Genomic DNA, 56744 nt, shown 5'->3' on the forward strand with positions numbered 1-56744 from the left:
GCTTCGAGCCGAGCTTCCGCGCTGGCGCAGCGTGCTGGTCGTGGTGGCCCATCCGGACGACGAGACGTTCGGCCTCGGCGCCGTGGTAAACCAGATGATCGAGCGCGGTGCCGCCGTGCACGTGCTCTGCTTCTCCCACGGCGAGTCTTCCACGCTGGGCGACACGAGCGCCCTGTTCGCGCTGCGTGAAGAAGAACTGCGGGAGGCCAGCGCCCGGTTGGGCGTGCGCTCGGTGACGTTGCTGACCTACCCTGACGGCCACCTCGACGCCCTGCCCGCGGGTGAGCTCTCCCGCCAGGTCGCACTGCAGGTCGCCCGGGTCCGCCCGGACGGGCTGCTGGTCTTCGACGACACCGGCGTCACCGCTCACCCCGACCACCGGGCGGCGACCGCTGCCGCGCTCCTCGCATGCTCCGACCTGCCGGTCCTGGCCTGGGCCCTGCCCTCCGTCATCGCCGACCGGCTGCGCCAGGAGACCGGCCAGCCCTTCGTCGGCCGTCTGCCCGGCGAACTCGATCTGTGCCTGCGCGTGGCACGGGCCCCGCAACGCCGCGCCGCCTTCGCCCACGCCAGCCAACTATCGCCGACCGCGGTCTTCTGGCGACGCATCCAACTGCAGGGCGAATGCGAGCACTTACGCTGGCTTCGGCGCCCGTCGGCCGGTCAACGGGACTGACCCCCCGCGGCGCTGCCGAGCGCGCAGAGCGCCGATCGAACGCCCGCGGCGCGCGGAGAATCTCGACACGGTCTGCACACGAGCGCGGCCCGGTCTGCACGGCGGTGCGGTGTGCTGGAGGCAGATCGAAGGAGGCGCACGATGAAGCCGATCAAGTCTCACAGTCCCATCAAGCGCAGGGCCCTGCTGCTGGCGGCGGTGCCGCTGACCGCGGTGCTGGCCGGCGGCGTGGCCGTCGCGGCAACCGGCGCGAGCAGCCCTTCCGCGCCGGCGGGCACCACGAGCACGCTGCAGGACCGCGACCGGGCACGCGACGGTAGCTGCCTGGAGTCCCCGACCGCGACGCCGAGCGCCACGGCCACGACGCTGCAGGACCGCGACCGGGCACGCGACGGAAGCTGCCTGGACTCGCCGACCGCCGTGCCGGGAACGTCGCCGCAACACATGTACGAGCACCAGCACCAGCACGGTGAGGGCGTCGCCGGCCGGTAGGCCGACGCGATCTCAGCCGGGGTGTGAGCGTGGCCCGGTCCCGCGGGACCGGGCCACCGCACGCGGGGCCCGCGGCGCCCGCGGCAGGGTGACGGTGAACACGGCGCCGCCTCCGCTCGGGCTCTCGGCGCGCACGGCGCCGCCGTGTGCGGCCACCAGTTCCGCGACCACCGCGAGCCCGATGCCGCTACCGCCCCGCCCGGCCGCCGAGCTTCCACGCCAGAACCGCTGAAAAAGATGCGGCAACTCCGCGGCCGGAATACCTGGACCGGTATCGCGCACGCTCAGGCGGGTGACATCGTGTCCTGACTCGTCCGGGCCGGCGTCTGTCGCCACCGTGACCGTGCCGCCTGAGGGCGTGAACTTCAGGGCATTGGTCAGCAGGTTGGTCAGCACCTGCGCCAGACGGTCCCGGTCGCCGTCGACGAGCGCGGGCCGGCACTCGAGCCGCAGATCCAGCGCAGCCTCCTCGAACTGAGGGCGCAGTGCCCGCTGCGCCTGCGCCGCGACCTCGGCCAGGTCGACCGGCGAGCGACGCAGGCTCAGCGTCGCGGCCTGCGCGGCCGCGAGCGTGGAAAGGTCCTCCACCAGCCGCTCCAGCCGAAGCGTCTCCTCGTAGAGGGAGGCCAGTCGCTCCGGGGTCGGTTCGGTGACCCCGTCGATCAGTTGCTCGCTGGTGCCGCGCAGAATCGTCACCGGGGTACGCAGTTCGTGTGCGACATCGGAGACCAGCGTGCGGCGTAACGCGTCCTCCCGCTCCAGGGTGCGCGCCATGCGCGCGAAGGCCGCGGTGACCTGGCCGAACTCGCCCACCTGCGGACGCAGACGCGCCGCCACGTCGCTTTCGCCGCGCTCGACCGCCGCGGCGGCGTCGGCCAGCGCGGCCAGCGGCCGGGTCGTGCGCCGCGTGACCAGCAGCGCCGCCACGGCGGCGAGAACGACCGCCACCACGGCGGCCAGCGCGACCTGCCGCAAGATGGCCTGGCCCGCTTGACCCGCGGCGGTCGCCGCCACCGCGGGGAAGGTGATCAGCACGCTGCCGACGCTCTGACCGCCGACGACGATCGGCTCGGCCTGCCCGGACACAGCCGCAGTCGTGGTCCCGGCCGCAGTCGGCACCGGTGTCGCCGATGGTGCCGCGGCCGGTCGCGCGGCCGCGAGGCCCACGACACCCGACCCGCCCGACGCGGCCGCTGCGTTGTGGCTGCCGCCGTGCGTGGTCTGCGGTGTGCCGCGATGCTCGCCGGGGCCGCCACTGGCGGAACGCGCCGGGCCGGGGCCGTGCTCCGTCTGGGGACTCGCGGTGATGGTCGTGACCGCGCCGCCCGAGGTGTCCAGCACGATCAGGTTCGCCGAGCCGGCCTGCGCCAAGGCGTGCACCGCGGTCAGATCCGCCGTGCTCCAGGAGCCCGCGGCCGCATACGCGTCGGCCAGGGCCGCGGTCACCTCGCGGCGCACCTGAGCACGCTGCGAAGCCACCAGCGAGTCGGTCTGCCGGGTGACCGAGAACACCGCGAGCACGGCCACCACGGTCACCGCCCCGATACCGACCAGGGCGAACGCCGCGAACAACCGGCGCCCCACCGGCCCGAACAGTCGCGCACCCGACCCGGCCATGGGTACCACGCAACCGCGCCACCCCGCCGACCGGCAGGGCTGCTGGTCCCGCTTCCCACCGCCGGGCGGCCCTGCCCCCGGCCCGCGCGATGTGATTCGATCGCGGCGAGGCGGTGAGAGCGATGCCTGCCAGCGTGCTGATCGTCGAGGACGAGCGGAAGATACGCGACCTGCTGCGCGCGTCCCTGGAACACGAGGGCTTCTCGGTGCTCTCGACCGAGTCCGGCGCCGAGGCGATCGCGCTGGCCCGCACGGCGCGCCCGGACCTGGTCCTGCTGGATCTGCGCCTGCCCGACATCCCGGGCGAGGAGGTGGCCCGCGAGATCCGCGCCTCGGCGCCCACGGCGATCATGATGCTCACCGCGAAGACCGAGATCGCCGACCGGATCCGCGGTCTCGAACTTGGCGCCGACGACTACGTGACCAAGCCGTTCAGCCCCCGCGAGGTCGTACTGCGCGTCCACTCCATCCTGCGCCGCACCCGCGCCCTCGACGGCGAGGAGGAACCCGCCAGCTACGCGGACCGCGAGCTGGTCATCGACGAACGACAGCACCAGATCACGGCGCACGGCGTGCCCGTGGAACTGACCGCGACCGAATGGAGGCTGCTGACCACGCTGGCCGCGGCACCGCGCCGCGTCTTCAGCCGCTACGAGCTGATCAACCGCATCCGCGGCTATGAGTTCGACGGTTACGAACGCACCGTCGACTCCCACGTGCGCAACCTGCGCCACAAGATCGAGCGGGAGCCCCGCTCCCCGGTGCTGATCGAGACGGTGATCGGAATCGGCTACCGGCTCGCCGCCACGCGCGACACCGCCCCCAGCCCCGGCGCGCCGGCCGGCTGAGCACGGCAGTCGGCACAACGAGTAAGAGCACGGTGATACTCAGACCGCGCGGTCGCGTCCCGGCGCGGCGGGCTTCGGGTTTCCGCCGGCCGTCCCGATCCGCCATTCACCTGGAAGCCCGATGAAAATCCGTGCGGACATCTCGGCGAATTCCGGAGCGCAGGAATATCACAGCACTCTGAAACACTGACAAACTGAGGAGCGAGAAGCCGAGAAACCGACGCGCAACGCTCCGGGACGGCGGTCCACCGCCCGGCCGGGATGACTTGTCAACCGGGGTGTCCCATAACCCTGATTCATGCGATACTGAACGGGACTACTCCCGGTGACGTGAGGAGATCTGCGCGTGGAAGCCGAGCCTGTCTCGTACAACCCGCTCAGCCCCGGGTTCTTCGCCGATCCGTATCCGCACTACCGGCAGTTGCGCGAACAGAATCCGGTCCATTACTCCCGTTACGGGTTCTGGGTCCTCACCCGCTACCGCGACGTGGTCGCCGCCTACCGGGAGCCGCTGCTCTCGCGCGACATGCGGCTCTGGGAGAACTTCGAGGTCTGGCGGCGCTCCCCGGCCGACGGGCCGCTCGAACGGATGATGGCGAACTGGATCGTGATGATCGACCCGCCGCGGCACAGCCCGTTGCGCGCGATCCACGAGCAGGTCTTCGACAGCGCCCTGATGACCCGCGCGGACGCGGTGGCCGCGCGGATCGTCGCCGAGCTGGCCGAGCCCGCGCGTGCCGCCGGCGGGTTCGACGCGGTCGCCGACTTCGCCGACCGGATCCCGGTGTACCTGCTGTGCGCGCTGCTCGACGTGCCGCGCCCGGACTGGGACGCGTTCGTCGGATGGTCGCGTGCGATCGCGCTCACGTCCGAACCGCAGCTGACCACGAAGGTGCTCCAGCAGGGGCGGGAGGCGCAGCAGTCCTTCTACGACTACCTCGGCCCGCTCGCCGCCCGGCGCCGGGCGCGGCCCGGCGACGACGTGCTCAGCGCGATGGCCGTCACCGAGGCCGGCGGGACCCGGCTGAGCGACGAAGAACTCGTAGACAGCCTGGTCTTCCTGTACCAGGCCGGGCACCCGACCAGCACCCAGCTGATCGCGCTGGCGCTGCAATCGCTGCTGGAGCACCCCGGGCAACTCGGCCTGCTGCGCGACGAGCGCTCGCTGCTGCCGGGCGCGATCGAGGAGTTGCAGCGCTTCGACGGGCCGGTACAGATGAACGACCGGGTCGCCCTCGCCGACATCGAGATCGACGGGCAGCCGGTCACCAAGGGCCAGGTGGTGCGGCTGTGCCTGGCCTCGGCGAACCGGGACGAGGAGCAGTTCCCCGACGCCGACCGGCTCGACCTGCGGCGGGAGGTACGCGGCCAGCTCGGCTACGGGCACGGGCTGCACGCGTGCATCGGCGCCGCGCTCGGCCGTGCACAGACCCGGCACGCCCTCGGAGCGCTGCTCGACTTCGGACCCGGGTTGCGCGCGACGGCACAGCGGCGGCGCTATCTGCCCTCCCCCAGCAACCGTGGCCTGGTATCGCTGCCCGTCGAGTTCTAGGCGGGCGTCTTGACTGGTTCCGGGGCAAACCGTCACGACGGACGGACGTTCGCTCCAGCCGGGAAGCCGGGTAGCGCAGAGCGAATCAGCCGAACGGCGCAGCCCGCGAGGCGGCGCAGCGGCCCCGAAACCGGTCAAGATGCCCTCCAAGCCCGAGACTCGTCCGCAGGAACCGGACGGGGTCGTCAAAGAAAGCGGGGAAGTTCGTGACTGAGATGACCACGGCGCGAAAGGCCCGACCCACCCGGCTGGTCGCGGTCGGGGGCACCTTCCTGGCGATGCTCGACTCGACCGTGGTGAACCTGGCGCTGCCCACCCTGCACCGCCGGTTCCCCACCGAGTCGATCTCCACGCTGTCGTGGGTCGTCACGGCGTACGTGGTGATGTTCGCGGCCATGCTCGCCCCGGCCGGGCGAATCGCCGACGCGCTGGGCCGCCGCATCGTCTTCCTCGGCGGCGTCGGGCTGTTCTCGGCGATGTCGCTCGCCGCCGCGCTGGCGCCCAACCTGGGATTCCTGATCGCGGCCCGCACGCTGCAGGGCATCGGGGCGGCCGCGATGGTCCCCGCGGCGCTGGCGATTCTGCTGCTGGACGGGCCCGCCGAACAGCGCGCGCGGGCGATCGGGTTCTGGAGCGCGGCCTCCGCGGCGGCCGCGGCCCTGGGACCGCCGGTCGGCGGCGCTCTGGTGGACGCCTTCGGCTGGGAGTCGGTGTTCTACGTCAACCTCCCCTTCGGCGCGGCCATGATCTACGGCGGGGTGCGGTCGCTGCCGCGGCCGCCGCGCGCGCAGCACTCGATCCGCTCCCGCATGCCCGACCCGGTGGGCACGGTGCTGCTCGCGGCGGGCACCGCGGCGCTGACGCTCGGCGTGACCCAGGGCCCCAGCTGGCACTGGACCTCGCCCGGCACGCTCGCCGCGCTGATCGGCGGGGCCGGCGCGATCGTCGCCGCGCTGCTGTACACCTCCCGCACGCGGGTGCCCGCGGTCGACACCTCGCTGTGGCGCATCCGCACCTTCGCGGTGACGAACATCGTCTCCGTCTTCTACGGCATGGCGCAGTATCCCTGGCTGCTCGTCGGCGTGCTGTATGTCAGCACCGTGTGGCACTACAGTCCGCTCCAGGCCGGCCTGGCGATGACGCCCGGAGCCGTGACGGCCGCGATCACCGCGCTCGGCCTGGGCAAGCGGCTCGCAGTCCTCGGTCCGCGCCGGGTCCTGCTGTTCGGGCTCGTGGCGATCGTGGCCTGCGGCGTGTGGCTGGTGCTCGGACTGACCCAGCAGCCCAGGTTCCTGGCGCTCTGGCTGCCCGCCGGCCTGCTGGTGGGCGTCGGCATGGGCGCCACGACACTGGCCACCTCCGCGACCGCCGCGCTCAGCGCGCCGCCGGTCGCGTTCGCGACCGCGTCGGGCGTCAACACGATGGCACGGCAGTTCGGCGGCGCGCTCGGCATCGCGGTCGCCGCGGCGGTGCTTCAGACCATGGACGGCGCCCGGGCACAGGCATACGAGCGCGTATACGTGTACTGCACAGCCTTCGTCGTCGTCGCGTTCCTCATCACCCTGTGGCGGATGCGGATTCCGGCTCCACCGCAGGCCACGATGACACAGCACCCGGCCGGAGAGTCACGCGAGCAGGTCGCCGACTCCAGGTGAGCAGGACGTCAGCCGCAGCCGCCCGCGTGCCCCTGATCGCCCGCGGGCAGCGCGGGGACGGGCCCCTTTTCGACGGATACCTCGTGCGGCCGCCTGTCCTCGTGCCCTGATTCAATGCCGCCGGGCGCCGCCTGGAGGGTCTCGACGAACCAGGGCAGGCGGTCCACGCCCCAGTACTTGTCGTAGCGGTGGATGAAGAACGGCACGCCGAAAACCCCGTCGGCGTCCACGGCCAGCAACGCCTCAAGGCCGAGCCGCCGGGCCGCGGGATCGTCCACCGCGCCGGCCAACTCGCCGGCGGGCAGGCCGAGTTCGTCGGCCAGCCGGGCGACGGTCGCCCGGTCGCAGATGTCCGCGCCTTCCTCCCAGCGGGCGCGGTACACCGCCGCCACGAAGGCACGCCCGCGGCCATACCGCTCGGCCAGCAAATACGCCAGGTGCGGAACCTCCCAGCACGGCTGCCGGTCCACCGGCCAGGTCACGGTCAGCCCGCGCCGGGCGGCCAGCCTGCGCACATCGGCCAGGACGTAGCGCGCCTTGGCCCTGGAGTGGTCGACGTAAGGGAAACCCGCGCCCGCCTCGGCGAGCATCCGGACGGATTCGCCGTCGGGTTCCCAGAACGGCCGCCACTCCAGCGACGCGGCGACCTGCGGGTACCGCTGCGTCAGATCCCAGTGCGCCAGCCACGAGTACGGGCTGCGCAGCGAGAAGTAGAACCTCGGCGGCGCCCCGGCGGTCATATCACCAGACCGCCGTCGATGCAGAAGGCCTGCCCGGTGATGTAGCTCGCCGCGTCCCCGGCGAGAAAGCCGACCAGGGCGGCGACCTCCTCCGGCCGGCCCATCCGGCCCATCGCGATGTTCCCCACCGCCCGATCGCGCACAGACTCACGCAGCGCTCCGGTCATCTCCGTCTCGATCATTCCGGGGGCCACCGCGTTGGCCCGGATGCCGAAACGGCCGACCTCCAGGGCCAGCGAGCGGGTCATGGCGATGATCCCGGCCTTCGAGGCGGCGTAGTTCGCCTGGGTCGCGTTGCCGCTCAACCCGATCACCGAGGACATGGTGATGATGCAGCCGGTCCGGCGCTTCATCATCGAGAACGCCGCCGAGCGGCACACGTGGAAGGTCCCGTCGAGGTTCACCCCGCGCACGTCCGTCCAGTCCTGCTCGCTCATCAGCACCAACGGGTTGTCCCGCACGATGCCGGCGTTCGCCACCGCGACGTCGAGGTCGCCGAGTTCCTCCTCCACCGCGGCGACGAAGGAGCGCACCGCGTCGGCGTCGCGCACGTCGAGTTGCCTCAGGCACACCGCGGCGCCGGTCTCGCGCGCCTGGGCGGCCACCTCCTGCGCCGCCTTCTCATCGGTGTTGTAGGAGAATCCGACGTCGAAGCCGTCGGCCGCGAGCCGCAGCACCACGGCTCGTCCGATGCCCCGCGACCCGCCGGTCACCAGGGCGACCTTCCGCTGTGAACCGTTCATGACGCAGTCCCTTCCGCTCAGCGCGCGGCGTGCTCCGTGGTCCGCTCGCGCAGGCTCTCGGCCGGGCGCAGGGCGATGACGATCGAGGCCACGCTCAGCGCCTCGCAGCCGTCCGCGAGCAGACTCTCTCCCTCGAAGACCGCGGCGTCGGTGACCGCCCGGACCAGGCGCACCCGGTGTTCGAGCAGGTCGCCCGGCCGGGCCGGCCGCCCGAGCCGCAGGTCGGTGATGCTGCCGAAGAGGGTGACCATCCCCCGCAGTACGTCCGGATTCGGCCGGTCGAGGCAGGCGAGCAGGCCGGCGGCCTGGCACCAGGACTCGATCAGCAGGCTGACCGGGTAGTCGTGATCCGCGTCCTGCGACAACCCTCGATAGCAGGGTTCGTTCACGGTGACCGCCTTGACCGCCGTGAGCGAGACCCCGGGCTGCGCCGCGGTGACCCGGTCCACGAGCAGCATCGGGTAGCGGTGCGGCAGCAGGCGCTTGATCTGCTCGGGGCCGAACGGCGGCGCGATCACTGCGGCTCCTGCTCGGCCTGGTAACGCAAGCGCACCTGCGCGGCGTGTGCCGGTTCCCCGTCCGGGTCGCGCGCCGCCGCGACGGTCACGCGCACCCGGCACACCCAGACGCCCGGCCGCGGTTCCTCGACGGTGACCTGCGCGCCGATCTCGTCTCCGGGATAGACCGGCCGGATGAAGCGGACGCTCTCCACGGCCGCGAGCCTCGGCGCGTGCCCGGCGCCGGCCAGAGCCTGCCGGCCGGCGGACTCGGCGCACTCGACCAGGCAGACCCCGGGGACGATGGGGAAACCGGGGAAATGGCCTTCGAGCACCGGCTCCGCGGCGCTGACCCGGTACGCCGCCGTCAGGGTTCGATGGTCTTGTTCCCGAACCCCGGGTTCGGAGCCGAGCGCCGTGGCACGAGTGCGTTGCGTGATGGTCAAGACAACCCTCCCATGCGTCCCCCGCCGGGCGATCGGTTCACGTGCACTCGATCAGTGACCGATGATAGTATACGTAGTCTTACAGCGTGTTGCATCCGCGAACCGGAGAACGGGTAATCGTATGCGAACACCATCGCCCGCGGCCCGCAACGCGCGGGGAGCCGAGCGCCGCGAACCGGGGCCGTGGCGGCGCGCACTGATCGACCTGGGCGGCGTCGTCGGCGTGCTGCCCGCGGTGTTCGCGGTGCGCTCCTCGGTGCGCGCGGCCTGGCTCACCCTGCATCCGCCGCACAAACCGGTCCAGCCGACGCCCGAGCGCTATGGCCTCAAGCACGAGCGGGTCATGGTGGCCGGGGCCGACGGAGTGCGGCTGGCGTGCTGGTTCATCCCCTCCCCCGGGGCGCGTGACGGGGTGGTCCTCGGCCACGGCCTGAACCGGGACAGCGGCATGCTGATGTCGCTGGCCAAGGCGCTGCACGAAGCCGGATACCACGTGCTCACCTTCGACATGCGCAACCACGGCGAGAGCGCGGACGACGGGCTGCGCCGAGGCCAGTCGCCCCGGTTCGCCGTCGACTTCGGCAACGTCGTGCAGCACTTCAAGCAGCGCCCCGAGATGGCGGGCGGCCGCGCCGCCTGCCTCGGCATGTCGATGTCCGCGTGGACGGCGCTGGACGTGGCCAGGCTCGACCCCGGCTTCGTGCGCGCGGTGATCTGCGACAGCGGGCCGACGCTGGACATCGGCGACACGCTGCAGCGCATGTTCGAGGCGCGCCGCGGGCGCCTGCCCGCGTGGCAGCGCGGCCCGCTGATGTACCGCATCGCGCGCGGCGCCTACCGGCGCGCCGCGCTGTACTTCCTCAAACCCGCGCCGTGGCCGGTGCCGTTCACCGACCACAGCATCAGGCTCCTGTTCATCTCGGGAGCCGCCGACCCGGTGGCCCGCCCGCAGGACGTGGAGCGGCAACTGGCCTGGTATCCCCAGGCCGACCACTGGCTGGTCCCTCGGGCCGGGCACAACACATGCCACATCATGGCGGCGGACGAGTATGCCGAGCGGGTGCTCGCGGTGCTCGCCGCGGCCTTCGCCGATCAGCCGAACGAGGGAAGCACCGGCCATGGCGTCGTACCTGCTGATCGAGAGCCGCAGTGACCTGGAGAGCCCCGACGTGGCGGCGCTGCGCGAGTACGCCGCGCGGCTGTCGCGGGACGGGCACCGGGTCGACTACTTCCTGGTGCAGAATGCGGTGGTGGGCGCGCAGCCCGGCCTCGCCGCGCTCGGTGCGGCGGGGGTGGCGGTGCACGTGGACGGACAAGCGCTGTCGGCGCGCGCGGTGCCGGTCCCGGCCGGCGGCACGCGGGCGGACATCGCCGAGCTCGTCAGCCTTCTGATGACGCCGGGGGTCATCGCGGTCTGGCACTGAACCGGTGGTCGGCGCCGGCGTTCGCACCGTGCGGAAGGAGCGGGGTGAGGTGGATCGAGAGCAACCGGCGCCCGCCGGACGGCTGCTGTTCCTCGGGTTGATCGGCGCGCCGTACGAGTCCGACACGCTGACCACGGCGGTGCGGATCGCCGACGAGGCGCTGCGCCGGCAGCACCGGGTCGAGCTGTGGACCTGCGGGTTCGCCACCACGCTGACCACCGTGCAGGTGAGCGGTGTCAAGCCGCGGGATGTGCGCGCATGGGATGCGCGCTATCCGACGCCCGCGGCGCTCGCCGCGCATCTGCTCGAGAGCCGCGGCGGGGACTTCCGGTGGCTGGTGTGCCGTTACTGTGCCGAGGAACGCGGCGCGCTGGAACAGATCCCGGGGGTACGGATACGCCCGCCGTACGAATTTCTGCAGCGCGCCACGGCGGCGGACGCCAGCCTGGTGCTCGGGGTGAAGTGACATGGCGGACGCGTCGGCGGCCGGGACGCTGGTGGTGATCGAGCGGGCGCACCGCGGAGCGGTCGAACAGCAGTACGCGCACGTGCTGTGGCTGGTGCACGGGCTGCACAAGCAGTCGCCGATGGTGGTGGTGCTGCGCGGTTGCGCGGCGGTCTACGCCCTCGCCGCGGCGAAGCCCACGGGGCTGGAACTCGGCGGCGAGGTCTGGGGCGTTCCCCCCGACTATCCCGACGCGATCGAACGGCTCCGCGCGGACGGCGCGCCGGTATACGTATCGCGGCCCTGCCTGGAGCGCATCGGCGCGGCGGGACTCGACCTGTTGCCCGGCGTCATCGAACTGGACGAAGCCGGCATCACCGGGCTGGCCGCTTCATGCACGCGCTGGTGGTACCTGTAAGACCATCTCAGGCAGGCGGACGGACACCGGGACGGGCCGGGACGGAGACCGGACGACGGGCCGCCACGAACGATCAATACTCGAATACATGTGCTGCTGTCAGGGTTGGAATGTAAGCGGGCGGCGCAGCCATCGGCGGCACGCGGATTTCCCTTTTCCCGCGACCGCTTCGAATCCGGCCGGGCGGCGCGAAGCCGATATGCCCGGCTTATCCGAAATGCCGAATGATTTATCCATTCCCGGCGCCGGAAGCGGTGCGGCAAGCGGTGACTAAGATGTCGATCACGCCCAGACTATCGCATTTCGCATCGAACGCTGATATATTCCTCAGAGCGGTCGCGAACTTTGCGCGGTCGGCCTTTACTCGAAATCAACGGGACTAGGGGAAGCCAATGGCAGCGGAAGTCCAGACACTTGACCCCGAGGAACTTCGGGTTTTCGTGGCTGACGTGCTGGACCTGAACGTCTCCGACCTGACCGACGACGCGCACTTCGTCGCCGACCTCGGGATGGATTCGCTCAAGGCGCTCGAGGTCATGGTCGCGCTGGAGAAGAAGTACGAGATCAAGATCACCGAGGACGAGGTGCGCGACATGACCAACTTCGGTGACGTGCGGGAACTGGTGGCGGCGAAGATCGCCTGACTCCGATCCGGCGGGGCCCCGCGCGGCGCGCGGCCCGGCCCCGCCTCTGGGGGGTTTCCCGTGGAGCGCATCCTCATCACCGGCCTCGGCGTGGTCTCCTGCGTCGGTCAGGACATCGAGACCTTCTGGTCCGCGCTGATGCGCGCGCACAACGAACCGGGGCTGGTGCCCGACCCGCACGCCCGCATGCCCAACCGGTTGCTGTACGTGGTGACCGACCCGCCGCGGGCCACCGATTCGCAGGGCAATGAGCTGAGCCGCACCAGCGCGTTCGCCGTCCAGGCCGCGCGCGAAGCCCTCGCCGACGCAGGACTCGGCGATGCCCTTGACGGTGCCGGCGACGGCATCGGAGTGTCGATCGGCACCGGAGTGGGCGACGCCGGCCTGTTCGAGGCGGCGCGCGCCGGCGGCCGGGTGCCGCGCGCGGCGGACGGCTTCCCGTTCAAGACCTCCGGCGCGCTGGCCGAGCGGTTCGGCCTGACCGGCCCCAACCTCACCGTCAGCACCGCCTGCTCCGCCTCCGCCTACAGCGCGAGCCTCGCCGTGCAGGCGGTTCGCGACGGCCTCGCGGACGTCGTGCTCGCGGGCGGCGCCGACGGCTACACCCGGGTCGGCGTGGCCTGCTTCAACCGCATGGGCGGGCTCGACCCGGTGCGCTGCCGGCCGTTCGACGCCCGCCGCGAGGGCACCGTCTTCGGCGAGGGCGCGGCGATGATGGTCGTCGAGTCCGAGGAGCACTGGCGCCGCCGCGGCGGCCGGCACGCGTACGCCGCGCTGGAAGGCGCCGGATGGAGCTGCGACGCCCACCACCCGACCGCGCCGGAGCCGACCGGCCGCGCCATCGCGCGGGCGATGCGCGCCGCGCTGCACGAAGCCGGGCTCGACGCCGAAGACATCGGCTGCGTGGTCCCGCACGGCACCGGCACCCCGCTCAACGACGTGGTCGAAAGCAGGGTGCTGCGCGAGGTGCTCGCCGGGTCGGACCGCACGCCCCCGGCCGTCTACAGCCTCAAGTCGATGCTCGGGCACACCGGCGGCGCCGCCGGCGGTTTCGCGGCGCTCACCGCGGCGCTGATCCTCAGCCGGCGCACCGCTCCGCCGAACCCGCCGCTGGCCGATCCGGACCCGGAGTGTCCCTTCCCGCTGCACACGGGCGAGCCGCAGCGGCGCGCCTTCGGCCACGCGCTGGTCAACGCCTATGCGTTCGGCGGCAACAACATCTCGCTGGTCCTGGGAGAGGTCTGAGAGAGTGTCTGGTTCAGTCGCGCCGGCGTTTCGCCCGGCCCCGGGCGAGACCCGGGCCGTGGTGACCGGGATCGGGATCGCGGTGCCGACTGCGGCGAGCCCGGCCGACCTGCTCGCCGCGCGGTCCCGGCTCGGCGCGGGGCAGCCCCGCGCGGGCGCCGGGCCGGACTGGTTCGACCCGGTATCGGTGCTGGGCCAGCGCGGCTGGAAGTACCTGTCCCCCGCCACCCGCTTCCTGCTCGGCGCGACGGCGCGGGCGCTGGCGGCCGCGCGTCTGGAGCCCGGGGCGTACGAGGACACGCAGCTGGCGGTCGCGGCGGGAACGAACTTCGCGGCCAACCCGGTGCTGGCCCGCTTCGACGCCGCGGTCCTGGCCGAGGGCTCCGACGCGCTCAGCCCGGCGGAGGCACCGAACTTCTCGGTCAACATGCCGGCCAGCCACGCGGCGGCGAAACACGGCATGCGCGCGTTCAGCCTGACCCTGACCAATCCGGTGGTGGCCGGACTGGAGGCGCTGCTGGCGCTCACCCGGGCGCTGGGCACCGGCCGCGCCGCCGCGGGCCTGGCCGGAGCCACCGAGGAGATGCCTGATGTACCGGTGCGCGACGACGCGGGCGAAGGCGCCTGCGCGCTGGCCGTGGAGAGCGAGAAGGGGGCGCGGGAACGCGGGGCCGGCGCACTGGCCGAGATCGCCGGCGGGTTCTGCCGCTTCCTGCCGCACCCGGCCGAGACGGCGGCGAGCACGCAGGGCAGCGCGCGGCTCGCGTCGGCGCTCGGCGATCCGCTGACCGCGCTGGTCACCGCCGCCGGCCGCGGCGCGCAGGGCGACCCGATCCCTTTCATCGTGTGCTGCGATGACCCGGAACTGGCCGGCCGCCTTACCCGGTACTGCACCGAACGCTGCGCGGCGGCGGGCGTGACGCTCACGCCGGTAGCCGGATATCTCGGCGGCGACGGCGCGTTCTTCTCGGTCTCGCCGCTGCTCCAGCTCGCCGGGCTGATCACAGAACACGGACACGGGCTGGTGCTCGGCACCGCCCCGCACGGAAACCTGGCGGCCGTGCTGCTGCGCCCCGCCCGACCGGCCGCCTGACCGCGGCCCCGATCCGGAACGGAGATCCGCGACATGGCGGCCGGCGTCCTCGACGGAGTCTGGAGCCTGATACTGGGCGTCTCGGGTGGCATGGGCCGCGGCTGCGCCCTCGCCCTCGCCGAGCAGGGCTCGAACATCCTCGGCGTGCACCTGGACACCGCGGCCGGGCAGAGCGCGGCCGACGAACTCGAGCGGCAGCTGCGCGGCCTCGGCGTGCAGACCCGCTTCTTCAACGAGAACGCGGCCTCGGACCGCAGCCGGGCCAAGATCATCGCCGAGGCGGCCGGCCTGGTCGGGCCGGCGGGGGTGCGGGTGTTCATGCACTCACTCGCCTTCGGCTCGCTCGTGCCGTTCCTGCCCGGCCCCGACGGCGACGGCGACGAGCCGCACGCCACGCGCGCGCAGATGGACATGACGCTGACGGTGATGGCGCACAGCCTCGTGTACTGGACCCAGGACCTGCTCGCCGCCGGGCTGCTCGGCGCGGGCGCCAAGATCTTCGCGATGACCAGCGCGGGCACCGCCAGGGTGACCCGCAGCTACGGGATGGTCTCGGCGGCCAAGTGCGCGCTGGAGTCCCACGTGCGCCAGCTCGCGGTCGAACTGGCGCCGCGCGCGGTGAGCGTCAACGCGATCCGCGCCGGCATCACGCTGACCGAGTCCTTCCTGCGCATTCCGGAAAGCGGCGAGCTGAGCGAGCGGGCCCGCCTGGGCAATCCGCACGGCCGGCTGACCACCGAGCAGGACGTCGCCGAGGCCGTCGTGCTGCTGGCCCAGGCCCGCTCCTCCTGGCTGACCGGCAACGTGATCGGCGTGGACGGCGGCGAGATCCTGACGGTGTGACGGCGCCCGCGGCCCGGCGCGCCGAAGAGGGACCGGGCGCCCCCTCATGTCGGCATCAGCCCGGCGCGCGTGAGGATCCGCACGATGTTGTCCAGCGCCGAGAACTCCTCCGGCAGCACGCTGCCGGCCAGGATGCCGAAGAACTGGTCGCGGTCCTCCTCGTTGTCCTCCAGCGCCTTGAGCACCCGCGCGGTGAGCCGGTCGAGCGGCTGGTAGCGCGCCTGTTCCAGGGTGTACTTGTACAGCGGCTCGGCATCGCGGTTGCGCCGGACCTCGTACTCGGCCAGCGCCTCATCGGCCGGGCGCGCGCCCTCCAGCGCCTCGTGCAGCGCCGCGGCGAGGTACTCCGCGTCACGGAAGGCGTCCGACATGCCCAGCGCCGTCACCGGGTCCTTGTGGTACCCGGCGTCGCCGACCAGCGCCCAGCCGGGTCCGAACGGCTTGCGGAAGAAGTTGGGCACGTGGTGGGTGCCGGAGAAGCGCTCCACCCGGCGCGCGTCGCGCAGCCGCTCGGCGAACTCGGGCACGTCCCGCTCGATCGCCGCGAAGTATCCGCCCTCGACGTCCTTGCGCAGTTCCCGCCATTCGGCGTGCGGGGAGCCGCACAGCACCACGGCCAGGCCGTCGTGCGTCGGGATCGCCGGGACGCAGCGGCCCGGACGCCAGTGGATGAGCAGATCGTCGAGGTTCAGGTTCTCGAAGTAGGTGTAGTAGGTGACGGTCAATGGCGGCACCGTGTTGTACTCCTCGGCGCCGACGGTGCGAGCCACCAGGGACCGCATGCCGTCGGCGCCGACGACGAAGCTCGCGGGCACGGTGACCCGCGCGCCGCTCGAGGTGCGGCCGCGCACTCCGGTCACCCGGTCGCCGTCGCCCAGCAGTTCGGTGACCAGGAACCGCTCCTCGAACTCGACCCCTGACTCGACAGCGGCGTCGATGAGCAGCTTGTCGAGCACGTACCGCCGCGGGCACACGCCGACCCGGGTGCCCTGGTAGGCCGGCGGACGGCCGGTGAGCCGCACCTGACCCCAGTCGGAGGTGAGCCGGGCCACCGGCGGACAGCCGGTGGCCAGCAGCCGGTCCAGAAGACCCCACCGCTCCAGCCGGGCCGCCCCGTAGAACGGAATGAAGTGCGAGGACATCGTGTCGCTGGGAAAACCCATCCGGTCCACCAGCAGCACCCGGTGCCCCATGCGGGCCAGCAGCATGGCCGTGGCGGAGCCCGCGACGCGGGCACCCACCACCACCACGTCGTAGCCGCGGCCGGCTCCAGTGACGGCCGTCGCACCGGCCACGTCAGCCTCCGCTGATCGCGGGCAGGATCAGCAGCTCGTCGCCCTCGCGCACCGGTGTGTCAAGGCCGGAACGCTCGCGTACGTCGTCTCCGTTCACGTAGAGGTTGACGTAACGGAAGGGCCTGCCGCCCTCGTCGACGATCTTCCTGGTGGCGCCGGGCACGACGGTTTCGAGCCCGGCCAGGACGGCGCCGACCGTGCCCGCCGCCGGGACCTGCACGTCGATCAGGCCGGGGCGCCCGTCCTGGCTGAGCGTCGCCGGGATACGCACCTTCACCGAAGCCTCCCGGGATCAGGCGGACCAGAACTTGTTGACGAATACGTCGTCGTACACCCAGATGCGCGCCTCCACGACCTTGTTGCTCACCGGGTCGAACCTGAAGGTCTGCACGCCCGGCATGACCAGCGTCATGCCCTTGCGCTCGCCCCGGTAGGTGGAGACGACGGCGGCGAGGCTGTCGTCGGTGGCGATGTTGTGGATCTCCGCGCGGAAGGTGCCGTCGGTCACCTCGGCGCTCTTGCGCAGCCACTCGAAGACCGCGTCCAGGCCCACGATCGTGCCGGAGAGCGGGTGGTCGCCCGGCGTGTGCCACACCACGTTCTCGTCGATGCCCTCGGCCAGCCGCTCGTACTTGGCGTGCTCGAACCGCATGTGGCCGAGTCTCAGAAGCTTGATCAGAGCGTTGTCCTCAACCGCCACTTTCTCTCACCTTTCGTTCGGGTCGCACCGGCCGCCGCGCGGCGCCCGGCCTGGGATGGTTCTCGTGTGCTGCGCCTCCGGGCTCAGTAAGCCCAGAAGTCGTCGGAGGCGGGCTGATCCTCCATGAACAGCTCGCGCTCGTAGACCTTTCCGTCGCCGGGCCGCAGCCGCCAGACGTTCACGATCTGCTGGTCGAGGGTGCGCCCGCGGCGTTCGGCGCGCACCCGCATGAGGCAGAAGACCGTGCGCTCGTCGGCGGCCAGGTCCAGGACCTCGGCGCGGAAGGTGCCGTTCGTCTCCTGCTGCACCCGGCGGAAGAACTCGAGCACGGCGTCGATGCCGACGATGTCGGCGGCCAGCGGGTTGACGTGCGGGACCCGCCACACCACGTCGTCCGCGAGCATCGCGCGCATCAACTCGACCCGTCCGGCGTGGAAGAGCTCGATGGCCCGCCGGGCGCCGTCGAGATTCGCCGCGATGCCCTTGCCCGCGCCCGCGGCCGCGCCCTGCGCGCCTGCCGTCGCGGTGCTGCCTGTCGCCATGTTCGAACGCTCCTTCCGTCGCCGGTCAGCCGGCCGCGTCGCCGCGCAGCGCGGCGAGCGTCGGCTCGTCGAATTCGACCAGTCGCCAGTCGCGCCGGTCGAGGATCTCGGCGTACCCGTGGGTGATCCGGCCGCGGGCCGTGCACACGTACTGGCCGCCGCGGCGCACGTAGCACTCCATCCGGGCGGTGTACGTCGCGCGCTTGAAGATCTCTTCCACGGTGAAGACGACGTACAGTTCCTCCTCCATCAGCGCCTCGGCCAGGATCTCGACCCGGGCGCGCGGCACCACCGGGATCCACCGGCGCCCGTCGACCAGGGTGCGGATGGAGATGCCGCGCTCGGCGAGGAACAGGTCGACGACCTCCTCCATGAGGCGCAGATAGCCGGAGTGCTGGAGGCGCCGGGAGTAATGGCAGTAGAAGTACGGGATCCGCCAGCGCCACACGATCGCGTTGGCCCCGGGTGCGGCGAGCCCTGATTCGGTGTCACCGACGATGCCGCGGCCTTCCAGCGGCGCGGGCGGCGCGTAGGACAGGGGCGCGTCCACGCCCACCGCGCCGCCGCGTTCGATGCGGCGCACCACGGCCGGTACGCCGTCGGGCGGCTGCGGCGCGTCGTCATCGAGGCGGAAGACGGCGCGCACTGAGGCCGTCGCGGCCAGGACCGAGCGCGGTTCGCCGGGGCGCTCGACGCTGGTGCGCGTGCGCAGCACCAGTTCGCCGGAGTCGTCGCCGGCCTGCGGGATCACCTGCGTTCGCACCTCGTCGTCCATGTGCAGCGCGGTGAGGATCCGCGCGTCGCCGTCCACGATGTCCAGGCCTAGGCCGTGTTCCTCGTACAGCCGCCGGGGGGCCAGGCCGGTTCGCCGCAGATGTTCGAGCACTGCCTCCTCGACGAGGTACATGACGTGCTTGAAGCCGATCCAGGTGCAGATGTTCGAGCCCTCGAAGCGGGGCCTGGACACGATCACGGTGCCCAGCTCGCCCGCCGGGCTCTTCTCGGGTGTCGTCGTCGTCATCCGGTTCTCTCAGCGGTTCTCGGCGAGGGGGTGGGTGGGCACCGGCGCGAGGCCGGACTCTTCGAGGAACCGGCTGATCAGCGCCGCGGCGCGCAGGGGGTCCTCGAGCATGGTGAAGTGGCCGCCGCCGCCGATCACCTCGACGCGGGCGTCCGGCAAGGCGCGGGCCAGGGCGCGGCAGTCGCGCGGATACGAGGCGGTGTCCGTTTCCCCGCCGATGACCAGGCACGGCGCGCGCAGCTTGTCCAGGTCGAGGCGGGGCGTGGCGGTGAACAGGGTGAAGTACGCCAGCCAGCCGTACACGCCGATCCGGTCGCGCACCCGCTCGGCCATGGCCTGGGCCAGGTCGGGATCGCGCGGGCGCGCCTGAGCCTGGATGCCCGCGTACAGCACCTCGGTGAAGTCGTTGAGGTAGTGGCTGATCGCCGGCCAGTCGAACTCGGCGCTCGACGAGCGGTAGAACGGGGAGAAGAGCACCAGCGCGGCCGGGTCGAGCGCGCCGGTGCCCGCGCACAGCAGGTCCAGCAGCGCGTTCGCGGCGTAGGAGTGGGCGATCAGGATGCGCGGGCGGCACCCGGCCAGGTCCAGCGCGCGTTCCAGCCACACCGCCGGCGCGGCCTCGACGGTCCAGTCGCTGCCGTCGGCGGCGTCCCAGGGCAGTTCGAAGGACCACAGCCGCAGGCCGGCGGGCAGGTGCCGGGCCAGCGGTTCCCAGACGCGCTCGCTTTCCCCGAGCCCGTGCAGCAGGGCGACGCAGGCGTCGGGCTGCGCGCTGCCGTCGCGCAGCAGTCGCGCGCTCACCCGGCCGCCGGGGAAATCCGCGTGGCGGACGGCGGCGGGGTTCATCGGGCGCCCGTCAGGGACAGCGCGGCGAAGTCCGCTCCCCAGCATCCGCCGCTGGCGATCACGGCGGTGTCCGCGGGGCTGAGCGCCAGCCACTCGGCGGCGGCGGCGCACTGGAGCACGCCGAGCGCGGCGGAGGTCTCGCCCAGCACCGCGCCGAGGTCGATTGAGTCAAGGCCCTGCGAAACCGGGTGCGGCCGGTGCGCCGCGGCGGCCCCGCGCTCCAGCGCCTCGCGCGCGGCGGCCCGGTCGGCCGCGGCGCTGTCGTGGTGTGGACACGGCGGGAACCAGACGCGGGCGAACGAGGATGCGCCGGGCGCCGCGTTCGCAGCAGCGTCCGGCGCCGGCTTCGGCGCCGGGGCCGGGGCCGGCAGGGCGGCCGCGAGGGACGCGGCGGCGCGGTATTCGCCCAGCAGGGCGAGCGGGCGGCCCGCCCGCTCGCGCACCAGGTCGAGGTCTTCGACGACCACCGCCACGGCGCCGTCGAACAGGCCCGGGGCGGGTGAACCGGGGTCGCGGCGGGCCGCGGTCCGCGCCAGCAGCTCGGCGACGGCGGGCTCGGCCGGCTCCACGCCGACGACCAGCATGCGCCGGGCGCGCCCCGCCCGGATCGCGTCCGCGGCCAGGCGCACCGCGTCCACGCCCGAGGGCGCGCCGCTGGAGACGGTCAGGTTGTGGCCGCCCAGCCGGTACCAGATCGCCAGGGACGCGGCGACCACGTTGCCTGAGACGTTCGGCAGGTCCATCGGGCTGGTCTGCTCGACGCCGAGGGCGTGGATGAGCTCTGTCACCCGGCACACCTTCTCGGCGATCGAGAAGTCGGTGGCCACGGCCACGCCGAAGCCGGCCGACTGCGCAATGTCCGGTTCCGGGGCGCTGAGCCCGGCCGCGGCCAGCGCGCGGGCCGCCGCACTCAGCGCGAGCCGGGTGGCCCGTTCGTGGTAACGCAGCCCTCTGGGTCCGACCACGTCGCTGCTCTCGAACGGCGGCGGCGGCGCGCCCGCGGCGAGCGAGACGCCACCGCGGGCCAGTTCGAGCAGACTGCGGCAGTTCGCGGCGGACGGCAGTTCCAGGCCGATGCCGGTGACCGCGACGCGGGTCGTCGTGCGGGTGGTGGCGCGGGCGGCGGCCTGCGCGGCCGGGAGGCCGGCCGCGGCGCGGGGACGCTCGATCAGCGCGACGGCGTTCAGCCCGCCGAAGCCGAAGGCGTCGATCTGGGCTATGTCCAGCGGCGCGTCGGACAAGGGCGCGCCCCCGCCGTGCGCGTCACCGTGCCCACCGCCGGCCGGCTCGACGACCGGCTCGACGGCGAAGCGCATGCCCGCGGCCTGCGCGATCGGCTTGACCAGGTTCGCGGTCGGCGGCACCAGACCGGTGCGCAGCGCCTCGGTCGCCACCACCAGGCTCATCAGGCCGGAGGCGCCCGAGGTGTGGCCGGTCAGCGACTTGAGCGCGGTCACCAGCGGCTCGCCGAGCGCGTCGCCGAACACCTCGCCGAGCGCGGCCGCCTCGGTGGCGTCGTTGAGCAGCGTCCCGGTGCCGTGCGCCATGATCAGGTCGACCTGACGCGGGCTCAGCCCGGCGCGGCGCAGCGCCTCGCGCAGGGCCCGGACCAGACCGGGCTGATGCGGGGCGGTGCTGTGATGGGCGTCGCAGCAGGTTGCGACGGCACGCAGGACCGCCAGCGGCGCGGCCGACCGGTGCCGCGCGGCCGTGGGGTGCTCCAGCACGATCGCGGCGGCGCCCTCGCCGAGCACCACACCGACCCGGTCCTCGTCGAACGGGGCCACGTGCGAGGGCGGGCGCGCGTTGACCCGGTCGAGCAGCCCGAACATGCTCTCGCTGATCGCGTCCACTGCGGCCACCACCACCGCGTCGGCCGCGCCGAGTTCCAGCAGGTCGGCGCCGACCGCGAGCGCGAACAGGCCGGCCGAGCAGGCGTTGACCAGCGTGACGTGGTGGCCGAGGCCCAGTTCCCCGGGCAGCGGGCCGAAGGCCAGCCGGTCGGCGGTGACCTCGGCACCCGCGGTGCGCCACAGCTCCAGCGAGCGCTGCTCGCCCAGCCCGGTGCCGATGACGAGCGGGACGCGCGACCCGGCGGGCAGCGCCGCGTCCGCCAGCGCCTGCCGCACCGCCTCGCGCAGCCAGCGCGAGGCGCGAGCGGGCTCGTCCGCCCCGCCGGGCGGCCGGTCGTCGATCTCGTAGGCGTTCTTCACCCGGTACCTGGCCGGGTCGAAGGCGCGCAGCGGATGCACGGCCTGCGCGCCCCGGCAGTACTCCGCGAAGGCGGCGCGCACGTCGGCGCCAAGGCTGCTGACCAGGCCGGCCCCGGTGATCACGGGGTTCACGCCGCGGCCACCTCCCGGGCCGGCGTGCGCTCGTCGCAGCGCCCGAACAACACGATCGCGTTGTTGCCGCCGAAGGCGAAGGCGTTGTTCTGCACGATGCGCAGGTCGGCCCGGCGCGCCGTGTTGGGCACGCAGTCCAGGCCGCACTCCGGGTCAGTGCTGACGTGGTTGATGGTGGGCGGGATGAATCCGCGGTCCACCGCGACGGCGCAGGCGATGGCGCTCAGCGCGCTGGCGGCGCCCATCGAGTGGCCGATCATCGACTTGATCGAGACGGTCGGCGGCGCGGCGTCGGCGAAGACCTCGCGCACCGCGGCCGCCTCGGTCAGGTCGTTGGCCTTGGTGCCGGTGCCGTGCGCCGAGATCAGGTCGATCTGTTCCGGGCGCACCGCGCTGTTGCGGTGCGCCCGGCGCATGCACTCGACGATGCTGGATCGATCCGGCGCCACCGGATGACGCGCGTCACAGCTCAAGCCGTAGCCGAGGATCTCGGCGTAGATGTGCGCGCCGCGGCGCACCGCGCTCTCGTAGGGCTCGATGAACAGCATGCCCGAGCCTTCTCCGGTCAGGATGCCGCGGCGGTCGACGTCGAAGGGAGCGCAGGCGGTAGGCGCGATGGTGCCGAGGCGGTAGAACCCCGCGAAGGTCTTGCGGCACATGGCGTCGGCGCCGCCGCACAGCGCGTACTCGGCCTCGCCGAGGCTGAGCACGTCGTAGGCGTATCCGATCGCGTAGTTCCCGGCGGCGCAGGCGGTCGGGAGGGTCACCGCCTCCACATCGCGCAGCCCGAACTCGTGCGCCACGCTCGCCGAGAGCCAACTGGACGGCACCCGGCGCACCAGCCGCGGCGGCAGTTCGTCGAGGCCGCCGCGCACGCAAAGCTCGGTCAGACGGTCCAGGTCCTGGGACTCCCCGTCGGTGGTGCCGACCGAGATCAGCCCGGGGACCTGCGCCAGCCGCGCCGGGTCCACCCCCGCGTCGCGCAGCGCGAGCCCCGCGGCGGCGGCGGCGAACTGGGCGGCCCGCCCGACGCTGTCGGGGTCGAGCCTGGCGAGCCGGGCCGCGGGGTCGAAGTCCGCGACCTCGCAGCCGTTGGTGTGCGCGAAACCGGCGGTGTCGAACGCGGTGATCGGGCGCACGCCGCTGCGTGCCTCGGCCAGGCCCCGGGCGAACCGCTCGGCGCCGATGCCGATGCTCGACACCGGGCCGATCCCGGTGATCACGACGCGGCGGGCGCCGCGAGCCGCACCATCCCCGGCCAGTCCCGCGGACACGGCGGCTAGGCCCGGTTGCCGGTGTATTCGGCGATGACCTGGTAGATCCCCTGCAGGTTGACCATCCGGGCGAGCTCGGCCTGGTTGATCTCGACCTTGAACTCGCGCTCCAGAGCGGCCAGGATCTCGATCGCGCGCAGCGAGTCGGCGTCGTGGTCCTCCTTGAACAGACTCTCGTCGGTCAGTTCCGCCGGGTCGATCTCGAGAATACCGACGACTATGTCTGTGATCTGCTGTCGCTGGTCCTCGCTCAGAACGTTCATACGCGCTCCTGAATGCCGCGCGCGATTCGCCGGTCGCCGCCCGCGCCCGAATCAGGGCACGACTGAACCACGCACGGCAATGCGCGATATGTGACAGCAAGCTATTGCATGCACTGAACCGTACTGCGGGTACCCATGCCTACTCTTGGGATTCCCGCGGCGACTAGACACCCCGTCTCGTGCCGTGGCCAATGCTATCTTCCGAAACGGAAGTTGTCATCGTATTCTGACAAACGATCTCGCAGATCTCGAATGATCTCTTCACCGACCGGTCGCGGCCGGCGGACGCGCCATTGCGGAGGCGGAAATGGATCCGGCAGCGGGGCCGTACATCACGGGCTGGTCGGCACTGTCCCCGTTCGGCGTCGGGCGCGAGCCGTTCGCGGCGGGCCTGGCGGCCGGCGGCGGCGAAGCGGTGACCGACCCCGAGCACGGGCCCGGCCTGCGGGTCAGGGACTTCGACCCGGCGAGCCTGCTGGCGCCGCGCAGCATCCGCACCCTGGATCGGATGACCCTGATGTCGATCACGGTCGCCGGCCTGCTGCTCGACGAGCACGCCGACTCGCTCGGGCCGCGCAGCGGCTCGGTCGGCCTGGTGCTGGGTACCAGCACGGGCAGTATCGACAGCATCGTCGGGTTCACCAAGGACACCTTCGTGCAGGACAAGCCGTACTTCGTCGATCCGGCGGCGTTCCCCAACACGGTGATCAACGGGGTGGCCGGCCGCACCGCGATCTGGCACGGGCTGCGCGGGCTGAACAGCACGGTCAGCGCGGGTCATCTCACCGCTTTGGCCACCCTGCGCTACGCGACCCGGCTGATCCGCCGCGGATACGCGGAAACCCTGCTGGTCGGCGCGGTCGAGGAGCTTTCCGCGCCGGTCGCGCTGGCCGCCGGCAGGCTGCGCGAAACCTGGGCGGCACCGGCGCGCACCAGCCTCGGCGAAGGCTGCGTGATGTTCCTGGTGGACAGCGGCGCCACGGCGCGGCGCGAGGGTCGCGAACCGCTGGCCGCGGTCGCTGACCTCGCGTTCGGCGTGACGCTGCCGGATGATCCGCCATGGGCCCGCGCCGATCACCTGGCCGGCCTCATCGAGTCCGTGCTGCGACGCAACGGCCTTGAGCCCGACCGGATCGGCGCGGTCAGCCTCGCGCAGAGCGGCGAGAGCGACCTCGACGAGGCCGAGCGCCAGGCGCTCGACCGGGCGCTGGGCGCCGATCACGGCCGCCGTGTGCAGGTCTCCCGGCAGGTCGGGGACTGTTTCAGCGCTCTGGGAGCCTTCCAGCTCGCCGCGCTGCTCGCCGAGGCGGCGCCGGATGCGCGCCCGGCCCTGGTCACCTCGCTCGGGGCGGACGGCGCGGCGGCCTGCGCGCTGATCACAAGCTGATCCGCACCGCGCAGACGGCCGATCCGCGCCAGGTGACGGTCATCGCGCCGGGCCGCCCCGAACTCCACCGGAACCCGACCACCGCGGTGTCGGCTCCCTGCTCGCGCACGTCCGTCACCTGCATCGTCCAGCGGGGCGGCGCCTCGGCGTAGGCCGCGGCGATCGCTTCCCGGCCGACGAACGCGGGCAGCGGCGGGCGCTGCACCGTCATCACCGCGTCCTCGGTGAAGGTGTCGAGGAAGGGCTTCCAGTCGCCGCTTTCCACGCAGCGGTTGAACAGCTCGCAGTGTGCTGCGACGGCCTGGGCCGGGCCGCGCGGTTCGCCCGGGGTCATCGGCCTGCCGACAGCACCTGTCCGCGCGGCGCGCGCACCGTGCTCGCGTCGTCTCCGCGGACCTGCGGCTGGTTCGCCCCGCGCGGCTCGTGTTCGCGCGCGAGGCCGGCGAGCTGGGCGCGCGAGCGGATGCCGAGCTTCTTGAAGATCCCGCGCATGTGGTAGTTCACCGTGTGCGGCGAGAGCGAGATGCGCCGGGCCACCTGACCGTTCGTCAGGCCCTCGCTGACCAGGACCGCGACCGTCCGTTCGATGTCGCTCAGCCGCTCCCAGGGCCCGGGTGCCGGCTGCGCTCGTCCCGGCCGCGGTTGTCCCGGCTCGCCGAGCCGGCGGGCCAGCCGGCCCGCGTCGAGGACCGCGCCGCCGCGCTCGAACAGCTCCCGCGCCTCGGCCAGCCTGCGACGCGCCCGTTGCGCCTCCAGGGTCCGGCAGCCGGCCAGGTCCTCGGTGGCCAGGGCGCGGGCCCACGGCGTGAGGTGTTCGGCGCACGCGGACTCGAGCATGGCGGCGTCCTGCCGGATCAGACCCCGGACATGCAGCGCGGCCGCGCGCAGCACCGCGGCGCGCGGATGCTCCCGGGCCAGCCGCTCGATGTGCTCGGCGACGGCGGCGGCCTGGTCGCCGTGGCCCGTGGCCAGCAGCGTGCGCGTCATCCAGCCGGGCGCCCCCGGCTCGTCCACCGCGAGCGCGGCCGAGGTCAGCAGGGCGCGGTCCGGTCCGGTCAACAGGCGGGCCGCGCGCTCGGCGCCGAAGCGGGCGGCGGTGAGCTGGACGTTGATCCAGCTGCGGTAGCGCCGCCAGAACGCGCCCGCCGGCGGCACGCCGTCGAACCGGTCGCGTTCCAGGCATTCCGCGGCGCCGTCCAGGTCCCCGGTGCGCAGCAGCGCGGCGGCCAGCACGCAGGTCGCCGGCTCGCTGTGCAGTCGCGCCTGCATCCCGCGCGAAGCGGCCACCGCGCGGCGGGCGACGCCGGCCGCTTCGCGCGGTTGACCGATCCGCAGCAGCAGCTGAGCCTGCGTCACCATCGGCGGTACCGAGCGCAGCTCCGGCACGAAGGTGGTACGCACGGCCGCCGCCCGCTGCACCAGCACCAGCACCGCCGAAAGCGCCGAATCCGTGTCTCCCGCGACGGCGGTCACGTAGGCGCAGACCAGCTGCGCGTGCGTGCTCCACACGGAGACCGTGCGCTCGCCGATGCGGCGCACCGCATCGCGGGAGAGCTTGAGCGCCTCCTCCACCGCGCCGCGCTGCCACGCGAGTTCGGCCAGCACGCAGCCGGCGGTCGCCGCGGGATGCCCGCCGCGCACCAGCCAGCGCTCCGCCTCGGCGCGCCCGAGGGCGGGGTCGGTGTAGCGCAGCGCCAGCAGGCGAACCGCCTGCGTCTGGGCGCGCGCCGCCGCCGAGGCCGCCGGGTTGTCCAGCACCCGGCGAGCGGCGACGGCGGCCTCGGCGTGCCGGCCGTTGACCAGCAGCGCATGCGCCAGCACCTGCTGCAGGTCGCCGCCGTCACGGCCTTCGCGCGGGACGGAGGTCTCCTCGGCAAGCTCGATGGCACGGGCCAGGTTGCCCGCGGCGAGGTGCGCCTCGATCGCGGTCACGATGCGCCGGCCGCGCCCGGGATCATCCGGCTCGGTCAGGTCCAGCGCCCGCAGCGCCAGCCGGACCGCGAGCTCGGGCATCTGGTTGATCGCCTGGCGGGCGGCGCCCTCCAGGCAGTCCGCGGCGGCTCCGGCGGCCGAGTAGGCCGCCGGACGACCGGCCGATCGGGCCCGGGCGGGTTCGTCCCGGCGCCGGGGCCCCTTGGTGGGGGGGTCGGCGTTGCGAGCGCGGCCCGCCGGAGGGCAGGTGAGTGACGTTCCCGTTGGCATCCCCGTAGCTCCTCCGGGTGAGTGGTCACCCATCGCGGATTCTAAATCAATGTGTTACCTCACCACTCACCCGGTCGGGTGAGCGTCAGTTGGCGCTCGCGCTGGAACCCGCACTGGAACCCGCACTGGAACCCGCACCGGCACCGGTGCCGGCACCCGGGCCGGCGACCGCCGCGGTCTGGGCCGGCGGCGGGGCGGCGGCCGGCGCGGTGGACGCGCGCCAGGCGGAGAAGTACATGGTGATCCACGCCAGCACCACGGCTCCGGTGGCGACCAGCGCGAGCGTGGTCGGCCCACTGGTCAGGGCGAGCGCGCCCAGTCCACTGGCCAGCGCCTGGCCCGCGTAGATCGCGGAGGAGTTCAGCGAGAGCGCGATCGGGCCGAGCGGTCCGGGGGCCAGGCCGAACAGCCGCTGCTGCTGCGCCGGGTTGAAGATCCAGCCGATCAGCGACCAGGCGCCGAGCACGACGCACAGCAGCACCGCGCCGCCGCCCCAGTGCGCGACCCCGGCCAGGGCCAGCGAGGTCAGCGCGAGGCCGCCCAGGCCGATCGAGCCGACCCGCACCGCCGGCATGTGGTCGATCAGCCAGCCGGCCGCGCTGCTGGAGAACACCGCGGTGACGCCGATCACCAGGTAGACGATGGACAGTCCGCGTCCGGTCACGTTCACGGTGTGCTGGGAGAACCAGGCCAGGTAGCTGAAGACCACGAAGATGCCGGCCATGCCCAGCGCGGTGGCCAGCAGGGTCGAGGGCACCGCGCGCTTGCGGCCGACCGCGATGCGCTGCGCGAGCGAGGCGACCGGCGGCGACGCCACGGTCTTGAGCGTCGCGGCGATGCCGAGCACCGAGACCGCGCCGACCGCGGCCACGAACACGAAGGTCGCGCGCCAGCCGGAGCTTTGCCCGACGAAGGTGCCCAGCGGCACGCCCACCGCGTTGGCCACGGTCAGGCCGCCCAGCACGGCGGCCAGCGCGCGACCGCGCTCCTGCGGTACCGCGATGGTGGCCGCCGCGGCGGTCGCGGACGGCATGTACGTCGCCGCGGCGAGCGCGGCCAGTACCCGCGCCGCGATCAGTACGCCGTAGTTCGGGGCCACCGCGGCGAGCACGTTGGCCAGGGAGAAGAAGGCCAGCGCGGCGAGCAGCAGTTGCTTGCGCTTGAAGTGGCTGGTGGCCACGGCGAGCACCGGGGCGCTGAGCGCGTAGACGGCGGAGAACACCGTGATCAGCTGTCCCGCCACACCGATGCCGACGCCGAGGTCCTGGCCGACCTTGGGTAGCACGCCGCTGATGACGTAAGCATCGGTTCCGAGTGCGAATGCGCCGAGCGCGAGCAGCAGTACCGGCCTGCGAGCCTCACCACTCGGCAGGATGGTCGACAACGACATGAGGGCGATCCCTTGATCTTCTCAGTGAGGCTTCCGTCCACCGCGGTCGGACTGCGAGGCGTGTGCGCCGCAGTGCCTCACGCTGGGAAGCCCGGGCGTCGGGACTGGGCGACCCGGTGCGGCCGTGGCATCGCATGGTGCATTTCTGACACCGCACACAGGTCTGTCCGATGATGGCGGAAGGCTCTGAAACGGTTCTAAATCGCGTGCTCGAAACGGGGTCGACGAGCTGCGCGCCGGACGGGCGTGGTGCGCGCGGTGGCTCAACTACCGTCGTAGACCAGCTCGGAGACGTCGGGCACCGGCTCGTCGATCAGGATCGCCTGGTGCAGGGCGTTGACGGCGCGACAGGGCTCCAGCCCGAGGTCCCGGTCCAGCACGTCGCGGATCGCGTGGTACGCCTTGATCGCGTCGGCACGCCGCCCGCTGCACCCGAGGGCGAGCATCAGCTGCCAGCAGAACACCTCGTGGTACGGGTACTGCTTCACCAGCTCCTGCAGCTGCTCGGCCGCCTCGCGGTACCAGCCCAAGCGCAGCCGGCAGTCCGCGGACAGCTGCGCGCAGCCGAGCCGCTGCTCGTCGAGCTGACCGGCGAAGACGCTCACGATCGGACCGTTCTGCAGGTTCTCCAGCGCCGGACCGCGCCACAGCGCCGTCGCCCGCTCCAGCGTGTCCACCGCCGCTTCGAGCTCGCCGCGGCGCGCCCGTTCCCGGCCCTGCTCCAGCAACCGCCGGAAGTCCAGTGCGTCGAGCCGGTCCGGGCCGAGCTTGAGCACGTAGCCCGAGGTGTGGGTGACGATCGGGTTCTCTCCCCCGCCCCGCAGGTCGCCCAGCAGCTTGCGCAACCGGGAGATGTACACGTGCAGCGCGGCGTTGAAGCGCCGCGGCGGACTTTCGCCCCACAGCTCCGTGCACAGCTGATCGGTGGTCACCACCTCGTCGCTGCGCGCCAGCAGTGTGGCGAGAACGGTCTCCGGTTTCGCGGCGCGGACGGTGGCGGTGCGTTCGCCCGCCGTGATCCGTAACGAACCAAGTACCTCGTATCTCATTGGTTCCTCATCCTCGCGCTCACCGTGCGCAGCGATACACTCAACCGCGGCACCGTCAGCAGCACCGCCGATGCGCAGCGGTCGGGCGGACCGCCGGTCGGTGGATCCCCTGTGTCCGGCGCGGGTCCCGGCAATACGGCTTTCCGGCCCTCGTGAGGTATCGCCCGCATTTCAGAACCCTACCAGGCACACAGCGTAGCGTCTCGCCCACGCGACGGCAACAGAGACGGCGCGCAAGCGGCGGCGCAAGCCTATCCCAAGGGTTTCCGGAGTGATTTCAGCGATACGAGTCAGGCCCGTCGTCATGATATCCGGCTCGTCGCGCCGACAGGGTCGCGGACGGTCGCGGACAGTCGCGGACGTGGCTCGGTACGCCCGGGCGGCCGATTCCTGAGGCCATTTCCGAATACGCGCGGAAGACGGTTTCCGGCACCGATCGTTGAATGCGCGATCATCGCGCGGAATTCCGGCCCGATGGTGTCGTTTTATGCGCCGCGCGCTCGCGCCGGCGGTTTCCGCGGCGCACTCATATTTCACTACCGGTGTCTTTGCCTGGAATTCGACACCGCCGCGCTCGGGCGGACCGGATCCTGACCGGATCCGTCCCGGGCCAGTCCCGGGTCCGGGGGACGGCGAACCGGCCGATCGACGCGGCGCGGCCGGTTCGCCGTGTTTCACGGCCGGATTATCCGGCCAGTGCGGGCTCGTCGACCGGGGGCGCGACCATGCCCCGGCCGAGCACCGCGGCGACGTTGCGCAACTGCGGCATCAGGTTCCCGAAGCCGATGGGATCGAGCGCCTGCGCCCCGTCGGACAGGGCCTTCTCCGGCTGCGCGTGCACCTCGATGATCAAGCCGTCCGCGCCTGCCGCCAGGCCGGCCCTGGCCACCGGGGCGACCAGCCGGGAGTGGCCGGCGCTGTGGCTCGGGTCGACGATCAAGGGCAGATGGGACAGCTCCTTGACCACCGGGATCGAGTTGATGTCGGTGGTGAAGCGGCTCGTGGTCTCGAACGTGCGGATGCCGCGCTCGCACAGGATGATCTCGTCGTTGCCGCCGGCCAGCAGGTACTCCGCGGCGCTGAGCCACTCGCGCACGGTCGCCGCCAGGCCGCGCTTGAGCAGCACCGGCCGGCCGATCTTGCCCAGCTCGCTCAGCAGCGGGAAGTTCTGCATGTTGCGCGCGCCCACCTGCAGCATGTCCGCCACTTCCAGCAGATCCTCGATGTCGCGCACGCTGAGCACCTCGGTCACGATCGGCATGCCGTAGACCCGCCGTACCTCGCGCACCGCCTCGAAGCCGTCGCGCCCGAGCCCCTGGAAGCTGTACGGGGAGGTGCGCGGCTTGAACAGGCCGACCCGGAAGAGCGCGGCGCCGGCGGCGCGCACCGCCTCCGCGGTGCGCATCAGCGTCTCCGGTCCGTCCATCGAGCAAGGGCCGGCGATCACGGCGACGGCGTTGCCGCCCACCGGCACCCCGCCGACGTCGACGACGCTGTCGCTGCCGTACAGCGCGCGCCGGGTGAGCAGCAGGTCCTTCTCCTGCGCGCTTTCCAGGACCTTCTCCACCTCCGGCCATTCGCGCAGCCGCTCGGTGAGCGCCGGCGCGGCGCCGGTCACTTCGAGCACTGTCCTGCCGTTGGCCCGATAGGTCTGCACCTGGTCCGCGGCGGGCAGGACCCGGCTGACGACGGTGTCGATCGAGGCTGCGGTCAACTCGGCCGCCAGGAGCACCGCGATGCGGGTCATCCCAGTTCCCTTCCCTTGCTCTTCGGTGGCGCGGGGACGAAGTTGCGCGCCGCGCCTGTCCAGCCGTCGACCGGGATCGCCTGGGCCGACCACCACCGCTGCCAGGCCGCGGCCCGCGGCGCGGGTCCGGGGGCGCCGGCGGCGCCGAGCCAGCCGGTGACCGGCCGGATGCCGTGCAGCGCGTTGACGGCCCAAACCTCGCACTCGGCGAGCAGTTCGATCCCGGCGCGTACACCGCGCACTTCGACGCCCAGTTCTCGCGCGTGGCGCTGAATGCACCGGGTGGTCACCCCGGGCAGGGTGGGCAGTTGCGCGGCCGGGACGCACAGCGCGTCGCCGGACCACCACAGCAGGCTGGTCGTGGTCCCTTCCAGCACCTCGCCGCGGCCGTGCGTCAGCAGCCCCTCGTGCGCGCCCAGCCCGCGGGCCCGCGCGCGCAACGCCTCCAGCGCACCTATGTCAGGACCCTTGGTGCGCGGGCACACCCGGGGGTCGGGCGGCTCGCACACCCACAGGACCACCGCCCCGCCGCGCGGCGGGGCCGGCCGCAGCCGCAGCCGCAGCCGGCCGTCGGCGGCCAGTTCCACCCGCGGGAACCAGGTCCCGGCCTCCGGCAGCCGCCGCAGCGCGCCGTGCCAGAACCCTTCGACGCCCGATTCGGCCAGGCCGTGTTCCAGGCACGCCGCCGTGAAGCGGTCCCGGTGCGTGTCCAGGAACCGGGCCGTGCCGTCCTGGACCAGCCACGAGTCCGCGGCCAGCAGCGGCGCGGTGTCCGCGACGCCGGTCTCGGGGACGAAGCCGGCGCCGTCGTAGCGCAGCACGCCGGCGGTGCCCTGCGCTGCCGTCCGCGAACCGGTCACGGTGACTGCGCGGGTATCTCGGCCGGGGCCGACGCGGTGCCCAGCAGGTCGCGGATCTCCAGCCGCCGGATCTTCCAGGTCGAGGTGCGCGGGAAGTCCGCGAACCGCCACTGGATCGGCTGGTTGAGCGGCGGAAGGCCGGCGGTGGCGGCGGCCCAGCGCGCCCGGTCCAGCGGATGGTCCCCGCGGGTGGCCACGATCGGGGTGGGGCTGCCCGCGCCGTCCGGCACGATGACCACCTCGCTGACGTCGGGCAGCCGTTCGAGCAGCATGTCCTCGATGCCGAGGTTGCTGTCGATCTCCTCGATCTTGTCCACCTCGCGGTCGGCCAGGTACAGCCGTCCGGACCGGTCGAACCAGCCCACGTCGCCCAGGCGCCACCAGCCGCCGGGCAGGAACTGGCCGCGGAAGCGCTCGTCCTCGGACAGGTAGGTGCGGATCTGCGAGCGGCTGCGGATGACCAGGTGGCCGATCTGCCCGCGCGGCACCGGCCGGCCCTGCTCGTCGACGGCGCGCAGCCGGATGAAGCCGGTGAGCGGGACGCCGACGCAGCGGCCGTCGACCTTGTCGAGGTTGTTGCGGGTGTGCAGCCATCCCGAGATCGGCCCGGTCTCGCTCTGCCCGTAGAGCTGGAGCAGCGCCGGCCGGCGGTGCCGGGAGGCGTTGAGCAGCTTGCGGACCGTGCCGGGGTGGATCGCGTCGAAGGTGCTGGTGTAGTACTTCACCGTGGACAGCGGGCCGTCCGGCTCGTCGGCGAACTCCTCCCAGAGCACGAAGTTGTTCGGGTGCGTCTCCACGACCGTGGGCCGGTTCGCGGTGAGCATCGAGCGCGCGTTCGACACGTCGGTGTCGCTGACGACCGCCAGCGGATTGCCGTAGTTGAGGAACACCCCGAGCGAGTTGTAGAAGCGCGAGTGCACGAACGAGGTGGCCAGCAGCACCGGCTCGCGGTTGCGCACCCACCAGCCGATGAGCTGCTGCGGCAGCAGCCGGTGCCAGAGCGTGCGCGTGGTGTGCACCATGAGCTTGGGCACCCCGGTGGTGCCGGAGGAGTGGGTGATCAGCGCGGGCTCGTTCAGGCCGCGCCGCACCGCCCCGCGCACCGGCGCGCCGATGACGTCCTTGAGCGCGACGATCCGGGAGCCGCCGGCGTCGCTCGGCACCGCGCCCTCGGTGAGCAGCACCGGGGTGCCGACCAGGGAGCCGGCCGCGGCCAGTTCGGCGTACTTGGCCGCGTCGGTCACGATCCACGGCGAGTGCAGCCGCTGCAGCAGCACGCCGAGCACCTTGGGGTCGAGCGCGGGCGAGAGCATCACCGGCACGGCGCCGATCCGCGCGACGGCGCAGGCGGTCAGCGCGATGTCGAAGTTGGCCCGCTTGTGGATCGCCACGTGGTCGCCGGCGCGCACTCCGGCCGCGGTGATCCGCGCCGCGAGTTCGTCGACGAGGCGGGCCAGTTGCGCGTAGGTGTACACGGTCTGCTCGGAGGTGAAGACGCCGAGCGGCTTGTCGAGCGTGACGGTCGCGTCCGGGTACCGCGCGGCGGCATGCTCGAACATCAGGCCGATGTCGAAGATCCGGCGCAGGTTCGACCAGATCATGGGTCTGCGGGGAGTACGGTTCATGATCGCTGCTCTCCTCGAAGGACGAAACGGCGCAGCTTCCCGGACGCGGTGCGCGGCAGATCGCCGACGACGCGGACCGCCTGGGGAACCTTGAACGGGGCCAGATGCTCGCGGGCCAGGCAGGCGAGCTGGTCGGCCAGCCACGTCTCATCGGGTGCGGTGCCGCGCGCGGGCACCACGAACGCGGTCAGCCGCGAGGCTCCCAGTTCGTCGCGCACCGCGACGACCGCCGCCTCGCCGACCGCGGGGTGCCGGCGCAGCACCTCCTCGATCTCGAACGGGGAGACGTTGACACCGCCGACGATCTCGATGTCGTCGTCGCGGCCGAGGTGAGTGAACGTCCCGTCGGGATTGCGCACGACGCGGTCGCGGGTGTTGAACCATCCGTCCGCGAACACGGCGCTGCCCGCCTCTCCGCGGTTCAGGTAACCGGAGACCAGGGTCGGCCCGGTCACCCAGAGTTCGCCCTCCCGGCCGTCCGGCAGCGGCCGGCCCTCGCCGTCGCGCACCTGGAGGGTGAATCCGCGCACGGGACGCCCGAGCGTGCCGGGGGTGTCCTGGTGGACGGTGTTGGAACAGAACGCCTGCCCGGCCTCGGTGCACCCGATCTGATCGAGCACCGAGGTGGTCAGGATCGCGCCGAGTTCCCGGTGCAGGCTCGCGCGCATCGCCTCTCCCGCGCTGACCGCGGCCCGCACGGACTTGAAGCAGGCGGCGTCCGCGGCGTCGTCGGCCAGCAGCTTGACATAGGCGCTGGGCACGGCGAACAGGATGGTGACCGCGTGCCTGCGCACGGCCGCGGCGGTGAGCGCCGGGTCGAAGGAATGCGGCAGGAGCACCGCGCTGGCGCCGCTGTAGAGCGGGAACACCAGCGAGTTGCAGAACCCGTACGCGAAGTAGAGCTTTGATACCGAAAGGATGACGTCCTCGGGACTCGCCGCGATGATGTCCTCGCCGCTGGAGAGCGCGTAGTCGTCGATGTCCGCGTGCGTGTGCACCACGCCCTTGGGCCGGCCGGTCGTGCCGGAGGTGTACTGGATGTACACCGGGTCGTCCGGCCGCGCGGGCGCCGCCGGCACCTGTTGCGGGGTGGGCGCGCCGGCCGGGTCGATCAGCGCGGCGACGTCGACCCGGCGGTCGAACCGGCCGGCGAGCTGGTCGCCCTGGATGACGCACAGGCACGCGCCGCTGTCCTGTGCCAGGTAACGGTGGTCGGCCTCGGCGAGCCGGGGATTGGCCAGCACCGCGACGGCTCCCAGGCGGGCGACCCCGAGGAATGCCGCGATGAATCCGATGTCGTCGGGCAGCGCGAGCAGGACCCGGTCCCCGGCGCAGACCCCGCGGGCGGCCAGACGCGCGGCCGCGGCCGCGGCGAGCCGGTGCACCTGAGCGTGTGTCCAGCTGCGATCGGGGCAGTGGTAGGCGGGCCGCTCCAGCCAGCCGCCCGCCGCGGCCCGCTGCTCGATGCGGGAGACGATGTTCACACCCGCTCCTCCTCCGCGCGCGCCGGCGCGTGCTCGCTCGCCGCTTCCTCGCGGTAGGCGGCGAGCGGGGCCATCGCCTTGAGCAGCATCTCGTCGTACTCGTCGGCCGGGTCCGAGTCCAGCACGATCGCCCCGCCGGCCCCGATCCGCAGCTCGTCGCCGGCCAGCACCGCGGTGCGGATCACGATATTGAGATCCGCGGTGCCGTTGCAGGCGAGGAAGCCGATGGTGCCGGAGTACACGCCGCGAGCCTCGTCTTCGAGCTCGTCGATGATCTCCATGGTGCGCAGCTTCGGCGCGCCGGTCATCGAGCCGCCCGGGAAGCAGGCGCGCACCGCGCCGATCGCGCTGATCTCGTCGCGCAGCCGGCCGCGGATCGTGGAGACCATCTGATGCACCGTCGCGTAGGACTCGATCCGCATGAGCGCCGGGGTGTGCACGCTGCCCGGCACGCACACCTGGCTCAGATCGTTGCGCAGCAGGTCGACGATCATCAGGTTCTCGGCGAGGGTCTTGACCGAGTCGCGCAGTTCCTCCCGCAGCCGCGCGTCGTCCTCCGGGGTCGCGCCGCGCGGCGCGGTGCCCTTGATCGGCTTGGCCTCGACGACCCGGTCCCTGGTGATCTTGAGGAAGCGTTCGGGCGAGGAGCAGGCCACCTCCACCGAGCCGAAGGAGAGGAAGGCGGAGTACGGCGCAGGGTTGCACGCGCGCAGATCGCGGTAGAACGCGAAGGCGTCGCGCGGGCCGGGCAGACGCAGTACATTGGTAAGGCAGACCTCGTAGCTCTCGCCGGCGAGCAGCTTGGCCTTGGCGTAGGCGATGTCGTCGAGGTAGACGCGCCGGTCACGGCCGAGCGCGGCCTCCGCCGTCGGGCGCAGCGTCGCGGGAGCGGGACGCTCGGCCCGCCGCGGGCGCCCGTCCTCGGTCGCGTGTCCGAGGTCTGATTCAAGGAGCGTCTCGCCGGCGTGCTGGATCCAGTCGAGGGCGGCGCGCTGGGTGTCCGGGTCGTCGGTGCTCAGCGCGAGCAGGTGCACGACCCGGTCGTCGTGGTCGATCACCACGACCCGGTCGGCGAAGAGCCAGACCGCGTCGGGCGCGTCGGAGCGGTACTTGCCGCCGGCGCCGAGTTCGGCCTTCAGTTCGTACCCGAAGTAGCCGACGTAACCGCCGGTGAAGTCGAACGGCACCTCGGGGGCGGCCACCGAGCGCCGGGCCAGCTCGGTGTCGAGCACGTCGAAGATCGACCCGGACAGGAAGCACTCGCCGCCCGCGGCCTCGACCCGGACGCCGCCCTCGGACATGCGGTAGGTCAGTGCCTCACCGAGCAGATCCGAGGCCTGCACCAGATAGGAGAACCGGCCGGAGCCGGGGCCCGGGGCGCTGCTGTCCAGCCAGGCGGCCCGCGCCGAGCCGCCGAAGAGCTTCTCGAAGGCGAGGTCGCCGGCCACGATCGTGCGCAGCGTCTGCACATGCGCGGTGTACTGCACGCCGTCCTTCGCGCCGGCGTCCGCCGCGTCGAATCCGGTGCCCACCACCCGGCGCTCGCGCGCCTCGCGCCGCTCCACCTGGTCCCGGAAGTTGGCCAGCAGCTTCGCCCCGTACTGGGTGAGCACCGACTCGGGGTGGAACTGCACGCCCCACAGCGGCAGCTCGCGGTGGCGCAGCGCCATCAGCACGCCGTCCTCGGAACGCGCGAGCGGTTCGAGGTGGTCGGGCAGCGGCTCGGCGATGCACAGCGAGTGGTACCGCACCGCCGCGAAGCCTTGCGGGATGCCGCGGAACAGTGCGCTGCCGTCGTGCTTGATCCGGCTGACGTACCCGTGCCTGGCCCGCGGAGCCGGGCCGACCTGCGCGCCGTGCTCCGAGCCGATGCCCTGGTGGCCGAGGCACACTCCGAGCAGCGGCACCCGGCCGGAGCTCACCAGCCGCGCGCAGGCCCCGAAGTCCGCGGCCAGCCGCGGGTCCCCGGGCCCCGGGGAGACGACCACGCAGTCCGCGTCGGCGGCCGCCTGCGGCACCCGCGGGTCGTCATTGCGCAGCACGATCGGGTCGGCGCCGTTGACCTGGGCCAGCAGGTTGAACAGGTTGTAGGTGTACGAGTCGTAGTTGTCGACGAGCAGGCAACGGATCATGCCGTCACCCGGCCGACGACCTTCTTCGGTTCGACCAGGAGAGCGGCCAGCGTGTGATCGGGCACGTCGGGGTGCGGACGCCACGGCGGCACCCGGCCGACGAACACCTGACGGATGGACGGCTCGGCCGCGGCCCGGCGCAGCAGCGGGGCGGTGCGCTCCGGGTCGGTGAGGAAGGTGAGCGCGAGCGAGTCGCGCAGGTGCGTGACCCCGTCCTGGTAGTTCCAGGGGGCGACGACGACGAACGGATAGACCAGTTCGGTGCCGACCGTGGGGTGGTCGCCGTCGCGGGTCGAGAGCACGGTCGGGCGCACGGTGTGCGACGAGTCCGCGTGCGCGACCAGCGGGTCGCCGCCGTAGCGCGGGGTGCTGTGGTCGGTCAGGCCCTCGGCCAGCCCGAACAACTGCTTGCGGGTGCCGTCGGCCGCGGCCGCGGCGATGAGCGGCAGCCGGGCGGCCGGGTCCGGCACCGGCCCGGGGGGCAGCGCGGCGAGCCGCTCGGCCAGGATCTCGGCCACCTCGGCGGGGTCCTCGGTGGTGAGCACGACCGAGGTGCAGTCGCATCGGATACCGCCCTCGGCGGCGATCGACTCGGCCAGGAAGTCCAGGTCCGCTTCGTCGGGCAGGTGGTCGATCACCAGTTTGCTGCGGCCGACCCCGTGCACGTCGACGTTCTTGTTCGCGCGCCACGGGCGCACCTTCTCCTCCGACCCGAACAGGGCCGCGCGGTCCGCGTCCCGCACCAGGCCGTGCGCCATCTCGTCCTCGCCGGGCAGCAGGGTGAGCTGGTGGCCGGGCACGCCCGCGGCCAGCAGCGCCGCGACGAGCCGGCGGGCGGTGAACGGGTCGCGCAGGCCCGGTCGCATCACGATGCTGTAGCCCAGGGAGAGCGCGCGCAGCCACTCGGCGTTGGGGCCGGGGGCCTTGCCGAGCGACGCGACGTGGGCGAAGACCCGGCCCGCGGGCAGCCACTCGGTGCGCGAACCGGCGCTCTCGGCCGGCCCGGGGAAGTCCCTGCGGTTGAGCCGTTCGATGTCGCCGAGCACGCTGCGCAGTCCCTGGCAGGCGTCCCAGGCGAAGGTGATCGGCAGGCCCGCGCTGTACGCGACGCTGGTCACGTACTGCTGCGGGCTCTGCCCTTCGAGCGTCTCGGTGGCGAACAGCTCGCCGGCGTGCGCGAGCACCTTGGCCGGCGGCGGCTCCCCGTCCGCGCTCTGGCGCACCCGGCGCAGCACGGACTGGGCGAGCAGCCGCGGCGCGCCCTGCACGTCCGCGAGGACTTCGCCGTGCACGCCGACCAGCGGCGAGACGTCGCGGCTGGTGCGCGGTTCTCCGAGGACGACCGGCGTGATGACGCGTGAGATGTCGGTCGGACTTTCCGTGGTCATCAGTACACCCCTTCGATCACTTCGGCGGAGGCGACCGGGCCGATGTCGGCGATGCCGTCGACCGTGTCGCCGCGTCCGGGCGCGATGCGCACGGCGGCGTCGCGCTCCAGGACGTTGGGGAGGAACATGTCGCGGAACATCAGGTGCATCAGCACCGTGCCGCGTTCGCCGTAGGGGACCGGTTCGCGGCTCTCCTCGTCGACGATCTCGACGATCGACGCGGGGTGGTACGGGCGGTACACGCAGGGGTGGACGTCGTCCTCCTGCTTCGGCCGCTGCACCGCGATACCCATCAGAGTATTGCCATAGAGCCCGGCGAGCCGGGTGTTGGGGAACAGCTCCTCCTCGATCAGCCGCAGCGTCTCAGGGCTCGCCGACGTACCGGCCCACAACAGGCCGCCGAGACGCTCGGACAGCTGCGCGTAGAGCGATTCGCGCTCGCACACCGCCTCCAGCACCGTCGGGGTGATGAACAGTACCCTGATGTCCTGGGAGGCGACCACGAGCTCGATCTGGTCCACCAGGTGCTGGACGTAGTCGCGGGCCACGTCGCCGCGGCCGGCCGCTATCAGCTTCTTGACCCAGCGCGGGTCCATGTCCACGGTGAAGAACAGGCCGCCGCGGCGGTGCGCGATGCGGCGCATGGTCCGGCCGACCACGTGCGGGCCGCTGGGGCCCACGTGCAGCCAGTTGCCGCGGTCCGGGAAGCCGTGCGCGCCGAGCACGTCCGCGACCCAGTCGGCGTTCTGCGCCCGGGAGACCGACTCCACGATGCGCTTGGGCGCGCCGGTGGTGCCGCCGGAGTCGAACACGTCGAAGGGCTCGCCCGCGGCCCCGGCCGGGATCAGGTCCTCGACCGGGACGTGCCGCAGGTCGTCGCTCAGGTCGGGGAAGCGACGCAGATCGGCCACCGTGGTGATCTCGGCGCGCGGGTCGAAGTCGAGCTTGGCGGCCCGCTCCAGCCAGAACCGCGATCCGGTCCGCGGATCGAAGTGCCAGTCGATCATCCGGCGCAGGTGCTCGTCGGGGTCCGTCGCGGTGCGGGCGATGATCTCGTCGTATTCGGTCACGCTCGTCGCTCCTCCAGCTCTAGCAGGTTCTCGTACGGGCCCGGCTCAGTTCAGCCGCGGGCGCGGCGCGCCCGGCAGCATGTGCGAGGCGATGGCGATCCGGTTCCAGGCGTTGGTCACCGTGGCGATCATGATCAGGTGGTTGACTCCGTCGGCGCCGAAGGCGTCCCGGGCCGCACCGTAGACGGCGTCGCCGACCACGCCGTCCCGCAGCCGGGTGACCGCCTCGGCCAGGTCCAGCGCGGCACGCTCGGCCGGGTCGAAGGACGGCGTGCCGCGCCAGCCGTCCAGAGCGAACAGCCGCCGTGCCTCGGCCCCGGCCTCAAGCGCCTCGCGGGTGTGCAGGTCGATGCAGAACGGGCAACCGTTCATCTGCGAGACACGCACCTTGATCAGGAAGACGATCTCCTCGTCGATCCCTGCTTTGAGCGCGCCCTCGGTGGCCGTGTCCGAGAAGCTCTTCATCGCCGCATAGGTCCGCTGCGCGCTGAGCACCATCGCCTTGCGCCGTGAGGTCTCGTCCGCCTGGGTCATGCACTGTCCCTCGGGAAGCGCGCGGCACCGGACCGCGCGGTGGATGGAAGCCGGCTGGTAATGGGCACGTGTCCGAAACCGAACGCTGATTCACCCGTTTTCCGGGACAATGTATGCAGGGCTCAGAACGTCAGTCCACTACCCGAGTGAGTAGTCGACCTTGTCCCGCCCCGTCGGTATCGTCCCGAACGTCGAAACCATCCCGTCAGATCCACCGGCGCGCTGCGCCCGCGTCGCCGTGCGGACGGCGGCGCGGCTTACCGCTGCGCGCCGTCCACCTGGCAAGGCGTTCGGTCGAGGGAGGACGAGGGTTGACCGCCACCACCGCCCAACTGCTCGTGATCGGAGCGGGCCCATGCGGCCTGTCCGCCGCGCTCGCAGCCCGCGCGCTCGGTATCAATGTCCTATTACTGGAGGCGGAGCCCGAGGACCGCGAACGTCCGGGCAGCCGTGCTCTGTACGTGCACCGGGAGAACCTCGAGCGGCTCGAACGGATCAGCCCGGGACTGGGCGTCGCGATCGGCTCCTTCGGCATCAGGTGGCGCGCCGCGAGCACCTTTTACGGGGGTCGCGAGGTCTACCGGCAGGAGTACCCGGACTTCACCGGCGACGGCCTGCCGGTCTACGCCAGCCTGCGGCAGATCGACACCGAGCGCTTCCTGCTCGACGCCTGCAAGAGCGCCGACGTCGGCTTCGTCTGGTCCGCCGCCGTCAGCCGGGTGAACTCCACGGCCGACGGGGTCACGGTGGAATGCGCCGACGGCCGCAGTTTCAGCGCGCACTACGTGATCGGCGCGGACGGCGCCCAGTCGGGGGTGCGCCGCGCCCTCGGCATCGCGATGGACGGCCCGCGCTCGACCGACTACCGGGTCGCGGTGGACCTGGCCGACGACGACTCCGGGGCCGCCCCGCCCGAGCGGATCATGCATTATCGGCACCCCGCGATGAGCGGCCAGAATCTGCTGATCGTCCCGTTCACCGGCGGCATCCAGGTGGACGTGCAGTGCGCGAGCCCGCCGATGAGCGAGCGGCTCGCCGACCCGTCCGCCGTGCGCGAGTGGCTGCCCAAGGTCGTCGACCCGGGATACCTCGACCGTATCCTGTGGATCAGCCGCTACCCCTGCCTGCAACGCGTCGCCGAGTCGTTCATCGACGAGCATCGCAGGGTCCTGCTCGCCGGTGAGGCCGCGCATCTGTTCGTCCCGCTCGGCGCGCGCGGTATGAACAGCGGCATCGCCGACGCCTACGCCGCGGCGGCCGCGGTGGGTCTCGCCCTGAGCGCGGCGAACCCCCGGCGGCGCGCCGCCGCCATCGAGGAGTACCAGTCGCTGCGCAGACAGGCCGCCGAGCGCAACCGCTCCTCGGTCGACAGCGCCCTGCGTCACCTGCGTGCGGCCAGCGGCGTACAGCGCGCCCAGCAGGCCGCCGCCGCCCGCCTCGCCCGCCTCGCGCCGAGTCTCGGCGCGTGGCTGGACACCGCGCCCTACGGTCCGCGCGGCCCGGTCACCGCCGAACTCGGGCGGTACTGAACGGGCCCGCGCGACGGCCACGGGCAAGAACCAGCCGGCACCGACAGTGGAAGGAATCCATCACAGTGACCGCGAGTCCCGAGACCGCGAACGACATGACCTGGTCCGAGAAGCTGGCGTCGATCGCCGCCACGCTGCCGGCGGCTCAAGCGGAGAAGCTGGGCAGTCTCGACATGCCCGCCGAGCGCCCGGGCCGCGGCGGGGGCTGGCGCTCGCCGATAGCGGACCACGAGCTGGCGCACCTTCCCGCCGACCGCACCCCGCCGCGCGAGGACGACCCGAAGGCGGTGCGGCGCGTCGGCGTGATCGGCGGCGGTACCGCGGGCTACCTCACCGCCCTCGCGCTGCGCGCCAAGATGCCGTGGCTTGAGGTCACGCTGGTGGAGTCGAGCAAGATCCCGGTGATCGGGGTGGGCGAGGCCACCACTCCCCCGCTGATGGCCTTCCTGCACCACTACATCGGCATCGACCCGCACGACTTCCTGGAGCGGGTCCAGCCCACCTGGAAGCTGGGCATCCTGTTCGACTGGGGCCCCTTCAAGGACGGCATCATGGGGCCGTTCGACTGGGGCTCGAACTCCATCGGCGTGCTCGGCTCGATGGCCACGCGCAACGACCCGAACGCCTACACCCTGCAGAGCCTGTTCATGATGGCTAACAAGGTGCCGGTGTTCCAGGTCGACGACAAGATCGTGTCGATGATGAGCGACATCCCGTTCGCCTACCACCTGGAGAACATGCGGCTGGTCAACTACCTGTCACAGTTCGTCACGGAGCGCGGGATCAAGCACATCGACGCCGAGATCGAGGACGTCACGCTCTCCGGCGAGGACTGGGTCGAGTCGCTGCGCCTGAAGGGCGGCGGCGAGCTGAACTTCGATCTCTACATCGACTGCACCGGCTTCCGCTCGGTGCTGCTCGGCAAGGCGTTGCAGACCCCTTACATCAGCTTCGCCGACAGCCTGTACACGGACACCGCGATCACCGCGTACGTGGACCAGAGCGAGGCGATCGAGCCGTACACCCGCGCCACCACGATGGACGCGGGCTGGTGCTGGAAGATCCCGGTGCCGGACGAGGACCACATCGGCTACGTGCACTCCGCCGCGCACATCGACCCGGACAGCGCGATGGACGAGATCAAGCGGCTCTACCCGAGCGCGCGCGAGTTCAAGACGGTGCGTTTCCGCACCGGCCGGCACGAGAAGATCTGGCGCGGCAACGTGATCGCGATGGGCAATTCCTACGCGTTCGTCGAGCCGCTGGAGTCCAGCAGCCTGCTGATGCTGGCGTTCAGCATCATGTCGCTGATCCCGCTGCTGCCCAACAGCTGGGCGGAGCCGACGGCGCGCGAGGTGTTCAACAAGCTGACCGCCGAGCGCTGGGACGGCATGCGCTGGTTCCTGGCGATCCACTACAAGTACAACCAGCGGCGCGACACCGAGTTCTGGCGCCAGGTGCGCGACAACGCCGACGTCTCCGGCATCCAGCCGCTGCTCGACGTGTACGCCGGCGGCGCGCCGCTGCACCTGCGCGACCCGCTCACCCGGCGCTTCGTGCGCGCCACCGCCCCGACCTTCTACGAGCTCGACGGCGTGGACTGCATGCTGCTCGGCCAGGGCTACCCCGCCAAGCTGGTCACCACGAACGAGCCGCTGGAGGCCTGGCAGCGGCGCAAGGACGCGGCTGACGCGCTCGTGGCGCGCTCCATGACGCAGCGCCAGGCGCTCGAAGCGTTCCACAAGCACCCGGAGCTGACCGAGAGCCTGGTGTACGGACGCCACAGCTGGGTCACCGGATACGGGGAACAGCGATGGCTCCAGCAGAGCCGGGCGTGACCTCGCGCCGGCAGTCCCCGCTCGCCGTCGGCCGCCCGCCGGCGGCCGACGGCGAGCACGCGCCCAGTCCGCAGGACGAGTACCGGGAGCTGATGAGCTGCTTCCCGACCGGGGTCGCGGTGGTGACCAGCCTCGGCGCGGACGGGGTTCCCCGGGGCCTTACCTGCTCGGCGCTGGCGAGCGTGACGCTGAGTCCGCCGACGCTCCTGGTCTGCCTGCATCTGGACAGCGGCACGTTCCGGGCGGTGCGTTCCAACGGCATGTTCGCGGTCAATCTGCTGCATTCCGACGGGCAGGAGGCCGCGCACCTGTTCTCCACCCCGGGCGGGGACCGCTTCTCGAAGATCCGCTGGCGTACCTCCGCCAGCGGCGTGCCGCTGCTGGTGGACGGCGCGTTCGCGCACGCCGAGTGCCGGGTGACCGGCACGATCAGCGTCGGCGACCACGCCGTCGTGATCGGCGAGGCCATCGCCGTCACGCGCACCTCCGCCGTGCCGCTGCTCTACGGCCTGCGCCACTTCTCGGTGTGGCCTGGGCACGAGCGCAACGGCGACGGCGCGGCCGATCCGCAACCGTCCTGACCGCGCACGGCCGCGACGCGAAACGCGTCGCGCAGTTCGTATTTCCCCGGGGGCGTCCGCGCGCGGAACGCCCCCGGCGGCGTTCCCCGGCGGCGTTCAGCCGTGCCGCGCGGGGGCGCCGCACGGCCGCGCGGACCCTGCCGCGCCGCGCGATCCGCACGCCCGCGCGGCGCAGGACACTAGGCGGTGTTGGGGAATGCCTCAAGGGGCGAATCCGGCAAAGCGGCGGCCGAATCGTTGCCTTGATACATTCCCCAACACCGCCTAGGCGTGCAGTCGCGGTCTGCGCGCCGCCCACGGCCGGGCCTGCTCAAGCTGGCCGGCGAGTCGCAGCAGCGTCGCCTCGTCGCCGAAACGCCCGAGGAAGTGCACGCCGATCGGCAGCCCGTCGGCGTTCCACCACAGCGGCACCGACATCGCCGGATTGCCGGTCAGATTGGCCAGCACCGCGGGAAACGCGTGCGTGCGCGCACCGTTGCGAGCGGCGCGCAGCGGGTCCTGCTCGGTGGAGGTGATCTCCCCGATCGGCGCCGGCGGGGTCGAGAGGGTCGGGGTGAGCCACGCGTCGAAACCCGCGGTGCGCAGGCCGGGGGCCGGGTCGGCGCGGCCCTGGACGTCATCGTCGTCGCCCTGGAAGAACTGCGCGACCTTCCGCGCGTGCGCCTGCAGGGTCTGGACCGCCGCCAGATACTCGGCCGCGGGCAGGTGCCGTCCCGATCGCAGGTAGGCGGCGTTCAGCGGTTCCAGGTCGCCTTCGGCCACCTCGCGTCCGAATCTGCGCTCCCACATGAGCACCGTCCACGCGAGCACCGCGCTGAGCACCTTCTGCACCGCGTCGCCGGTCGCCGCCAGCGCGGGCGGCTGCGCCTCGACCAGTTCGTGGCCGAGTTCCTCGCACAGCCGGGCCGCGTCGTCCAGCGCGGCCAGGCAGTCCGGGTGCGGGGGCGAGCCGTCCGCGGTGCGCGGGCTGAACGCGATGCGCAGCCGGCCTGGATCGGCGCCGACCTCGTCCAGGAAGCGGCGCGCCGGCGGCGGCGCGGGATACGGGTCGCCCGGGGCCGCTCCGGCGGTGGCGTCCAGCAGCGCGGCGCTGTCGCGCACCGAGCGGGTGATCGCGTGCTCGCAGGCCCATCCGCCCGCCACATCGCCGAAGTCAGGGCCTTTAGGCGTGCGGGCGCGGGTGGGCTTGAGACCGAACAGCCCGCAGGCTGAGGCGGGGTAGCGGATCGATCCGGCCAGGTCGTTGGCGTGCGCCATCGGCACCAGCCCGGCGGCCACGGCAGCGGCCGAGCCTCCGCTGGATCCGCTGGTGGACCGGCCAGGATCCCAGGGGTTGCGGGTCGGTCCGTGCCGCAGCGGCTCGCAGGTGCCGACCGTGCCGAACTCGGGGGTGTTGGTCTTGCCGACGATCACCAGCCCGGCCCGCCGGTGCCGGCGCACCAGCTCGCTGTCGTGGTCGGAGACGTACCCGCGCAGGAACCGGGATCCGGCCGTGAACGGCGCCCCCTCGACGTCCATGGCCAGATCCTTGACCAGGAACGGCACCCCGGCGAACGGCGCCGCGAAGGGGCCCGGCCGGCTGCGGGCCGCGTCCGCGCGCGCCGCCTCGTACAGCGGGGTGACCACGGCGTTGAGCGTCGGGTTGACCCGGTCGATGCGCTCGATCGCCCAGTCGACCAGCTCGGCTGCGGTCACCTCGCCGCGCCGCACCAGCTCGGCCTGTCCGAGGGCGTCATATCCGGCGATCTGCGCGGCGGGAGCGGTCGGGACGGTCACGGGAATTCCTCCTTGTCGGCGGGACGTCGCCGTGCGCTGTTGGGCGTTCGCGGTTGATTAAAGCGGGCCGCCGGGGCGCGCCGGCCGTGTCGTCCACCACCTATTCGAGTAGTCGACCCGCTCCCGGACCGCGGCTATGGTCCCTCATATCCGCGCTCTGCGACGCCCGGTGTGGGAGGCGACGGTGGATCTGGAGAGGATCCTGCTTGAGGTACTGCTCGATATCAGCCTCGTGATCCTCGCGGCGTCGGCGATCTCGCCGCTGTGTTCGCGCGTGCGCCAGCCGGCGGTGGTGGGGCTGCTTCTGCTGGGTCTGCTGGTGGGGCTGCTGCCGCACGGCGTGAGCACCGCGCTGTTTCCCACCGATGCGCGGCCCTTCCTCGACGTGGTCGCGCAGATCGCCCTCGTGCTGTTCCTGTTCACGATGGGCTACGAACTCGATCTGCGGGCGGTGCGGCGCAACGCGCGCAACGTGGTCGCGGTCGCCTTCGGCGCCACGGTGGTCCCGCTGGCGCTCGGCGCGGTTTTCGGCCTGAGCCTGCTCGGCAGCGGCCTGAGCGCGCGTACGCGCGGCGGGCCCGGCTCCTTCGTGCTGTTCATGGCGATCTCGCTGTCGATCACGGCGCTGCCGGTGCTCTCGTGGATCCTGATGGACCGGCGGATCGTCGCGACCCGGCCGGGGGTGGTGGCGCTGGCCGCCTCCGGGCTGATGGACATGGTGATGTGGCCGCTGCTGATCATGGTCATCGCGTTGTCCACGGCGGACAACGGGAAGCTGATCACCGCGTTGCTGTTCCTGCCGGTGTACGCCGTGGTGATGATTTTCGTGGTGCGGCCGCTGCTGCGCCGGATGATGCGCGGACGCTACCGCCTTCAGTCGGTCTCCCCGGTGATCATCGCGCTGCTCATGGCCTCGGCCTGGGCGACCGGCCGGCTCGGTCTGCACGTGTTTCTCGGTGCCCTGCTGATGGGCGCCATCACGCCGCGGGGCGAGGACGGCGCCGTCGACGCCGAACTGCTCAACGCGGTGGACCGGGCGGGCACCGCGCTGCTGCCGGTGTTCTTCGTGGTCACCGGGCTCACCGTGCAGCTCAACGGGCTGCACGCGGCGGACTGGCCGGTGGCGCTGGCGGCCTGCGCGCTGGCGACGCTGGGCAAGTTCGGGGGCGGCTCGGTCGCGGGCCGGCTGGGCGGGCTGGATGCGCGCACGTCGCTGATCACCGGGGTGCTGGTGAACACCCGCGGCCTGACCGAGCTGATCGCGCTGAGCGCGGCCTGGCAGGCGGGCATGCTCGGCTCGCGGCTGTACACCGTGCTGGTGGTGATGGCCTTGGTCACCACCGCGATGACCGGTCCGCTGCTCTCGCTGCTGAAGATGGACGGGCCGTCCCCCGACGCGGCGCGCCGGGGCCTGGTCACGAGCGGAAGCGTTCGGTGACGCCGCGGCCGGGCCGTGCCGACGGCTGCCCGGCGGCGGCCGGGCAGGTCCCGGGACCGCAGGCCGGGGACGCACCGTACGCGCGGCTGGACACCGAGGAGTTCACGGCGACGCCACACGCCGTCTTCGAGGCGCTTCGCGCCGAGGCCGCCGCGGTGCCCGTGGTGGTCAGGGGCGGGATCCATGCCTGGCTGATCACCCGGTACGACGAGGCCAGGGCGGTGCTCGCCGACGACCGGATGGCGAAGGACGTGCGGCACTGGCGCGACTTCCACGCCGGGTTGGTGCCGTTCACCGGCGATGTGGCGGTGGCCGCACGGCGCAACATCCTCTCGAGCGACCCGCCGGATCACACCCGCCTGCGTGAGGTGCTGCTCTCGGCGTTCAGCCCGCGCCGGATCGAGCTGCTGCGGGCGCAGATCGCCCGGATCGCCGGCGATCTGCTGGACCGGATCGCGCCGCGGGGGCGCGCCGATCTGGTCGCCGAGTTCGCGCTGCCGATCCCGATGACGGTGATCTGCGAGCTGTTCGGCGTCCCCGCGGACGACCGGCCGGGTATCAGGACGTGGACGGAGGCGCTGTTCCACGGCGCGGCGATGGAGCGGATGGCGCAGGCATCGAACGAGATCGATGCCTTACTCGCCCGTGTCGTCGAGATCAGGCGCGCCGATCCGGGCGACGATTTCACCTCGGCGCTGATCGTCGCGTGCGACGCGGGCCGGATCAGCTCCGAGGAGTTGGCCTCGCTGCTGCGCGCGATGCTCGCCGGCGGCAACGAGACGACGGCCAACCTGATCGGAAACGCGATCAGTGCCCTACTCCAACATCCGGAGGCGCTCAAGCTGGCGGTCGGCGAACCGCGTCGGTGGCCGCAGGTGATCGACGAGGTTCTGCGCTGGGACGCGCCCATCCAGAACTCGCTGTGGCGCTTCGCCACCGAGGACGTCGAGATCGGCGGCCGGCTGATCCGCCGGGGCGACGCGGTCATCGTCGCGTTGTCCTGCGCGAACCGCGACGAGCGGGCCTTCGCGCACGCGGCCGCGTTCGACATCGCCAGGGCCGATCGCGGGCACGTGTCGTTCGGCCGGGGCAGGCATTACTGCGTGGGCGCGACCTTGGCGAGGCTTGAGGCGCAGATCGCACTGCCCGCCCTGTTCGAGCGCCTGCCGGATCTGCGGCCGGCTCCCGGCGCGGCGCTGCGTTATCGGCAGTCGACCATGTCGCGCGGGCTGATCTCGCTGCCGGTGCAGTTCGCGGCGACGCCCGGCAGGCCGGCGGCCACGTGCGCCAGTTAGGCCATCAGGCTCGACAGCGCGCGTCCGGCTCGGCGGCGGGCATCCGGCTCGGCGGCGTCAGGAACGCGCTCTGCTCGCACGCGCGTGCGGCCGCGTCGCGGTCCGTTCGCCGGACTCGCCTTCGGACCGCTTCGCGTTCCTCTCCTTGATCCGCGCCGCTTCCCTGCGGGCCTCGGCCTGGGTGGCGCGCTCACCCTGTAGCCACTCGGGCGGATCCGCCTTCAGCGCCTCGATCTGCTCGGTGGTGAGGGGCTCTGTCACTCCACCGCGCGCGAGGCCGGCGATGGAGATGCCCAGCTTCGCGGCAGCCACAGCGCGGGGGTGCGGGCCTTGGCTGCGCAGCTCCCGCAGCCACGCGGGAGGGTTGCTCTGGAGCGCGTTCAGCTCGTCGCGCGAGACGACACCCTCCTGGAACTCGGCGGGGGCTGCCCCGAGGTGGATACCCAGCTTCTTCGCCGCGGTCGCGGGCTTCATCGTCTGGGTGGTCTTCTGCGACTTCATGGGTCAACAGTACCGACCGCGCGGCGGTCGCGATCACGGCCGGTAATCTGACCGAATGACGGGCACGCGCACAGCCACTTCGTTCCGCCTCGCGTACGTGCCGGGCGTGACCCCCGGCAAGTGGGCGCGGACCTGGAACGAGCGGGTGCCCGGCGTGCCGCTCGAACTGATCGCGGTCTGCGCGGCCGACGCGGCCACGGCGCTGCGCGACGGCACCGCCGACGCCGGTCTCGTGCGACTGCCGATCGACCGCACCGGCCTCAACGCGATCCCGCTGTACACCGAGACGAGCGTCGTGGTGATTCCCAAGGACCACGAAGCCGCGGCGGTCGACGAGATCTCCGTCGGGGACCTCGACGGCTACGTCTCGCTGCATCCCCTCGACGACTGCCTGGAGTGGGAGAGCCCGCCGGGGCTGCCCGCGAACGATCGGCCCGCGACGACGGCGGACGCCGTCGAACTGGTGGCGGCCGGGGTGGGGCTGCTCGTCGTCCCGCAATCGCTCGCGCGCCTGTACCACCGCAAGGACCTGACGTACCGGCCGATGACGGACGTCCCGCAGTCGAGTGTCGCGTTGTCCTGGCTGGAGGAGCGGACCACCGACCTGATGGAGGAGTTCATCGGGATCGTGCGAGGGCGGACGGTCAACAGCTCGCGGGGGCGCCCCCCGGCACCGCCCGCCGTCAAGGCGAGACCGCGGGCCGACGAAGGGGACAACGCACGCAAAGGGTCCGCACACGGCAAGCCGGGTTCCGGCGCGTCCAAAGGCGTCAAGCAGCGCAAGCCACGACGCAGGTCGTGACCTGAACTTCGCACCTGCCGAGGCGGTGACGCCCGTGGCGCGCGCAACTCTCGCGCGGCTGTGGGAAACTGCGAGGGTGAACGAGCCTGAGGTTGAGACGAGCGTTGCCGCCGAGGTGCCAGATTCCGAGGAGGCGGCGCCGCAGGAACCGGCCGCCGAGGACGAGATGAAGCGCAGGTTCCGCGAGGCGCTTGAACGCAAGCAGGGAAAGAACTCGGTCGTCAACGGTTCCGTGTCCGGCAAGGACCCGTCGAAGGCGCAGTCAGCCCACGGTCCTGCGGCGAGCCGACGTTCGTTCCGGCGCAAGAGCGGCTGACCTCCGGCCGGCGCTCGCCGCCCTCGAGCGAGGCGTTCCGGGGCGGCATACGGCAACGCGCGGGAACGGCCTCACGGTGCCCGAGTGCGCGGCGCGGTAAGGGCTCCCGACCGTCCCCGGCGACCGGGGACGGTCGAGGTCCGGTTCAGCGGCCGTCGGGCGCGGCGAGCAGGAGCGCGAAGCGCCGCGCGGAGTCAGTCCACCATTCGCGCACCTCGAATCCGGCGAGGTTGAGCTCGGCTATCAGGGACTCACGGCGGAACTTGGTCGAGATCTCGGTGAGCATCTCCTCGCCGTCGCCGAACTCCAGGGTCAGGTCGAGCGACTGGAGCCTGACCGTCTGCGCGCGGCGTGAGCGCAGCCACATCTCGATGCGTTCCTGTTGCGCGTTCCACACCGCATCGTGTTCGAACGCGTCGACGTCGAAGTCGGCGTCCAGTTCGCGGTTGAGCACGTGCAGCACGTTCTTGTTGAACGCGGCGGTCACGCCCCGGCCGTCGTTGTAGGCGCGCCTGAGCACATCAGGGTCCTTCACCAGATCCGCGCCGAGCAGAAACGTGTCCTTCTCCGCCATGACGGCGCGCAGGGCGGCGAAGAAGTCCCGGCGGCGTGCCGGTGTGAAGTTCCCGATCGTGCTGCCCAGAAAGGCGACCAGGCGCGGTCCCTCGCCGTGCGGCAGGACCAGTTCGCTCTCGAAGTCGGTGACGGTGGCCGCCACGTGCAGCGCCGGGTAGTCGCGGCACAACGCCTGGCCGGCCTCTTCGAGCGCGGACCTGCTCACGTCGAGCGGCGCGTAAAGCTCCAGGGTGCCGGCCTCCGTGAGCGCGTCCAGCAGCGTGCGTGTCTTGCGCGAGGAGCCCGCGCCGAATTCCACGAGGGTGCCGGCTGCCGTGTTCTGCGCGATCCGTGTGGCGCGGCGGTCGAGGATCTCGTGTTCGGCGCGGGTGAGGTAGTACTCGGGCAGCCGGGTGATCTCCTCGAACAGTTCGCTGCCGCGGGCGTCGTAGAACCATTTCGGCGGCAGCGAGCGCGGCGGTTCGGCCATGCCTTCGAGGACGTCGTCGCGCAGCCCCGTGACGAAGTAGTCCGGTTTCAGGCGGTGTTCGAGGGTGAAGCGCCGCCCGGGCGCGTGCGGCCCGGCCGGCTCGGCAGCGATATCCGGCCCCTGCCGCGCCACCGGGCCCGCACCGAGCCGGCCGATGGAGAGCCCTGAAACGCCGCCGCACACGAGGCTGTCTTCGGGCACTTCCCGCCACTGTCCGTTCTCGTCATCGGGCTCGGAGGCCAGCACCAGCGAGCCCGGCGCCTCGCGGTACCAGAGCGTGTCGCCGTGACGGGTCGCGGCGAGAGTGCGCCCATCGGTGAGCAACAGGTTCAGCCGCGCGTCCGGACGCGCGTCGGCGACCTGCCGGACCACCGAGACGAGCGCATCCTGCGGAGGTTCGCCCGCCCGCAGACGCGCACGCACCGCCGCCCACAGCAGCGCCGAGTCGCAGGAGGATTCGAGTTCGAGCAGTGCGGTCGCGCTGAGGCCGAGGTCGATCTGCCGCGGCAGCAGCCGCCAGTCCCGGATCGCGCCGTTGTGGCTGAACAGCCAGGGACCGTCCCGAAACGGAGCGGCCGCGCACTCGTCCCGGCTGGTGCCCTCGGTCGCGGAGCGCACCGCCGCCAGCACGGCGCCGGAGCGGATGACACGAGAGAGCTCGGTCAGGTTCGCGTCGCTCCAGATCGGCACCGAGCGCCGGTACCTGGCAGGTCGCGGCGCGGTTTCGGCGATGTCCGCGAGGTCGCCGACCCGCGCGGTGGCCGCGTCGGGCGCCGGATCGACCGGATACCATCCGACGCCGAAACCATCCGCGTTGACCGTGCCGTACCGCTGGAGCTTCGGCGCCCAGGACTGCCGGTAGAGGCTGTGCGGCGGATCGATCAGCACCTCGGCCAGCGTCACCGGCGCGCCCAGGTAGAGCAGGTGTCGGCACATCACCGGACTCCTTCGGCGTCGCGGGCCGTGCGAAATCCGCTGAAGATCTGCCGGCGGATCGGGTGATCCCAGTTTCGGAACGTGCCGCGGCAGGCGACCGGGTCCACGCCGAACGCCCCGCCCCGCAGCACCTTGTACTGCGGCCCGAAGAAGACCTCCGAGTACTCCTTGTAGGGATACGCGGTGAATCCGGGATGCGGGAGGAAGTCGCTGGCGGTCCACTCCCACACATCGCCGATCAACTGGTGCACACCGAGCGGCGAGGCCCCGTCCGGATAAGCACCGACCGGCGCGGGACGCAGGTGCCGCTGGCCGAGGTTCGCGTGCTGTGGCCCCGGATCGGCGTCTCCCCACGGGTAACGGCGGGATCGGCCGCCGTCCGGGTCGTGGCGCGCAGCCTTCTCCCATTCGGCTTCGGTCGGCAGCCGACGACCGGCCCAGCGCGCGTACGCGTCGGCCTCGTACCAGCACACGTGCATCACCGGCTCGTGCGGCGGCACCGGCTCGACCACACCGAAGCGCCGGCGCAGCCAGCCGTCGCCGTCGCGCTGCCAGAACAGCGGGGCTTCGAGCGCGGCGCCCTGCCGGTGCTCCCAGCCCGCGTCGCTCCACCAGCGCGGATCGCGGTAGCCGTCGTCGTCGATGAACCGCCGGTAGGCGGCGTTGGTCACCGGGAAGGTGTCCAGCCAGAACGCCGGCACGCCGGCCAGGTGCGCGGGGCGTTCGTTGTCCAGCGCCCACGGTTCGGTGGAGGTCCCCATGACGAACGGGCCGCCGGGGACGAGCACTTCGCACGGCAGGTCCGCGGGATCGACCGCGGCCGGCGGCGGGTCCGCGGCGGTGAGCGCCGCGGCGCCGCGGCGCAGTTGGTGGGTGGCCAGCATGGTCTCGTCGTGCTGCTGCTCGTGTTGGGCAATCATGCCGAAGACGAAAGCGTCGCCGAGCAGTGCGTCCCCGCGACCGCCGGCCTGCTTGAGGGCGGCGCGGTCGAGCACGTCGAGCGCGTGTTCACGCACGTCGGCGATGTACGCGCGGGCCCGGTCCGGCGAGAGCAGGGGAAGAGCGGGACGGTCGGCGCGGGGGTGCTGGAACGCGTCGTACATCGCGTCCAGCTCGGGGCGCAGCGCCGGGCGGCGCCCCGCCTCCCGCACCAGCCAGATCTCCTCCTGGTTGCCGACGTGGGCCAGGTCCCAGACCAGCGGCGACATCAGCGGCGAGTGCTGTGCCTTGAGCTCGTCGTCATCGACGCACCCGGTGAGGGCGAGGGTGCGGTCACGGGCGGTCAGCAGCGCGGTGGCGGCCCGTTCCCTCAGCGCCTCGGGATCGGCGGCAGGCGAGCGCCCGGGGCCGGAAGCCGGAACGGAGGCGAGTGCCCCGGAGGCGGTTTCGTCACTGCGCGAGGTGAGTTCGTCGGACACGGTCTGCCTTCCTTCGGTCGGGCGACGCGGACGTGCCGCGGCGTAGTGCGTCGAGCTGGTCATCGGCCGGGCAGCGGCCCCGTTCGGCGTACTGCTCGATGAAGCCGCCGAGCCCGCGGCGCAGCGCCGCGGTGCTCGCGGACCGCCCCAGCGCCGTCTCGGCCGCGGCCAGGCAGGCACGCACCGCCTTGCCGATCTGCGGGTCGGCGGGTCCGTGGCGGGCCGCGCGCAGCCACACGGCGTGGTCAGGCAGCGCGCGGCCCCGGCAGTACGGCTCGGTGGCCTCGTAGGCGGCGTCGGCGGCGGCCGGGTCGTCGAGCAGGGCGGCGGTCGTGGCCGCGGCGACCTGCCAGCCGTCGCCGGGCTGGGCGTCGATCATGCGCAGCTCCAACCAGCCGCGCGGGCGCACCGGCGGGAAGAGCGTGGTCAGGTGGTAGTCGAGGTCGTCGCGGGTAGGCGGGGGCAGGCCGGGCACGCCACGCAGCCACGCGCGGAACGTCAGGCCGTGCGGTGCCGTCCAGTCGGAGCACTCGGGCCGGCGTATGCACAGCAGCGGGGCATCTAGGGCGTATCGCGCCCACGCGACGCCGGGATCGCTGTGATGGTGCGGCGGACGGGTGCGACCGGGATCGGTGCGATCCCACACGGCCTGCCTGGTGGAGCGCCAGCCGGTGGCCGAGTCGCGGTGGATCGGGGAGTTGGCGAAGGCCGCCACCAGCACCGGGCCGAGCCGGTGCGCCAGTTGCCAGCGGCGGCGATAGCCGGCGGCGCCATCGACGAGAAGTCCCGCGTCGAGGTTGATCTGCGCGGAGGCGGTGCTGCGCATCATGACCCGGCCCCAGGGTCCGGCGCGGTCGAAGTGCGCCTCCATGGCGCGGTATCGCGGATGGTCGAGCACCCGCGGGGGGCTGCGTAGCGGGTCGAGCCCGCTGCCGACGAGCGCGAGCCCGTGATCTGCGCAGATCCGGCGCAGGATCGCGAGATCCGCGGCGGTCCGGGCGACACAGTCGGCGAGGCCGACGCCGGGCGGGGCGCTGAGCTCGATCTGACCGCCGGGTTCACGGGTGATCGCGCTGCCGTGGACGAACTCGTGCGCGGTGAGCGCCGAAAGCACCAGGTCAAGGCGATCGGCGGAGACCGGCGAGCGTGGATCGCAACCGTCGTGGACCAGCCACTCCAGTTCGACACCCACCCGCACGGGTGGTCCGGTCTTGAAGCACACGCCGTGCACGTACGCCTCGGCGTCCTCCTCGTGCAGTACAGCGTCCATGGCGCCCTCTCGGATCGAATCGGTCGCGCTCCCCTGACGGAGATCGCGCCTCAGATCACCGTACGGGAAGCTTGGTGACCACGAAACGCCCAAAAAGCGCACATTGGGGAACCGGCGCTGCGGACGCCACGGACCCGCCGCTCACCCACAGCCGTCTCGCAGCGAACCGCGACCATCGTCATCACAGTGCTCGACGATAAGGGCTCTGGTTGCTTCGCAGCATGATCGCGCAGATGGTGTGAGACCTCCGCGGCCACCGGGAGCACCGCCAACGTGCAAGCCCCGCCGAACGCCCAGTTCGAACAGGTCGGCACCGACCGGACCGGTCGCAGCCTGGTGATCTCGACGGAGTACACGACCGATGTCCCGGACGAACCGACCGGTATCCCGCTTGTCCTGCCTGCCGATCCGGCCCGGTGGGTGGCAGACCTCTGCGCGACGGTGCCGCGTGCTCTCCGAGCGGGCAGCGTGTTCTGACGCGCTCGCGCCGCCTGACCGCGTACGGAGCTGGAGAATGCGCTTCCGGGTCCGCGTCCGGTCCGAACGCGCCGCACCGCGCCGCACCACACCGCGCCGGATGCGATCAAGGACTCGGCCATCGGGGTGAAAACCGGCGACGCGGCATAAAGTCCGATCCCTGATTCACCGATAACCCGAACATATCAAAGCCCACCATACATACACAGTTCCGTGAGCAGCGCGGACGAGGTTGTCGGCGAGCGCAGGGACGCCGGGCGTGGCGGCGCGGAGAAACGCCCCGCCGCCCGGGGAGCGCTCGTTGCGATGGCGCGTGCCCATGGCGGGATCCGCGTGCGCTCCCGCTGCGCCTCTTGGCTCGGTTACTCGGCAGTACGACGTATCAGCGCCCGGGGAGCAGCACTCTACTTTCCGTGCCTCGTCTGAGTGCCGCTGGGGAGGCGGCGCCGGCAGGCCGGCGTCCAGGTGTTCACGGACGCATCTCTGGGAGGAATCAGCGTTGAACGACAACAGCGCATACGCGTCCGCTTGGGACGCCCACATCGCCGGACTGCAGAAGGAGCGGCGCGCCGTGAGGGCTGCCCGCGACCAGCAGGTCGAGGCGCTGTACCCGCACGCGCGCACCTTCGTGCTCAAGATCGCCGAGCCGGTGCTCGACACCCCCGGAGCCGACGTGGACGACGTGCCCGGGACGCTGACCCTGGTCACCCCCGACCACCGCGACCCGGCCCGCGACCAGTTCTACGTGGGCCCGCACCCGGTGCTCGGCCGGAACCTCACCTGGAACAAGCACTTCGAAGAGCTCGACTTCACCACCTCCGACGGCACCCGCGGGCTGCGCGGGCACCTGCGGCTGACCCACTCGCGGCTGCGTGCCTTCGGCATCCTGACCATCGGCGGCAACGACTACTCAGTGGAGTACGAGGTCCCGCCGCAGCGCTACACCGTGAAGGTCGCCAAGGACGCGGCGTACCTGGCCGGCGACAACGC

The 56744-nt window shown here is 72.3% G+C and carries 54 protein-coding genes (1 of these 54 running past the window's edge); 23 read left to right on the forward strand and 31 right to left on the reverse strand.

Translation table 11 applies throughout. From position 1 onward, the window contains the following. Positions 1 to 676, forward strand: a 676-nt coding sequence (locus tag KGA66_RS04715; RefSeq protein ID WP_211464893.1) for a PIG-L family deacetylase, incomplete at its 5' end; no start/stop codon positions are given. 141 nt (positions 677 to 817) lie between these two features. Beyond that, on the forward strand, positions 818 to 1168 hold the full coding sequence (locus KGA66_RS04720; RefSeq protein WP_211464895.1) for a hypothetical protein: 351 nt from the start codon (positions 818 to 820) through the stop codon (positions 1166 to 1168). 12 nt (positions 1169 to 1180) lie between these two features. Here KGA66_RS04720 and KGA66_RS04725 read toward each other — a convergent pair whose 3' ends face one another. Then, positions 1181 to 2785, reverse strand: coding sequence for a sensor histidine kinase (locus KGA66_RS04725; RefSeq protein ID WP_211464897.1), 1605 nt, complete (start codon positions 2783 to 2785; stop codon positions 1181 to 1183). Positions 2786 to 2907: 122 nt separating this feature from the next. On the opposite strand from KGA66_RS04725, the gene KGA66_RS04730 reads away from it, so the two are divergent. The 3 genes from KGA66_RS04730 to KGA66_RS04740 all read left to right on the forward strand — a co-directional run bounded on the left by KGA66_RS04730 (position 2908) and on the right by KGA66_RS04740 (position 6840). Then, entirely contained in the window at positions 2908 to 3633 is a 726-nt protein-coding gene (locus tag KGA66_RS04730) for a response regulator transcription factor (RefSeq protein ID WP_211464899.1), read from the forward strand. Positions 3634 to 3979: 346 nt separating this feature from the next. After that, positions 3980 to 5185 carry a cytochrome P450 gene (locus KGA66_RS30825; protein WP_211464901.1) on the forward strand — a complete coding sequence of 402 codons (1206 nt, stop codon included), beginning with the start codon at positions 3980 to 3982 and terminating at the stop codon, positions 5183 to 5185. A gap of 215 nt (positions 5186 to 5400) precedes the next feature. Then, the gene (locus KGA66_RS04740) at positions 5401 to 6840 is read left to right on the forward strand and encodes a DHA2 family efflux MFS transporter permease subunit (RefSeq protein ID WP_246507037.1); all 1440 of its coding nucleotides are present in this window, start codon (positions 5401 to 5403) and stop codon (positions 6838 to 6840) included. Between the two features lie 8 nt (positions 6841 to 6848). Here the strand turns inward: KGA66_RS04740 and KGA66_RS04745 are convergent, their stop codons facing one another. The 4 genes from KGA66_RS04745 to KGA66_RS04760 are packed head-to-tail and all read right to left on the reverse strand — an operon-like array spanning position 6849 to position 9266. Then, on the reverse strand, positions 6849 to 7580 hold the full coding sequence (locus KGA66_RS04745) for a 2-hydroxychromene-2-carboxylate isomerase (RefSeq protein ID WP_211464905.1): 732 nt from the start codon (positions 7578 to 7580) through the stop codon (positions 6849 to 6851). Next, positions 7577 to 8323: a 3-oxoacyl-ACP reductase FabG gene (fabG, locus tag KGA66_RS04750; protein WP_211464907.1), complete on the reverse strand. Its 747-nt coding sequence runs from the start codon at positions 8321 to 8323 to the stop codon at positions 7577 to 7579. Before fabG ends, KGA66_RS04745 begins: the two co-directional genes overlap by 4 nt. Positions 8324 to 8340: 17 nt before the next feature. After that, positions 8341 to 8841 (reverse strand): 3-hydroxyacyl-ACP dehydratase FabZ family protein, encoded by a 501-nt coding sequence (locus tag KGA66_RS04755; protein ID WP_211464909.1) that lies wholly within the window; start codon positions 8839 to 8841, stop codon positions 8341 to 8343. Beyond that, positions 8838 to 9266, reverse strand: coding sequence for a 3-hydroxyacyl-ACP dehydratase FabZ family protein (locus KGA66_RS04760; protein WP_211464911.1), 429 nt, complete (start codon positions 9264 to 9266; stop codon positions 8838 to 8840). The genes KGA66_RS04755 and KGA66_RS04760 overlap by 4 nt, the downstream gene beginning before the upstream one ends. A gap of 121 nt (positions 9267 to 9387) precedes the next feature. Between KGA66_RS04760 and KGA66_RS04765 the strand changes: the two genes are divergently transcribed. The 8 genes from KGA66_RS04765 (at position 9388) to KGA66_RS04800 (ending at position 15378) form a co-directional block, all read left to right on the forward strand. Next, on the forward strand, positions 9388 to 10419 hold the full coding sequence (locus KGA66_RS04765; RefSeq protein ID WP_211464913.1) for an alpha/beta hydrolase: 1032 nt from the start codon (positions 9388 to 9390) through the stop codon (positions 10417 to 10419). Next, positions 10385 to 10690: a hypothetical protein gene (locus KGA66_RS04770; protein WP_211464915.1), complete on the forward strand. Its 306-nt coding sequence runs from the start codon at positions 10385 to 10387 to the stop codon at positions 10688 to 10690. Before KGA66_RS04765 ends, KGA66_RS04770 begins: the two co-directional genes overlap by 35 nt. A gap of 49 nt (positions 10691 to 10739) precedes the next feature. Next, entirely contained in the window at positions 10740 to 11156 is a 417-nt protein-coding gene (locus tag KGA66_RS04775) for a hypothetical protein (protein WP_211464917.1), read from the forward strand. A 1-nt stretch (position 11157) separates the two neighbouring features. After that, a complete protein-coding gene (locus KGA66_RS04780; RefSeq protein WP_211464919.1) occupies positions 11158 to 11553 on the forward strand; it encodes a hypothetical protein in 396 nt (131 codons plus the stop codon). A 440-nt stretch (positions 11554 to 11993) separates the two neighbouring features. Beyond that, on the forward strand, positions 11994 to 12197 hold the full coding sequence (locus KGA66_RS04785; RefSeq protein ID WP_211464921.1) for an acyl carrier protein: 204 nt from the start codon (positions 11994 to 11996) through the stop codon (positions 12195 to 12197). Positions 12198 to 12257: 60 nt separating this feature from the next. After that, on the forward strand, positions 12258 to 13442 hold the full coding sequence (locus KGA66_RS31400; RefSeq protein WP_211464923.1) for a beta-ketoacyl-[acyl-carrier-protein] synthase family protein: 1185 nt from the start codon (positions 12258 to 12260) through the stop codon (positions 13440 to 13442). 4 nt (positions 13443 to 13446) lie between these two features. Continuing rightward, positions 13447 to 14535 (forward strand): beta-ketoacyl synthase N-terminal-like domain-containing protein, encoded by a 1089-nt coding sequence (locus tag KGA66_RS04795; protein ID WP_211464925.1) that lies wholly within the window; start codon positions 13447 to 13449, stop codon positions 14533 to 14535. Positions 14536 to 14568: 33 nt separating this feature from the next. After that, a complete protein-coding gene (locus tag KGA66_RS04800; protein ID WP_211464927.1) occupies positions 14569 to 15378 on the forward strand; it encodes an SDR family oxidoreductase in 810 nt (269 codons plus the stop codon). A gap of 44 nt (positions 15379 to 15422) precedes the next feature. Here the strand turns inward: KGA66_RS04800 and KGA66_RS04805 are convergent, their stop codons facing one another. The 9 genes from KGA66_RS04805 to KGA66_RS04845 form a co-directional block, all read right to left on the reverse strand. Then, positions 15423 to 16673 carry an NAD(P)/FAD-dependent oxidoreductase gene (locus KGA66_RS04805; RefSeq protein WP_211464929.1) on the reverse strand — a complete coding sequence of 417 codons (1251 nt, stop codon included), beginning with the start codon at positions 16671 to 16673 and terminating at the stop codon, positions 15423 to 15425. Between the two features lies 1 nt (position 16674). Beyond that, positions 16675 to 16950, reverse strand: coding sequence for a MoaD/ThiS family protein (locus KGA66_RS04810; RefSeq protein ID WP_211464932.1), 276 nt, complete (start codon positions 16948 to 16950; stop codon positions 16675 to 16677). Between the two features lie 15 nt (positions 16951 to 16965). After that, on the reverse strand, positions 16966 to 17373 hold the full coding sequence (locus KGA66_RS04815; protein WP_211464934.1) for a nuclear transport factor 2 family protein: 408 nt from the start codon (positions 17371 to 17373) through the stop codon (positions 16966 to 16968). Between the two features lie 83 nt (positions 17374 to 17456). Further along, complete coding sequence (locus KGA66_RS04820) at positions 17457 to 17915, reverse strand: nuclear transport factor 2 family protein (protein ID WP_211464936.1); 459 nt, start codon at positions 17913 to 17915, stop codon at positions 17457 to 17459. Between the two features lie 25 nt (positions 17916 to 17940). Further along, positions 17941 to 18936 (reverse strand): thioesterase family protein, encoded by a 996-nt coding sequence (locus KGA66_RS04825; protein ID WP_211464938.1) that lies wholly within the window; start codon positions 18934 to 18936, stop codon positions 17941 to 17943. Between the two features lie 9 nt (positions 18937 to 18945). Further along, positions 18946 to 19782, reverse strand: coding sequence for an alpha/beta fold hydrolase (locus tag KGA66_RS04830; protein ID WP_211464940.1), 837 nt, complete (start codon positions 19780 to 19782; stop codon positions 18946 to 18948). Next, positions 19779 to 22127 (reverse strand): beta-ketoacyl synthase N-terminal-like domain-containing protein, encoded by a 2349-nt coding sequence (locus KGA66_RS04835; RefSeq protein WP_211464942.1) that lies wholly within the window; start codon positions 22125 to 22127, stop codon positions 19779 to 19781. Before KGA66_RS04835 ends, KGA66_RS04830 begins: the two co-directional genes overlap by 4 nt. Beyond that, positions 22124 to 23401 (reverse strand): beta-ketoacyl-[acyl-carrier-protein] synthase family protein, encoded by a 1278-nt coding sequence (locus tag KGA66_RS04840; RefSeq protein ID WP_211464944.1) that lies wholly within the window; start codon positions 23399 to 23401, stop codon positions 22124 to 22126. Before KGA66_RS04840 ends, KGA66_RS04835 begins: the two co-directional genes overlap by 4 nt. 5 nt (positions 23402 to 23406) lie before the next feature. Next, on the reverse strand, positions 23407 to 23664 hold the full coding sequence (locus KGA66_RS04845; RefSeq protein WP_211464946.1) for an acyl carrier protein: 258 nt from the start codon (positions 23662 to 23664) through the stop codon (positions 23407 to 23409). 307 nt (positions 23665 to 23971) lie between these two features. On the opposite strand from KGA66_RS04845, the gene KGA66_RS04850 reads away from it, so the two are divergent. Beyond that, positions 23972 to 25051: a beta-ketoacyl synthase N-terminal-like domain-containing protein gene (locus KGA66_RS04850; protein WP_211464947.1), complete on the forward strand. Its 1080-nt coding sequence runs from the start codon at positions 23972 to 23974 to the stop codon at positions 25049 to 25051. Here the strand turns inward: KGA66_RS04850 and KGA66_RS04855 are convergent. The 12 genes from KGA66_RS04855 to KGA66_RS04910 all read right to left on the reverse strand — a co-directional run bounded on the left by KGA66_RS04855 (position 25041) and on the right by KGA66_RS04910 (position 40532). Next, positions 25041 to 25385, reverse strand: coding sequence for a nuclear transport factor 2 family protein (locus tag KGA66_RS04855; protein WP_211464948.1), 345 nt, complete (start codon positions 25383 to 25385; stop codon positions 25041 to 25043). The genes KGA66_RS04850 and KGA66_RS04855 overlap by 11 nt on opposite strands. After that, positions 25382 to 27253 carry a LuxR family transcriptional regulator gene (locus KGA66_RS04860; RefSeq protein WP_211464949.1) on the reverse strand — a complete coding sequence of 624 codons (1872 nt, stop codon included), beginning with the start codon at positions 27251 to 27253 and terminating at the stop codon, positions 25382 to 25384. The genes KGA66_RS04855 and KGA66_RS04860 overlap by 4 nt, the downstream gene beginning before the upstream one ends. Positions 27254 to 27338: 85 nt before the next feature. Then, the gene (locus KGA66_RS04865) at positions 27339 to 28643 is read right to left on the reverse strand and encodes an MFS transporter (RefSeq protein ID WP_211464950.1); all 1305 of its coding nucleotides are present in this window, start codon (positions 28641 to 28643) and stop codon (positions 27339 to 27341) included. Positions 28644 to 28906: 263 nt separating this feature from the next. After that, positions 28907 to 29692: an AfsR/SARP family transcriptional regulator gene (locus tag KGA66_RS04870; RefSeq protein WP_211464951.1), complete on the reverse strand. Its 786-nt coding sequence runs from the start codon at positions 29690 to 29692 to the stop codon at positions 28907 to 28909. Positions 29693 to 30377: 685 nt separating this feature from the next. Continuing rightward, complete coding sequence (gene aroF / locus KGA66_RS04875) at positions 30378 to 31439, reverse strand: 3-deoxy-7-phosphoheptulonate synthase (RefSeq protein ID WP_211464952.1); 1062 nt, start codon at positions 31437 to 31439, stop codon at positions 30378 to 30380. Beyond that, positions 31436 to 32299: an aminotransferase class IV gene (locus KGA66_RS04880; protein ID WP_211464954.1), complete on the reverse strand. Its 864-nt coding sequence runs from the start codon at positions 32297 to 32299 to the stop codon at positions 31436 to 31438. The genes aroF and KGA66_RS04880 overlap by 4 nt, the downstream gene beginning before the upstream one ends. After that, positions 32296 to 33924: a class I adenylate-forming enzyme family protein gene (locus tag KGA66_RS04885; protein ID WP_211464956.1), complete on the reverse strand. Its 1629-nt coding sequence runs from the start codon at positions 33922 to 33924 to the stop codon at positions 32296 to 32298. Before KGA66_RS04885 ends, KGA66_RS04880 begins: the two co-directional genes overlap by 4 nt. Continuing rightward, entirely contained in the window at positions 33921 to 35408 is a 1488-nt protein-coding gene (locus KGA66_RS04890) for an AMP-binding protein (RefSeq protein ID WP_211464958.1), read from the reverse strand. Before KGA66_RS04890 ends, KGA66_RS04885 begins: the two co-directional genes overlap by 4 nt. Next, positions 35405 to 37540, reverse strand: coding sequence for an aminodeoxychorismate synthase component I (pabB, locus tag KGA66_RS04895; protein WP_211464959.1), 2136 nt, complete (start codon positions 37538 to 37540; stop codon positions 35405 to 35407). The genes KGA66_RS04890 and pabB overlap by 4 nt, the downstream gene beginning before the upstream one ends. Beyond that, positions 37537 to 38928, reverse strand: coding sequence for an aldehyde dehydrogenase family protein (locus KGA66_RS04900; protein ID WP_211464961.1), 1392 nt, complete (start codon positions 38926 to 38928; stop codon positions 37537 to 37539). The genes pabB and KGA66_RS04900 overlap by 4 nt, the downstream gene beginning before the upstream one ends. Then, complete coding sequence (locus KGA66_RS31405) at positions 38928 to 39998, reverse strand: AMP-binding protein (protein WP_211464963.1); 1071 nt, start codon at positions 39996 to 39998, stop codon at positions 38928 to 38930. The genes KGA66_RS04900 and KGA66_RS31405 overlap by 1 nt, the downstream gene beginning before the upstream one ends. Positions 39999 to 40043: 45 nt before the next feature. Continuing rightward, positions 40044 to 40532, reverse strand: coding sequence for a carboxymuconolactone decarboxylase family protein (locus tag KGA66_RS04910; RefSeq protein ID WP_211464965.1), 489 nt, complete (start codon positions 40530 to 40532; stop codon positions 40044 to 40046). 311 nt (positions 40533 to 40843) lie between these two features. Between KGA66_RS04910 and KGA66_RS04915 the strand changes: the two genes are divergently transcribed. From KGA66_RS04915 to KGA66_RS04925, 3 genes are all read left to right on the forward strand, one after another. Next, complete coding sequence (locus KGA66_RS04915; RefSeq protein ID WP_211464967.1) at positions 40844 to 42061, forward strand: FAD-dependent oxidoreductase; 1218 nt, start codon at positions 40844 to 40846, stop codon at positions 42059 to 42061. Between the two features lie 65 nt (positions 42062 to 42126). Continuing rightward, positions 42127 to 43899, forward strand: a complete 1773-nt coding sequence (locus KGA66_RS04920) for a tryptophan halogenase family protein (RefSeq protein WP_211464969.1) — start codon at positions 42127 to 42129, stop codon at positions 43897 to 43899. Next, the gene (locus tag KGA66_RS04925; RefSeq protein ID WP_211464971.1) at positions 43875 to 44480 is read left to right on the forward strand and encodes a flavin reductase family protein; all 606 of its coding nucleotides are present in this window, start codon (positions 43875 to 43877) and stop codon (positions 44478 to 44480) included. The genes KGA66_RS04920 and KGA66_RS04925 overlap by 25 nt, the downstream gene beginning before the upstream one ends. Positions 44481 to 44744: 264 nt before the next feature. On the opposite strand, the gene KGA66_RS04930 is transcribed toward KGA66_RS04925, so the two are convergent. After that, positions 44745 to 46256, reverse strand: coding sequence for an amidase (locus KGA66_RS04930; protein WP_312886754.1), 1512 nt, complete (start codon positions 46254 to 46256; stop codon positions 44745 to 44747). A gap of 184 nt (positions 46257 to 46440) precedes the next feature. Here KGA66_RS04930 and KGA66_RS04935 point away from each other — a divergent pair, with 184 nt between their 5' ends. Both KGA66_RS04935 and KGA66_RS31410 read left to right on the forward strand, forming a co-directional pair. After that, a complete protein-coding gene (locus tag KGA66_RS04935; protein ID WP_211464973.1) occupies positions 46441 to 47694 on the forward strand; it encodes a cation:proton antiporter in 1254 nt (417 codons plus the stop codon). Continuing rightward, entirely contained in the window at positions 47691 to 48989 is a 1299-nt protein-coding gene (locus tag KGA66_RS31410) for a cytochrome P450 family protein (protein WP_211464975.1), read from the forward strand. The genes KGA66_RS04935 and KGA66_RS31410 overlap by 4 nt, the downstream gene beginning before the upstream one ends. Before the next feature lie 57 nt (positions 48990 to 49046). On the opposite strand, the gene KGA66_RS04945 is transcribed toward KGA66_RS31410, so the two are convergent. Continuing rightward, positions 49047 to 49490 carry a DUF5997 family protein gene (locus tag KGA66_RS04945; RefSeq protein ID WP_211464977.1) on the reverse strand — a complete coding sequence of 148 codons (444 nt, stop codon included), beginning with the start codon at positions 49488 to 49490 and terminating at the stop codon, positions 49047 to 49049. Between the two features lie 55 nt (positions 49491 to 49545). On the opposite strand from KGA66_RS04945, the gene KGA66_RS04950 reads away from it, so the two are divergent. Further along, positions 49546 to 50292, forward strand: coding sequence for a LysR family substrate-binding domain-containing protein (locus tag KGA66_RS04950; protein ID WP_211464979.1), 747 nt, complete (start codon positions 49546 to 49548; stop codon positions 50290 to 50292). Positions 50293 to 50368: 76 nt separating this feature from the next. Continuing rightward, positions 50369 to 50608: a DUF5302 domain-containing protein gene (locus tag KGA66_RS31415; protein WP_312886755.1), complete on the forward strand. Its 240-nt coding sequence runs from the start codon at positions 50369 to 50371 to the stop codon at positions 50606 to 50608. A gap of 145 nt (positions 50609 to 50753) precedes the next feature. Here KGA66_RS31415 and egtD read toward each other — a convergent pair whose 3' ends face one another. From egtD to egtA, 3 genes are all read right to left on the reverse strand, one after another. Continuing rightward, the gene (egtD, locus tag KGA66_RS29730; RefSeq protein ID WP_246507035.1) at positions 50754 to 52589 is read right to left on the reverse strand and encodes an L-histidine N(alpha)-methyltransferase; all 1836 of its coding nucleotides are present in this window, start codon (positions 52587 to 52589) and stop codon (positions 50754 to 50756) included. Then, positions 52589 to 53902 (reverse strand): ergothioneine biosynthesis protein EgtB, encoded by a 1314-nt coding sequence (gene egtB / locus KGA66_RS04970; RefSeq protein ID WP_246507052.1) that lies wholly within the window; start codon positions 53900 to 53902, stop codon positions 52589 to 52591. Before egtB ends, egtD begins: the two co-directional genes overlap by 1 nt. Before the next feature lie 76 nt (positions 53903 to 53978). Then, positions 53979 to 55277 carry an ergothioneine biosynthesis glutamate--cysteine ligase EgtA gene (gene egtA, locus KGA66_RS04975; protein ID WP_211464983.1) on the reverse strand — a complete coding sequence of 433 codons (1299 nt, stop codon included), beginning with the start codon at positions 55275 to 55277 and terminating at the stop codon, positions 53979 to 53981. 273 nt (positions 55278 to 55550) lie between these two features. Here egtA and KGA66_RS04980 point away from each other — a divergent pair, with 273 nt between their 5' ends. Continuing rightward, positions 55551 to 55754 (forward strand): hypothetical protein, encoded by a 204-nt coding sequence (locus KGA66_RS04980; protein ID WP_211464985.1) that lies wholly within the window; start codon positions 55551 to 55553, stop codon positions 55752 to 55754. 499 nt (positions 55755 to 56253) lie between these two features. Then, positions 56254 to 56744, forward strand: the 5' portion of a protein-coding gene (locus tag KGA66_RS04985; RefSeq protein WP_211464986.1) for a hypothetical protein. 3445 nt of this gene lie beyond the right edge of the window; 491 of the gene's 3936 nt are visible here — the first part of the coding sequence; it begins with the start codon at positions 56254 to 56256; its stop codon lies off the right edge, out of view.

The organism is Actinocrinis puniceicyclus, assembly GCF_018283645.1.
Classification (GTDB): Bacteria; Actinomycetota; Actinomycetes; order Streptomycetales; family Catenulisporaceae; genus Actinocrinis; species Actinocrinis puniceicyclus.

Excerpts from the sequence above, each read along its gene's own strand:
- KGA66_RS04845 (WP_211464946.1), bottom strand. The coding sequence starts at position 23,664 with ATGAACGTTCTGAGCGAGGACCAGCGACAGCAGATCACAGACATAGTC.
- KGA66_RS04850 (WP_211464947.1), top strand. The coding sequence starts at position 23,972 with ATGGATCCGGCAGCGGGGCCGTACATCACGGGCTGGTCGGCACTGTCC.
- KGA66_RS04725 (WP_211464897.1), bottom strand. The coding sequence starts at position 2,785 with ATGGCCGGGTCGGGTGCGCGACTGTTCGGGCCGGTGGGGCGCCGGTTG.
- egtD (WP_246507035.1), bottom strand. The coding sequence starts at position 52,589 with ATGTGCCGACACCTGCTCTACCTGGGCGCGCCGGTGACGCTGGCCGAG.
- KGA66_RS04945 (WP_211464977.1), bottom strand. The coding sequence starts at position 49,490 with ATGAAGTCGCAGAAGACCACCCAGACGATGAAGCCCGCGACCGCGGCG.
- pabB (WP_211464959.1), bottom strand. The coding sequence starts at position 37,540 with ATGATCCGTTGCCTGCTCGTCGACAACTACGACTCGTACACCTACAAC.
- KGA66_RS04800 (WP_211464927.1), top strand. The coding sequence starts at position 14,569 with ATGGCGGCCGGCGTCCTCGACGGAGTCTGGAGCCTGATACTGGGCGTC.
- KGA66_RS04730 (WP_211464899.1), top strand. The coding sequence starts at position 2,908 with ATGCCTGCCAGCGTGCTGATCGTCGAGGACGAGCGGAAGATACGCGAC.
- KGA66_RS04950 (WP_211464979.1), top strand. The coding sequence starts at position 49,546 with ATGACGGGCACGCGCACAGCCACTTCGTTCCGCCTCGCGTACGTGCCG.
- KGA66_RS04865 (WP_211464950.1), bottom strand. The coding sequence starts at position 28,643 with ATGTCGTTGTCGACCATCCTGCCGAGTGGTGAGGCTCGCAGGCCGGTA.
- egtA (WP_211464983.1), bottom strand. The coding sequence starts at position 55,277 with ATGGACGCTGTACTGCACGAGGAGGACGCCGAGGCGTACGTGCACGGC.
- KGA66_RS04910 (WP_211464965.1), bottom strand. The coding sequence starts at position 40,532 with ATGACCCAGGCGGACGAGACCTCACGGCGCAAGGCGATGGTGCTCAGC.
- KGA66_RS04885 (WP_211464956.1), bottom strand. The coding sequence starts at position 33,924 with ATGAACCGTACTCCCCGCAGACCCATGATCTGGTCGAACCTGCGCCGG.
- fabG (WP_211464907.1), bottom strand. The coding sequence starts at position 8,323 with ATGAACGGTTCACAGCGGAAGGTCGCCCTGGTGACCGGCGGGTCGCGG.
- KGA66_RS04770 (WP_211464915.1), top strand. The coding sequence starts at position 10,385 with ATGGCGTCGTACCTGCTGATCGAGAGCCGCAGTGACCTGGAGAGCCCC.
- KGA66_RS04780 (WP_211464919.1), top strand. The coding sequence starts at position 11,158 with ATGGCGGACGCGTCGGCGGCCGGGACGCTGGTGGTGATCGAGCGGGCG.
- KGA66_RS04855 (WP_211464948.1), bottom strand. The coding sequence starts at position 25,385 with ATGACCCCGGGCGAACCGCGCGGCCCGGCCCAGGCCGTCGCAGCACAC.
- KGA66_RS04870 (WP_211464951.1), bottom strand. The coding sequence starts at position 29,692 with ATGAGATACGAGGTACTTGGTTCGTTACGGATCACGGCGGGCGAACGC.
- KGA66_RS04825 (WP_211464938.1), bottom strand. The coding sequence starts at position 18,936 with ATGACGACGACGACACCCGAGAAGAGCCCGGCGGGCGAGCTGGGCACC.
- KGA66_RS04720 (WP_211464895.1), top strand. The coding sequence starts at position 818 with ATGAAGCCGATCAAGTCTCACAGTCCCATCAAGCGCAGGGCCCTGCTG.
- KGA66_RS04900 (WP_211464961.1), bottom strand. The coding sequence starts at position 38,928 with ATGACCACGGAAAGTCCGACCGACATCTCACGCGTCATCACGCCGGTC.
- KGA66_RS04830 (WP_211464940.1), bottom strand. The coding sequence starts at position 19,782 with ATGAACCCCGCCGCCGTCCGCCACGCGGATTTCCCCGGCGGCCGGGTG.
- KGA66_RS04925 (WP_211464971.1), top strand. The coding sequence starts at position 43,875 with ATGGCTCCAGCAGAGCCGGGCGTGACCTCGCGCCGGCAGTCCCCGCTC.
- aroF (WP_211464952.1), bottom strand. The coding sequence starts at position 31,439 with ATGACCCGCATCGCGGTGCTCCTGGCGGCCGAGTTGACCGCAGCCTCG.
- KGA66_RS04765 (WP_211464913.1), top strand. The coding sequence starts at position 9,388 with ATGCGAACACCATCGCCCGCGGCCCGCAACGCGCGGGGAGCCGAGCGC.
- KGA66_RS04860 (WP_211464949.1), bottom strand. The coding sequence starts at position 27,253 with ATGCCAACGGGAACGTCACTCACCTGCCCTCCGGCGGGCCGCGCTCGC.
- KGA66_RS04820 (WP_211464936.1), bottom strand. The coding sequence starts at position 17,915 with ATGGCGACAGGCAGCACCGCGACGGCAGGCGCGCAGGGCGCGGCCGCG.
- KGA66_RS04745 (WP_211464905.1), bottom strand. The coding sequence starts at position 7,580 with ATGACCGCCGGGGCGCCGCCGAGGTTCTACTTCTCGCTGCGCAGCCCG.
- KGA66_RS04740 (WP_246507037.1), top strand. The coding sequence starts at position 5,401 with ATGACCACGGCGCGAAAGGCCCGACCCACCCGGCTGGTCGCGGTCGGG.